Here is a 57,021-nt window from a genome sequence, read left to right on the forward strand (position 1 = left end):
CCGTACTCCTGGGCCGCCCTGTCCAGCTCGCCCAGCAGCGCCCCGCCCTGGACCCACGCCCGCTTCTGCTCAGGGTCGACGTGGACCGCGTTCATCGGCGTCAGGTCGATCATCAGCCCACCGTCCGGTACGGCGAGCCCGGCGATGTTGTGCCCGCCGCACCGGACCGCGATCTCCAGCTCCTGCGCCCGGCCGTACCGAACCGCCTCGGCGACCTCCGCCGTCGAGGAGCAGCGCACGACCACTGCCGGCCGCCGGTCGATCATCGCGTTCCAGACGGTCCGCGCCTCGTCGTAGCCGGCGTCCCCGCTCCGCAGCATCTCGGTCATCTCGGCTCCTCGTTCGTCGTGTTGGGCTTGGTAAAACCCTGACAGCGCAGCGGTCCGCCGATAAGGTCCAGTTCTGTGAGCCGAATGAGGACCAGTTCCGGAGCCGGCGAACTGCTCGTCGAGCTCCAGCGCGACAACGGTGTGCCGTTGCACCAGCAGCTCGAGAGCGCGATCCGGACCCGGATCCGGGCCGGTCTGCTGCGCGCCGAGACCGTGATGCCGTCGACGCGCGCGCTCGCGCAGGACCTCGGCCTGTCCCGCGGCGTGGTCGTCGAGGCGTACCAGCAGCTCGTCGCCGAGGGCTACCTGATCAGCCGGGCCGGCGGCTATACGCAGGTCGCGGACATCGCGGTCATCGAGCCGACCGCGGCCGCCAAGCCGGATGCGGGCCCGCCGCGGATCGATTTCCGGTACAGCCGCCCGGACGTGTCGCAGTTCCCGCGCGCGGCATGGCTCCGGTCGGTACGCCGGGTGCTGAACGAGACGCCGTACCGCAGCCTCGCCTACATCGACGGGCGCGGCACGCTGGAGTTGCGTACTGCGTTGTCCGACTACCTGAACCGGGTTCGCGGCACGGCGGCGCGCCCGGAGAACATGCTGATCTGCAACGGGTTCGCGCAGGGGTCCCGGTTGTTGCTGCAGGTGCTGGCTGCTGCGGGACGTCGGCGGCTGGCCGTCGAGGATCCGTCCGACAATGATCTGCGCGAGGTCGCGGAGGCGGCCGGGCTGGAGGTGGTCGGCGTACCGGTGCTGGACGGCGGCATCGACGTGACCGCGCTCGAGCGGTCGGGCGCGGACGTCGTACTCGTGACCGCCGCGCACCAGTTCCCGACCGGGGCGGTCGCGTCGGCGGAGACGCGGGCCGCGCTGGTCGCGTGGGGCGGGCTCGTCATCGAGGACGACTACGACGCGGAGTACCGGTACGACCGGGAGCCGATCGGTGCGCTGCAAGGCCTGGCACCCGACCGGGTCGCGTACGCCGGAACCGCTTCGAAGACGCTGGCGCCCGGTCTGCGGCTGGGGTGGCTGGTCCTGCCGTCGTTGCTGGTCGAGCCGATGGCGCAGGCGAAGCTGATGGACGACCGCGGGTCGCCGGTGTTCGACCAGTTGGCGTTCGCCGACTTCGTCGCGCGCGGTGAGTTCGACCGGCACCTGCGGCGGATGCGGCCGCGGTACCGGGAGCTGCGGGACACGCTGGTCGAGCGGCTGGCGGCGCGGCTACCGGAGCTGGAGCCCGTCGGGGTGTCGGCCGGGCTGCACGTGATGGCCTTGCTGCCGCCGGACGTGTCCGAGGAAGCGTTGCAGGAGGCGGCGCGGGCGCGCGGGGTCGGGGTGTACGGGTTGAAGCCGTACTGGGTCGGCGGCGACGGGCCGGCCGGGCTGGTGTTCGGGTACGGGTCGCTCAGCCGCAAAGACGTTGTCGAGGGCATCGAGCTCCTGGCCGAAGCGGTCGCGGCCGTCCGCGGCGCCTGACCATACCAAACCGTCTGGTATGGTCCGATGAATAACTATCCATTTCATTGCAAATCGATCCGGCGGGTTCTACGCTTGATCGAGTGATCGCCGCAGCTCGCATCGACTCCCTGATGAACCAAGGCTGGCCCGCCGCGCACAGCACCGAGCTGGACGGCTGGCTGGTCCGACGCAACGCCGGAGTCACCCTGCGCGCCAACTCGGTGCTGCCCAAGAGTGCGCCGTTCGACCTCGGCAAAGCCTTGGACTACGTGGAGAACCTGTACGCCGCGCACGACATCGCGCCGTCGTTCCAGGTCGGTCCGGCCGCCCAGCCCGGCGACCTGGACGCCAGGCTGGCGGCCCGCGGTTACGAGGTCCGCAACCCGACGCTGGTGATGGGCGCCGAGCTCACCGACGTCCTCGCCAACCTCGGCGAGCCGGCCTCGCCGGTGAATATATCCTCCGCACCCGACGACGCCTGGATGGATTTCTGGTGGGCCGTCGACGGTCGCGGCGGATCCGGCGCACAGGCCGCCGCCCGGCAGATCCTGAACCGGGCCCGGGCGCTGTACGCGGTCATCCCCTCCGGCGAACCGGTCAAGGCAATCGGCCGGCTCGCCCTGGTCAACGACTGGGCCGGCCTGTACTGCCTGGCCGTCGATCCCCAGCATCGCCGCCAGGGACTCGCCCAAGCAGTCATCCACGGCTTGTTGCACGAGGCAAGCACCTTGGGCGTCAACCACGTCTGGCTACAGGTCGTCGAGAGCAACACACCGGCCCGAGCCCTCTACGAACGCCTCGGCTTCCGAACCGTCTCCCGCTACCACTACCGCGTCAAAGCGTGACCTTCTGCAGGTGGTCGAGGAGGACGAACTCGGCGCCTGCTTTCTGTGCCGAGGTGCGCAGGGGTGTGAGGTCGGTCCACGGGACGCTGGGCTCGTCGAGGGGTTTGTCGAAGTCGTCCCAGTGGGTGGCGATCACTGTGCGGACCGGTTTGATCGTCCGCAGCAGGCGATCGGTGATGCCGGGTTCACCGCCGGGCGCCGCGAGTACGACGTCCACCTGGAGATCGCGCAGCGCGTTCGGGTCGAAGTTCGCCGTACTCAGGCTGAGGATCCGCAGGCCGCCGATCGTGATCACGTACGCCAGCGTGCCGCCCTCGACCAGGTCCTCGATCACCCGCGGGCGCGGCGGGACGGCGTACCGGTAACCCGGATAGGCGTACGTGTGCCGCTTGCCGCCGCATGAGTGCAGCGACGGGAACACCTCGATCGCGAACCCCTCGAACGGGAGGTACTCGCCGCCACGCACCGGTGAGAGCAGGTCGTTCGGCGTCCTCATCGCGCGGAGCAGGTTCGCGTGCGTCTCGGTGCAGAGCACGGTCGCCTTGGTCTTCTGGGCGACGTACGGCACGTCGGCCAGGTGGTCGTAGTGCCCGTGGTGCACGAGGATCGCGTCCGCCGTACTCAGGTGCTTGTCGATCACCTCGGGCTTGATCACCAACTTGGTCTTCGGGTCAGCCCCCTGCGGCGTGAACGTCCCGGTCTTGAACCGCGTGAACCAAGGGTCGGTCAGCACAACGCTCTTCCCACACCGGATCTGCCACGCATGCGTCCCGAACCACGTCAGCTCCACCGCGTGCCGTTCGCCCCCGGCGCCCGCCGGGCGCCCCGCCCGGTCAACCGCCGACCCGGCCCTGTCCGCGGCGCCGGCCGCCTGTCGCGGCTTGCTGCCGGCCCCGGCCGCCTCGCTCTGGCTTTCGAGCCCGATCGCCCCCACCACGCCTGCGGCGCCCGCCGCGGCGGCGCCGGCCAGCATCCCTCTCCGACTCACCTTCACGCTGTCTCCCTCTGCTCGTCCTGTCATCTCAGTCAAAGCGAGGGGTCCGGGGTCTGTCGAATATGATCTCGGGCATGTGCCGATTGCCCGAAGGTATAACTGCAGGTCAGCTGGGTCCTTATGCTGACTGAACGGCATCTGCAGATCTTCGTTGCGCTCGCCGAGGAGCAGCACTTCGGCGATGCCGCACGGGTCGTCGGCATCACCCAGCCCCCGCTGTCCCAGGGCCTTCGCCGCCTGGAAGCGCTGATCGGCGCCAAACTCTTCGAACGCGGCGCCAGCGGCGTCGAGCTCACCCCGGCAGGCGCCGCGCTCCTGCCGTACGCGCGCCGAGCCCTCTCCTCGCTGGAGGACTTCCACCAGGCCGCCGTCGCCCGCGACCCGGAAGGCCCGGAGATCCGCCTCGGGCTGGCGCCGGAGGTTCCACCCTCGGCCGGTGCCGCGGTCGCGAAGGCCGCCGGCGAGGTCATCCCCGGCAGCCGCGTCACGGTGGTGAGCGCCCCGACGACCACACTCGTGAACCAGGTGAACACAGGCCGCCTGACGCTGGCCGTCGTACAACACCCCACAGTCCTCGACGGCCTGGAAGCCGGCCCGGTCTCCCTCCTCCCAACCTGGGTGCTGATCCCAACGGACACGCCCGTAAATGGGGACGTGGTGGCGCTGCGGCAGTTGAAGGGGTTGCCCTTTGCCGTGCGGTCGCGGGCCGAGGCTCCGGCGGCGCGAGACCTGTTCGTCGACACGTTGGCGTTGCACCGGCCGGACGGTGGGACCGTGGTGGTGACGGACGAGCGGGCCGGGTTGGCAATGGCTGCTGCCGGGCAGGCGATCGTGGTGACCGCCGACCCCGCGCTGACCGCCCCGGGAGTCACCAAGCACCGGCTGGCCGGTGATCCGCTCCCGTTGCGCCTGCGGCTCGTGTGGTCCAAGACGCGTACGCCGTTCCTCCGCCCGAACGACGTGATGATCCAGCTCACCGAAGCGCTCGCCTCGTGAACGCTCGCATCCGCGCGGTCTTCGACGACGCCGGCGTCCGCGGATGGCTGCACGCGGTCGCGCTCGACGACCCCGACGCGACCGTCGAACTCGACGCGGACGGCATCGTCCCGCTGGCCTCCGTCTACAAGCTCCCGCTCCTGGCCGGCTTCTGCCGCCTGGTGGACCTCGGCGAACTCGACCCCCGCCGGCAACTCACCATCGACCCGAGCGACAAAACCGCCGGCCCGACCGGTTTGTCGGTCTTCGCCGACCCGGTCACGGCATCGCTCCGCGACTTGGCCCTCTCGATGATGACGGTCTCCGACAACGCATCAGCGGACGCCCTGCTGGAGCTCGTCGGCCTGCGCCGATTGGCTGCGATGCTCACGGAGTTCGGCCTGCACAGGACGTGGGTACGCCGAGGTACCGCGGGCAACCTGCGCGACCTGCAACGCCGTACCGGCACGAACGACCCGGACGCGGCCCTCGCCGTACTGGCGGACAACGACCGCACCGACCCGGCCGGCGTCTACGAGGCCGCGAACGCGTCGGCGAGTACGGCGCGCGACCTCACGTTGCTGCTGCGCCGGCTCTGGGCGGGCGAGCTGCTCTCACCGGAGCAGACCGAGTTCGTCAAGGCGACCATGCACCGGCAGGTCTTCCTGCACCGCCTCGCCTCCGGCTTCCCGTACGACGAGGTCCGTGTCGCCGGAAAGACCGGAACGTTCGGCGCGCTCCGACACGAGGTCGGGGTCGTCACGCTGCCCGACGGAGCGGCGTTCGCGATCGCGGTGTTCACGCTCGCCGCCCGCGGCGACATCCGCCAGCCGCGCGTGGACGCCGCCATCGGCGAGGCCGCCCGCCGAGCCGTCGACCTGCTGCGTTGACGGATCAGATGATCGCGTAGGCCTCGATCTCGAACAGCGCGCCAGGGACGGCGAGGCCCGAGACCTGGACCGCCGTACCCGCGGGTTTCGTGCCCGGGATGTACTTGTCGCGAACGACGCGAATCGCGGGCAGGTGGCCGACGTCGGTGAGGAAGAACGTCAGCTTGACCACGTTCTCGAACGTGGTGCCTGCCGCGGCCAGGCAGCGCTCGAGGTTCGCGAAGACCTGCTCGGCCTGCGCGTCCGGATCGCCTGCGCCGAACAGCTTGCCGTCCTGGTCCAGGGCCAGCTGCCCGGACACCGCCACCCACTGGCCGGTTCCGGTCACCACATGGCTGTAGCCGTTGCCCGGGGCAACGCCCTGGACCTGCGGATACTCCAGTTCACTCACGTGTTCCTCCGATCGGCGTGTGCCCCCATCCGATCACACCAGGGGTTGAGAAACCGGTTTCCTTCGGGAGAGGATACGGAGGTGGGCCGGACACCGAAGGACACCATCACGATCACCGACGTGGCGCGGGTCGCCGAGGTGTCGCGCGCCACCGTGTCCCGGGTGATGAACGGCCGTCTCAGTGTCGCCCCCGAGATCGTAGCCCGGGTGCGGGCCGCCGCGGAGCAGCTCAACTACCGGCCGAGCGACCTGGCCCGGAGCCTGTCGCTGGGCCGGACCAACATGGTCGCGCTGATCGTCCCCGACCTCGGCAATCCGCTGTTCCAGCAGGTCCTGCGCGGCATCACGAACGCGTCCGCCACGGCCGGGTACAAGGTGCTGGTCGCCGAGACCGACGAGCATCCGGAGGCCGAGGCCTCGATCGCGATCGAGGCGCGGCGGCGCTGCGACGCGCTGATCATGGTCTCGCCGCGGATGGACGAGGAGCGCCTGGTCGAGCTGTTGCCGCAGGTGCAGCCGGTGATCCTGGTCAACCGCCAAGGACCACCGGAGGTGGCGTCGGTCGTGGTCGACTACGGCCGCGCCGTCCGGATCGTCGTCGACCACCTGGTCGGGCTCGGGCACCGCCGGCTCGCGTTCCTCTCCGGCCCGGCGGCGAGCGCGTCGAACCGGCTAAGGCTGGAGGCGCTCGAGATCGCCGAGCGGGAGATCCCCGGTCTGGATCTGGTCCGGCTAGAGTGCGGCTGGTCGATCGAGGACGGGTACGCCGCGGTGGAACGGGTGCTCGACGCGCAGGTGACGGCAGTTGTCGCGTTCAACGATCTGGTCGCGTTCGGGCTGCTGGCGCGGCTCAACGAGGTCGGGGTCGCCGTACCGGCCGACCTGTCCGTGACCGGGATGGACGACATCGGCCTCGCGCGGTTCGCCGTACCGTCGCTGACCACCGTGCGGGTACCGCAGAAGGACCTCGGCGAGCTGGCATGGCAGCGGTTGCTCGCGTCGATCGCGGGACCGGCGGGCGAGGCGGGCGACGTACCCGAGCTGCGGCTGGCGGTGCGGGCGAGTACCGGACCGGTGCCGCAGGCGCGCCGGGCCGCGGCGACCGACGATCGGATCGGGTGGCAGCAGCAGGGCGACATCTACGAGCTCGGGAGTTCCGCGGAGATGCTCGCGCGGTACGAGTTCGGCCGGCGGATGCCGCAGGTCCACGCCCCCCGGCCGTACTTGCATCCCGTCCGGACGCTCGGCGGCCATCCGTTGACCGAGGTCAGCCCGGTCGACCACCGGCACCACTACGGCCTCTCGCTCGCCGTCGCGCAGGTCAACGGCACGTCCCACTGGGGCGGGCGCACGTACGTACGCGGCCAAGGCCCGACCCTGCTGACGAACCACGGGCAGCAACGCAGCCGAGGCGTGACGCTCAACGACCGGGAGCTGATCGACGACATTATCTGGTACGACGAGCAGGGTCGGCCGCAACTGGTCGAGCGCCGCCGTCTCACCGGGGCGCTCGCGTTCGGCGGCTGGCGGCTCGATTGGCGCAGCGTGCTCACGGCCCGGTACGGCTCGATCCGCATCGACAGCCCGGCCACGACGGGCCGCGAGGGAGCGGGGTACGGCGGGATCTTCTGGCGGCTGCCCTTCGTCGACACCACGGTGCTGAGCGCCGACGGTGATGGTCCTGAGGCGGCGTTCGGATCGTCGAGTCCGTGGCTTGCCTTCGTGCAAGGCGATGTCAGCTTGCTGCTCGTGCAGCCCGATCAGGTCTGGCCGTGGTTCTTGCGGACGACGCAGTACGTCGGCGCGTGTCCGGCGCTCGCGTGGGACGAACCGTTGGCGCTGCAACCGAATCAGGAGCTCGCGTTGTCGTTGACCGCAGTACTGCTGGACCGTCCGCTCGATGCGGCCGAGGCTAGAACGTTGGCAGGCCGGTTGTAGGGGAGGAGGCGAGCGCGGACTGCCAGCGGCGCGGGACGCGGCCGGCGAGACGGGCGTTGCGGCCCGCGGTGACCGCGTCGCGCATCGCGGCGGCCATCAGGGCGGGTTTCTCAGCACGGGTGACCGGGGTCGCGAGCATCACCGCGTCGCAGCCGAGCTCCATCGCCAGTGCAGCGTCGCTCGCCGTACCGATACCGGCGTCCACGATCACCGGGACTCCCGCCGCCTCGGCGATCAGCGCGATGTTGTGCGGGTTGCGGATGCCGAGCGCGGAACCGATGGGTGCGGCCAACGGCATCACCGCGGCACAGCCCGCCTGCTCGAGGCGCCGGGCCAGGATCGGGTCGTCGTTGGTGTACGGGAGGACGGTGAAACCGTCGGCCACCAAGGCGTCCACGGCGTCCAGCAGCTCGATCGGATCCGGTAGCAGCAGGTGGTCGTCGGCGACGACCTCGACCTTGATCAGGTCGGTCTCCAGCGCCTCGCGGGCCAGCTTCGCGGTCAGCACGGCCTCGGCGGCGGTGTGACAGCCGGCCGTGTTGGGCAGCACGTCGATGTTGTGTTTCTTCAGTACGTCGAGCACCGAGCCCTCGTGGCCGGTACCGAGCCGGCGCATCGCGACCGTGGTGAGTTGGGTGCCGGAGGCAATCAATGCCTCCTCCAGCACTTCCAGGTTGGCGGAACCGCCGGTGCCCATGATCAGCCGGGAGGCGTACGTCCGCCCGCCGAGCTCCAGTGGATCGTCCATCTCAGCCTCCCTGGGTCGCGCTGACGATCTCGACCCGGTCGCCCGGGCGCAACGTGGTCCGCGCCCACTCGGCCTTGGTCAGCACGCTCTGATTCACCGCGACCGCGATCCCGGTGCTGCGGTCGGAGTACTCGTCGACGAGCTCCGCCACCGACTTGTCCGGCGGCACGTCGACCGCCGTACCGTTCACCCACACCGACTCCATGCTTCCTCCCTACGCCGGAATTACCCGAGTCAGGTTCAGCGGTCGGCGACGGCTCAGTCGCCCTCTCAGCCCACTTCCTGCGAGCTCCCGCGGACAGCATCGACTGTAACTCACCCTCCCGGCCTTTTCAGCGCCGGGAGGGTGACGTGGACAGCTACGGGGTGGTGATCGAGGTGACCGTTGCTCCGGAGATGTAGGTCGGCCAAACACCCACGGTGACGGTGATCTGGCCGTTCGCGTTCGGCGTCTGCGTAGTGGTCAGTCCGTACAGGCTGGTGACTTGCACCGGGCCGGTGGCGTTGACCGTGACGGTCGTGTTCGAACCGCTGGCGGCCCAGATCGCGCGGAACGGCGTACCGTCTCCTGCTGCGTACACCTGGTCGATCAGCCCGTTCCCCGGGTACTCCTTGCCGAGGAACGTCGCGCCGCGGAGTTGCCGCGCCGCCGTGGCGTAGGCGACGTACGACGGTTTCGGGGTGTAGGCGCCGAGCGCGTCGGCTTCGTTGTGGATCAGGCCGAAGTTGTTCTCCTGGGCCGCCGGGTTGGTGCCGTCGTTCTTGAAGTCGTACATGTAGAAGCGGTCGACGTCGTGGCCGGGGACGTTGAGCATCTCGCGGGCCATGTACATCGCCTGCGTCGGCTCGGACACGGGTGCCGCGCTGCCGGCGCCGGTGTACCAACCGGCCTCGGTGATCCAGACCGGCTTGTCCACGCCGCCGTTGTACTGCCGGATCGTCGCCCGCACCTGGTCGATGAACGTGCCGAGGCTCTCCGGCGCGTTCAGGTAGTTGTACGGGTGCACCGACACGACGTCGAGGTACTTCAGCCCGCCGAGCTGGCAGAACTGCTGGAACCACGCCTGCTGGGTGACGTCGGTGTCACCGCCGCCCACGATCGTCAGGCCCGGGTGGTTCGCCTTCAGCTTCGGATACGTTGCCTTGAGCAACGCAAGGTAGCTGTCCGGGGTGAAGTTCGACGGGCCGGCGGCGTTCACGTCCCACTCGTTCCAGATCGCCAGGTTCTGGACCTGCGGGTACTGCGTCGCCAGTTTGTCCGCGTAGTTCGCGAACCCGGCCCGGCCGGCGTCGGTGAACGGCGCGTCGACGTCGTTGCCCGCCACGTCGTCGTACTTCGCGTTGCCGTAGTCCGCGATCAGCAGCGGGTCGAGCCCGTTGGACTGGAACGACTGCAGGTACGACGTGTACTTCGCCGGGAAGCTGTACGTGCCGACGGTGGTCTCGATGGCCGACCAGTACGCCTCGTCGCGCGCGGTCCGCGCCCCGGACTGGACGAGCAGCGGCATCGGGTCCGTGCTCCACGTGCCGGCGAAGTGCGTACCCGCTCCTTGGTACGTCGGGGAGGTGGTGACGGCGACCGCGTCGACGTTGACGGATGCCGTCGTACCGCCGCCGTTGATCGCGCTCTTGTCCAGCGTCAGCGTGATCGCCTTCGCCGGCCCGTGCCAGATCCCGTCGTCCGCGCCGCCGAAGTGCAGGTAGCCGCTGCCGGTGTCGAACCTGGTGACGTTCAACTGCTGCCACGCCGTACCCGAAATGGCGAGCCGTTGCTGATGCACCTGACCTGTCGCATCGGTCACGCGCAGCCCGAGCGACGAGAGCTGGCTCGATTTCACCCACAGGCTAAGGGATTTGGCGTCGATCGGTACGAACGTCCGCTGCACCGCGACGTAGTTTCCGCCGCCGGAGAAGTCGCCGCTGAGCTTGGCGGACTGGGCGCCGGCGTGCGAGGAAGCGGTGTCGTAGGTGAGGCTGCCGGTCGCGCCCGGGAACTCGCTGCCCGGGTAGAACGACCAGCCCTCCGCGGCGCTCTCGTAGTCGCCGAGCGGCGTCGTCGGCGTGGACGCGAGCGTGTTGAGCGTCAGGTCGTCGAGGTTGACGCTGCTGTTCGTCGCGCCGCTGATCGCGCCCTTGTCCAGCACGATCTCGATCGACTTCGCCGGACTGTGCCAGACGCCATCGTTCGCTCCGCCGAAATGGGTGTACTGCTTGCCGCCGTCGAACTTCGTGACGCTCAGCGGCTGCCAGTCGGTTGCGCCCGACAACGTCAGCCGCTGCTGGTGGACCTGCCCGGTCGAGTCGGTGATGCGGAACGTGAGGAACGACAGGTTCGGCGTCTTCGCCCAGAAGCTCACGCTGCTCGCGGCTACTTGTGGCAGCGTCCGGTTGACACTGACGTACGCACCGCCGGCGCTGAAGTTGCCGGACAGCTTGCCGGAGCTGCTGCCGGAGTGGTCGTCGGTCGTGTCGAGCGCGAAGCTTCCGGTGGCGCCGGGGTATTCGCTGCCCGGGTAGAAGGTCCAGCCCTCGGCAGTGTTCTCGAAGTCGCCGACGCGGCTGGTGCTCAGGCCCGCGACGGGCGCCGTACTGAGCGGGCTGAGAATGGCGAACGTCGTCTGAGCGGTCGCCGTACCGGCCTGGACGGTCAGCTTGTACCAGCCGCGGGTGGTGACCGACACCTGGAGCGTGCCGGCCGCGGCCTGGCTGCCGGTGGCGACGACGGTGCCGTTGACGTCGGCGGCCGACCAAGTGACGGACGCGGCGTCGGTGTTCAGGCCGACCTTGACCGGCTGGCCATCGGTGAACACGTTGCCGAGGGTGATCGGGGTGAGCGCAAGGGTCGCGGCGTGGGCGGGGGTGATGGTGCCGATGGTGATGAGTAGCGCTGCGAAGGCGAGCGCAAGGGTACGTCGCATGCCGACTCCTGTTTCAGGGCGAGGGCGGATCATGGGACGTCGGCTGCCACGACGTTGCGAAATCGCTTTCGCAAGCGTGCCGTTAGGTTACAGCGGTGTCAACGGCTCAGGTCGGTCCCGGTCAGCAGCGCGGCGAGTTCGGTCGGGCGGTAGAGGACCTGCTTGCCGATGCGCTGCGGTTCCACGAGGCCGGTACGGCGCAGCAGTTGGAGGTGTTGGCTGACGGCGGACGGGGTCACCTGGAGCTCGCCGGCCAGGTCAGTCGTGGTGCGGGGGTGGGTCAGTAGATCGAGGATGCGGGCTCTCGGCGTACCGATCAGTTGAGCGAGGTCCTGGTGGGACGGGGGCTCGGCTACCGACCACAGGTTCGCCTGGCCGCGCGGCGGGTAGCCGAGCAGCGGGTCGGCGCCAGGGTCGAACGGGATGACTGCGTGTGGTCCGAAGAGCGTCGGTTGGAGTACCAGTCCGCGTCCGTTGATCTTTTCGGTACGGCTAATGGCTGCCACACGGTCGACCTTGAGGAGCCCGTCGGCGTACGTGATGGCGGGGCCGAGCCCGTTGAGCATGGCGCCGGTGCCGTACTGCGTGAGGACGTGGCCGCGGTAGCTGATGTCTGCGGAGAGCAGGGTGCGCATGCGACTCCAGTACGGCGCCATCATCGTCTGCCAGTAGTGCTTCAGTGCTTCGACGACAGTTGTTGTGCTGAGGCCTTCCGGGAGCTCGCCGTGTACTGCCGCGAGCTGCTCGTTGAACGTGTCGGGGTCGACGTTGGCGATGATGTCCAACTCGTCGGTGAGCTGCGTGAGCGGCGACGTCGGCCGCGGCGTGAGGAAGTCCGGACTCCCCATGGTGTCGTTGACCAGCCACCGCAGTACGTCCCAGTCGAGCTCTTGGAGTTTTGGCTGTACGGCCCGCACCCACCCGAGCTGTAACGGGAACCGCCCCGGATCGCGTAACGCCCGCAGCGACAACACCATCTCCGCCACCGGCGAAACCGCAAACCGTACGTCAGCCAAATCCTCCGAGTCCAAGACGTACGTCAGCATGCACGAAGTATGGGCCCCGGCTGGTGCCCCAGCGCCTACTGCCGGGCACCTCCTCGCCACCAGCCCGGATCCTGTCGGTGGCGTCTGAGAGGCTGCCGACATGGGCTTTCGAACGATGGACAACGACGAAATGGCCGACTTCCTCGCGCGCCCGCTGGTAGCGGTGTTCGCGATCGATGATCCGGGCTGGTCACCACACGTGACACCGGTCTGGTTCCACCACCTGCCCGACACCAACCGCTTCCAGGTGATGACGCCTGGGCGGTCCAAGAAGACCAGGTTGTTCCGCTCCGGCTCCGGCCAACTCTCCCTCTCAATCCAAACCGCCGACGGCCCAACCGCCTCCTACGTCAACATGCAGGGCACCGCCGAGCTCCTGCCCCTCGACGACAAGCTGCTGCACGCGATGGTCGAGAAGTACCTCCAGCCGGCAGACCGAGCCGCCTACCTAGCCAACCCACCCGAAGACTCAATGTTCAACATCACCCCCCGCCGCATCACCACCGGCGTGATCAGCTGACATTCCACCACCCTGTCCCGTCGTACTCGCATGATCTCCGTCGACGAGTACGTCCTGGACCCAACCCGAACCCGAATCGCCTTCACCGCCACCCACCGCTGGGGCACCCGCGTCCACGGCCACTTCACCACCTTCGAGGGCGGCACCCGCGCGGGCAACCCCTGGCTGACCGTCCAACTAGACAGCCTGGACACCGCCAACCCCCGCCGAGACACCCAACTCCGAAGAGACTTCTTCGACACGAAGTCCCACCCGACGATGACCTTCGAAACAACCTCGATCACACAGGTTTCCACGTCCCGCTACGACGTCACGGGCAACCTCACGATCCGCGGCGACACGCACCCCCTGACGATCCCCTTCACCGTCACCGAAACCCCCGAAACCCTCCAAGCCACCGCCACAACCACGCTCAACCGCCACACCTGGCACACCAACTGGAACACCTTCACCACAGCCCTCGTACGCCCAACCGTGGTGATCGACCTAGCAGTGACCGCGACCCACCGCTAGCAGATCGATCGGCTCTTCGGATGGCGCGAGCCCTGGTCCTGTGAGTTCAACGGAGCGGACCGCTACTCGCAAGCGATGCCGTCGTGGTCGGCGTCGAGCCGGTAGATGTCGGTACCGATCACCCTGATCGGACCTTGGACGTACTCGGGCCCGTTCCCACTGCCTCCCGCGCAGTCCACATCGCTCGCGATCGGTACACAGCCGGAGTAGTTCGGATCGCAGTCGCTCGACTGCGCCGGCTCGTCCACCTTCGTTCCCACGACCACCACCTGCGTCCGCGGCTCCTTCGCCACCTCCTGCCGAACGAGGCGCTTGGCCGTCTGCACGCCGTCCACGTACGTCACCTGGTACGTCAACCGCCGCGTCCCATCGACCCCCGCCGTACGCACCCTCTTCTCACCCGTGGCCAACGAGTCATCCGTCACCGTCCGCTTCTTGAACGGAATCACCCGAAACTCCACGACCTCTTCGGTCGTGGTCATCTTCGCCTTCGGCGTAACCGGCCCCACGCTCCCCACCGACGGCTTGCTACTCACCGGCGGCGCACTGCTGGCCGGCGGCGAGACCACGACCCGCGTACTGACCAACCCCGCCGGCTCACCCACCGTCGACTCTCCCTCGCCCGCCCCACACCCCCCGGCGAGCACCACAACCGCAACCGCCCCCAACGCAACCCGCACCAACACCACGATCCGTCCCCCCCGCCGTCGGTTCCCCCCCGCGGCAGACTCACCCAGACCCGGCATCCCCAGCCGAATTCCGATCTGTACCACCACCCACCCCCACCCGCAACCCCTCACCCCGGCCCCCCACCAAGCAATCCCCACCCAAACCTGACACACTGTTCCCCTCACCAACTGAGGGCCTCTAGCTCAACTGGCAGAGCAGCGGACTTTTAATCCGCGGGTTGTGGGTTCGAGTCCCACGGGGCCTACCAAAACCGCAGGTCAGAGCACACATGACCGCGGCTACCACCCTCTCAGCCCACACTTTTGCCACCCTTTTGCTCGTCAGGTTGCCCTCCGGGACCAGTGCCGAGGACGGCGTTGAGGGCCTCGACGGCACCAGCGTTGCGGATCTTTCGACCGAGGTATCCGTCCTGCGTCATCGAGACTCGGCTGTGCCCGAGCTGGTCTGCGATCTGCCGTGCCGAATGGCCGGCGTCGTCCAGCAGGGTCGCGAGCGTCTTCCGGAAGTTGTGTGACTTGACCCACTCCAGCGATTCGATCTCGGCTCGCACTTTGCGGAGATCCCGGAGCGTGTTGTTCGGGTCGCGGAATCCGCCGATGCTGTTCGGGAACACCGGCCAATCGAGCTTCACGCCTGCTGAGAATCGGCGACGGAGCATATCCTGAGCCCGATCAGGAAGACCGAGTGTCCGCTCTCCAGCCTCAGACTTGGTCACGCCCCGGAGAAGGCCCTGCCCCGTCACCCGACCAATCGTCCAGTCGATATCGACCACGCCAGCCGACAGGTCTACGTCGGCCCAGATGAGCGCCAGAGCTTCGCCGATCCGAACGCCGGTACTGAGCATGAACAGGCTCAAGTCGGGAATGTCCGACTTCACAGCGCGCTCGTTCTCCGAGACGGACTTCAGCCACAACTCGACTTGTTCAACGGTTAGGGATCGTGCGAGCTTCTTCCTACGTGAACTCTCGATCCGCCGAATCTCACGTACGGGGTTGGCATCAAGCGGTCCGCTTCGAACAGCCAAGCCCATCACGCCGGACGTGACGCTCCTGCAGAGCTTGGCGGTCGGGACCCCGGATTTCGCCTTGACCTTGTGGATGAACGTGTCCACGCGAGCGGTGGTCACCTCAGCGAGCCGCAGTTCTCCGAGCGCCGGACGAACATGCTTCTTCAACACGGACTTGTAGCTTTGCACAGTCCGCGGTGATCGAGATCCGTCCTGCACGAGTTCATCGATCTCTTGGACCCACGCGTCGGCGACCTCGTTGAAGCGGTGGTTCGGCGTCCACGTACCAGCCTTGCCCATCTTGGCACGCTCTCGCAGGGCGTTCTGCAGCTTGGATGTTGCAGCACCCTTGGTCCTACCGCGCCTTTCGACACGAACGATCTCACCATTGAAATCCCGAAAGTTGGCAATCGCACGGTGTGCCTTGCGGCCCTTGGAGTCGATCACCTCGTGCGTTCGGATCTGTCCCCAGGTCCCGATGGGGAGCGGCTCTCTAGCCATGACTACGCAGCCCCGTCGAGCGACTTGAGCCAGCCGTACACGACTTCCTGTTGGTAGCGAACGTATCGACCGATGCGAACGCCTTTCGGGCCATACCCAGTCGTACGCCACTTGTACAGGGTCGGCACCGGTACGCCGAGGAACTCGGACAGGTCCTCGATGCTCCACAGCCGATCGTCTCGATGCTTCGGCACAGACACTTCATTCCTCCTTTGACAGTTACGTGTCAGTCGTTGTTCTCGGCAATCAGTTCCTTGACGAGTCGTCGGTGCTCACGAGCTTTGGCCGCGGCAGTGTTGGCGAGCAGCGCGTCACCGGTCGTCTTCCAGCCGGTGCCTGCGTAGGTGAAGTTGCCGACGATGAGTGTGGTTTCTACGTCGTCGGTGTGGTCCTGAGTGCGGTGGTGGTCACGTCGCCAGTTCGCTCGTGCCTCGCGGAGGGCCTTGAGGGTGGTGGAGTACTGGCGGGATTTGGTAGAGAAGTGGCCGCCGAAGCCGAGCATGTGTGCCCACTTCTGGAGTCGGCGGTAGGAGAGGCGTCCGGAGTTCTTCGCGGCTTCGACTTCGTCCAGGTCGGATCCGGGCCGTCCGAGTCGCCAGCAGGCGTCGACCAGTCGGCCGGCATGGCTGTACTGGTTGGCGTACCGGTTGACGGTTGCCGCCGTGAGCCGCGCGGATGAGTGGCCGGTGGCTTCGGCGCCTTTGGTGGCGTATTTGGCGAGGTATCCGGCGACGGCGGTGTCGGTGATTGCGCCGTCGACGGCTTGCCGTACTGCTCGTACGTCGAGTTGGGTTCCCCAGGCGATGAGCCAGCCGTCGGAATTGTCGGGGTGCGGCAGGGACCGGAAGCGGGTGGTCTCGGCGGCACGGCGTACCGCGTCGGCGAGCATGGTGAAGGTCGCGGCGCAGACGGGGGGTTCGAGGACGGACGGGTCGAGTGGGTTGACGCCGTCGAGGCGCATGAGGGCGTGGAAGTGGGCGACGCCGCGTGCTTGCATTTCGGCGACCTTGCCGTAGGAGAGCTTGACGGTCGCGCCGTGCTTCTTGGCTTCGGTGCGGAGGATGTCTTTGGCGCGTTCCATGGTGCGTCGCCAGAGTTCGCCGGACAGGGCGTTCCAGACGACTTGGTGGTCGTGGTCGTAGCAGTCCAGGCACAGCGGTGTGCCGAGGATCTTTTCGCCGTCGCGGTGGGTCTGGTGGCAGCGCAGGTCCACGCCGTGTGGGCAGTGCTCGGGTTCGCGGCGGGGTCGGCAGGGCCGGTTCCTGATGGTCCAGTTCTGGCCGTCGCGGGTGCGGATGGAGCGGGTGCCGTGGACGGGTCCGAAGGTGGGGGCGGTGAAGGTGACGAACGCGGACGGGTGCTGGGCGACGGTGGCGGGGATGCCTTTGCCGCCTTGCAGGCCTGCTAGGACGAGTTGGTAGGTGTCGCCTCGGTAGGTCTCGGCGCAGGAGGGGCAGACGGCGGCACGGCGGTTCCCGCAGGCTTTGTAGATGACCTGTCCGGGCATGTCGTCGGTGTGGCGGGTGGAGATGATGCGGCCGGTGCGTTCGGACACGACGTGGGACTCGCCGCGTAGCCGGATGGGGGCGACGCAGCCGCCTGCGGAGGTGGTGTGTTCGAGCCAGGCGTCGTAGTCCACGGTTCGTGCGGCGCGTTGGAGGGCGTGTTCGACGGCGTTGGTCGGGGTGTTGCTGTCGCCGGCACCGGGAACAAACTTCCGGCCCGACTTCGGCTCGTGTACAGCCAGGATCTCGACACCCCCAAGGAGCCCGTTGAGCACGTCGATAGCCCTGTCGGTGCTGTCGTTGCTGGTGTCCTGCGTCGATGTCATCTCGGGGCCTCCTCTCGAGGTATGGGCGGTGAACCGGAACTCTTGTTGTCCGGCCAGCTGATCTGCGGAGTGCTGGACGGGGTTGGAACGGGAAGATCTGCGGTTCGCCAGTGTTGACGGTTACGTGTCAGGCCGCGGTGGGTCCGGTGTTCGTGGTGCGGCTGGGCTGGAGGGTGGGTGCGCCGTAGAGTTGGTATCCGCAGCCGGGGCAGTAGCGGGCCTCTATGCGTCCGTCGATGGCGATGACGGTGTAGTCGTCGCCGGGTTCGAGGACGGTGGGGCACCAGTCATGTCCGTCGAGGTGGTCGTTGGCGACCCAGTCGCACAGGAAGGTGCTGTCGGCAACGGCGTGGTAGACGGTGATCTCTGCGTAGGCGTTGACGTACGCGGTGGTGGCCATCGTTGGTGCCCATTCTGTGTGCAGCGTTGGTGGTCGTTGTCGTTGTCGTTGTCCGTGGCGGTTGGTGGTGATTCGGTGTTCGCCCTCGTCTCCGGGACCCCGTGGATTCCGGAGGCGAGAGCCAGCAACGAGCCCAGGTGGTGCCGTGTACTGCGTGGTGTTACTCGTCGGGTTCGAAGGTGGATTCGCAGACACCGCAGGTGATGTCTCCTTCTTCGAGGACTGCTTTGGCGACGCGGATACGGCGTGGGCATTGGCATGCGCACGCGATGGCGTTGTTGTTGTTCTTCTTGGCCTGTCCACCAGTCATCTCGGGGTGGCGGTAGGCGATGAGCGCCTTCTTCAGATCGGTCAGGACGCTCTTGTAGGTGGCCGCTGTCTCGGCGCGGAGCGTGCAGGGTGACCAGCCGATGCGATCGTCCTTCTTCGTATCGAGGCCGAGTTCGGAGGCCAGCGCGGCGAACTTCTGGTTGTGCCAGCGGCCTTGGCGGCTGGTGTCTTTGATCTCGCGAACGTTCGCGAGCGCGTGTGCGGCTTCGTGGAGGAGGGTGGTGAAGACCTCTTCGACGGGTCGTTTGAGTCCTTCGCCGGACACGAGGACTTCGGCGAGGGCTTGTTCGCCGTGTTGCCAGCGGGCGGCTGCGAAGTGGCCGTATTTGGCTTGTTTGCTGGCGGTTCCGGAGCCGACGATGATCACGACGGCGGGGATCTCCTTGTGGTTGGTGCGGATTGCGGTCCAGGCTGCTTCGAGTGCGGAGACCAGTTCCGCGGTCGTATATTCGTGTTGACGTTTACGTGTCAGTCGCGCTTTCGGTGACCCGGTGCGAGTCGTCTTCGAGCCGGTAGGCGAGGTGGCCTTCTTGGCTCGTTTGATGGTGACCGAGACGGCCGGGTGGCTGCCGCCAGTGCTTAGTTCCTTGAGTTTGTTGCGTACGGCAATCAGCGAGGTGTAGCCGTGAGCCCGGCCACCTTCGGCCGCCCGGACAGCGTCCATATGGGCTTGGACCGCCTTGTGCGCGGCAGTGGGTGTGCCGTTGTAGACGGCGGTGGTCTTGGTGACCGTCCAGCCGGTGATGTTGGCCAGTGCGTCCGTGTTGTGGTTGGTCAGTCCGGCAAGCTTGGTGGTGGTCGCGGGCTTCGCCGCAGCCACCGGAGCCGGGGCCGGGGTGGCCGGCATATCGATGAGGTCGAGTTGTCCTGGGACCTGGACCACGGGTGCGAGGTGGGTGGTTACCATTGCTCTCCTCTTTCGTGTGCTTGGTTTCTTGCGCAGATCAGGTGACAGGGGCGGCCGGTGTAGGGGTCGCGCATGAAGGCGTTGTGTCCGCAGATGTCACAAGGCCACGGGTCGCCGACTGTCGTGTGTGCCCAGTCCTCTGCTCGCTCGGAGCGGTGCGTCTTCTTCGATGGGGTCTTCTTCTTGACCGGTTCTGCTGCTGGTGCGGTTGCTGCTGGGGTGATGTCTGTGGTTTCGACTGGCATGGCCTGTTGGCCTTGACAGTTACGTATCACGCGGCGCCGGTTTGCCCGGTTGGTTGCCGCGCGCATCATTTGCTCCAGACCGACAGCGTGTTGTTGACGGTCAGTGCGAGCTCGTAGATGTCGTTCGAGACCACGGCGGCGTAGTAGTCGTAGTCGGAATCGGCGGGTGCGGTCTCTCGTACCGATTCCGCGTGGTTTCGCAGGTCGTCTCGCAGTTGCTGGAGCGCTTGGACGATGACGAGGCGGTGGCTGTCCACGAGTGCTTCAAGAGACTTGATGTTCTTGTTCATGGCTGGTCCTGCGTCCAGTCGTCGGGGACGTAGACCTGGTCTTGGGTCCAGGTGTCGGTTTTGGTGGCGTGGTCTACGAGGTGTTCTTCGAGCAGTTGGCGTGCTTCGTAGAGCGCGTCGATGAGTTGGCTGAGTGCGGTGACGGAGCCGGTGATGAGTTCGAGTTCGATCGGGGTGTTTCCCAGATCGATGGCGACCAGTGGGGTTTCGCCGTTGCAGGCGAGGTTGATGCCGGCCACGGTGTTGTCGGTGAACTCGTAGCCGATGAACATGCGGTCGTCGCGTTCGCCGCCGTTGGCGTCGTAGTAGGTGGTCATGACCCCGACCCTTCGTCCTGGTGGCGGATGAACAGTTGGTGCCAGGTGCCGTGGTTGGACATGGCCTGGCGCAGGTTGCTGCGGCATTCGAGGCAGCCGCTGGGGGCCGTTTGGCTGTAGACGATGTAGCCGCAGTCGTGGACGTAGGCGTACTTGTTGGTGGTGAAGTCGAGTAGTGCCGCGTAGCCGGTGTCGAAGTCGGGCTCGACTCCGAGCAGGAACAGCGGGTTTGTTGTGGGTGTGGTGGTCATAGCGGTTAGGCCGCCTTTCGGAGGTGTACTGCGCGGCGGACGATCTGGTTGACGTGGTGGTCTTCGAGGTGCGCCGTTTTGAGTCGGCGCGGGAATCCGCCTTCGGCGCGGAGGAGTCCGACGCCGAGGGCTTCGGGTTCGATGTCCACGGCGGTGTGGCCTTGGGAGGCCCAGCCGGTGCCGAGGATGATGTCGCTGCTGGAGTCGGTGGCGCAGCGGAACGCGAGCCGGTAGCCGAACAGGTCCCTCAGTGAGGTCGGGACGATGTCCGCGGACGGGCGCTGGGTGGATGCGACGGTGATGATGCCCGCGGCGCGGCCTCGGGCGACGATGTCGCGCACCAGGGTCCGGAACTCTTCTTGCTGTTCCTTGGTGCCGACGGTGACGGTGAAGTACGCCAGCTCGTCAATGCACAGAAGCTTGGCGCGGAAGCCGTCGCCGGGAACGATCTTCTTGCGGCCCGTGCGGGCCAGGTGCAGGTAGCGCTCATCCAGATCTTTCTGGAGTTCGAGCAGGACGCGAAGTGCCTTGGTCATGTCGTTGCCGACGAACTGGCTCGCGACCGGTGCGTACGGCAACAGTTCAACGATCTTGCCGTCGATCAGGATGAGATCTACGTCGATGCACAATGCGGCGTGGGCGACGATGTTGCCTTGGGCTACGGACTTGCCCGCGCCGGGTTCACCACCGATGAGGATGTTGCGGTACATCAGGCCGACACGGACTGACCTGCCGCGTGCGTCGAGACCCAGGTAGATCGGGTCGTAGATCGAGAGCGCACCCTTGGGTGCGGGGGTGCCCCCCGGCGCGAGCCGGGGGAACACCGATTTCTTCGGATTCAGGTTGAAGCTAGACATAGTCGGACACGTCTTCTCCGTTGGCGCCCAAGATCACCGTCTGGCTGTCGCTAACGGCAGCGGTGGTCTTGGTCTTGGAAGTTCGAGTGCGGGTCTCACCGGTCGTGTTGGCACTGCCGGTTTTGGCCGGCGGCTGCGCGGTGGACTCGTCGGGGGCGCTGCCCGTGGTGTCTGGCCCGAGAAAGGCCATGACAGCGTCATCGGCGACTGCCGCTTCGGGCATGTCGCTGGTGTCGTTGAGCAGTGGTGAGGTGATGTGCGTCTTCGACAGCGGGTCGCGGCGGTTGATCTCAATGCGCACGACAGCGGCATTGCGCTTAGATCGGGCGATGACTGCTGAGCGTGCCCAGCAGGCCGACGCGATGGTTTCGGCCTTGTTGTCGAGGTCTTCCATCGACAGGCCGGGACGCATCCACAGCCAGACGATCTGGCCGGTCTTGGTGGAGAAGCAGGCCACGATGAACGGCAGGTTCCCTGAGTAGTTCAGGGTCCGCATCTCAACCAGGCAGGCACGGAGCCGGTGCCGGGTGATGACACACCAGAACCGATTCAGGACGAACCGGCGTGCCGGGTTGTCGGTGACGATCCATCCGCAGAGGACGATGATCAGCAAGGCGTTGAGCCACAGCGGGTTCGACCGGAAGTAGCCGGTGATCGCCGTTCCGTGGGCGATGGTGATGTAGGCGATGCTGGCCAGGACGAACAACTCCCAGCGCCAGCGCCAGACCGCGAGCAGAACCTTGACCGGCGTCGACTGTGACGGCCGGATGATCGTTTCGATGGTTCCGGTGGCGGTACTTCCGCGTCCTGCTCGACGTGTCGAGCGTGTGCGGGTAGATTTGGGCATGACAAGACCTCCCGATCAGGGGGTTGAGTCAGGAAAGACACCAAGCCGGGACAGGTTTCCTAGGCCGAAGGCCCGACTTGGCGTCTCGTTTCCAGGGAGCGGCCCTTTCGAGGGCCGTTCTTGGTTTCTAGCGGTTGTTGATCGGTGTTGACACGTATGCGTCAATCGCGGTGACTTCACCCGATTCCGTGGGTGAGGCCGACTTCCAGACCGCGTACGCGTAGTCGCGTGCGGCGTACAGATCGAGGCGACGATCGCAGGCCTCGCGGTACAGGTCGAGCAGTTGCCAGAACGCCTCCGAGGCGTAGACAGCAGTTGCATCGTTGCTGATCGCAACGACAGGTTCAGCCCGGTTCAGGCTGCTAGCGATGCTCTGGTCCAAGAAGACCAACACCAGTTCGATTTCCACGATTTCGTTGCACTTGGCCACGTACTCGGACCGTGCTTGATTCGCTGTGACGGTTCGGTTGTCCATCGGTTGCGACATGACTACCCCTAGCTGAGCAGTGCACGAATCACGGGATGAGTGGAGAACTACTTCGCAGAACCCGACGCGGCGTTGAGGGTCTTGGCCTTGTACGCGACACCGTTCCGCCCGTTGGTGGCCCACGGCATGGCCTCCAGCTCGACCGGCACGACGACGGAGCCAACGTTGACCTTCGGCATGGCATTGCCCGCCAGAGTCACGTTGATCACCTCGCCGCCCGTCTCGTCGAGCGCCATCACCTGAACCGACCAGAGCAGCTCGTTGGTGTTCCGGTCAGCCTTCTGCCGGCCGTTCTGGTCCTTCTTCTCCTCCACAGCCTTGGTGACCGTGAACGTCTTGCCCGTGGTGTCGATGTTCAGCTTCATGAGGAATCGCCCTTTCTAGGCGTCCGACCCGCTCCCGTTGAGCGAGTGTTCTAGTTCAGATACTAGAACACCTATGCCGAGTCTTCAAGCACTAAGCGCGACCAATTTCTCACTCAGGGTTGACACGTAAGCGTCAATCGCTAGACAAGGCGCCCTGCGGCATTCCCTCGAACACCATCGCCAAGTCGCCAAGGACTCGCGGCGCGTCCGACGCTCGATCTGGTTAGGCCGGACTAAAGTGCCCGCGTGAGTCTCGGGGTCGACGTGATCAAAGAAGCCGGACCGTACGTTGTCGGTCTGGCGGGTCTCGCCTTTGGCTTCGCCAACGCCAGGCTTCCAGGGCGGGAAGCTAGGCACCATGCAAGAGTCGAAGGCCTCTACCCGGAGATGCTTGATGCACTCGACCAGCTTGTCCGCCACACGGTGACGTTCCTGGCGCCGGGCGGTCCGGTACGACTCGATCCAGACATGCAGGTTCCGAACCCGAAGCTCGTTGATGCCATTTCGGCGCGGGTGGAGATCTTCGCAAGCCGCCCTGTCAGGGAGGCGTGGAACGCGGCAATCCAGCCAGTTCTCGAAGTGCGCCTAAGGAAGAACTCCCCGGAGGAGCTGCTCACGGAACTCGATGGCCCAGACGTCAGACCAACGCAGGTGGAGGCCCGACTCTGGGAGACCTACGAGGCGGCTCGCATCAAGCTGGTCGAGGAGATTCGGCGTGGCCTAGCCGTGCCGGGACGCCGCCGGCTGATGCCGAGGCGCAAGACCCAGCCGTGAGTCTGTCGATCGAAGACGACGGACTAATCTCCGAGTCGACCGCGGTAGGTCACACGGCCGTAGGTGATGCTCTCGCCGTACTCCAGCACGTCGCCTGTGTCGTCGTAGATCCAGTTGCGCCCGACCATGATTAAAGCGCCCTCATCCAGGCCGAGACTCTCTGCCTGGTCGGCCGTAGCGCTCGCTGGTTCGAACTGGTCTTGCCAGGCGTCGACGTTGCGCTTCAGGGTGTTCGCGACGTACATGAATGTGCCCTCGCGGATGCGCTCCGAGGTCAACAGGAGTGGCGCACGCTTCGCCAGATCGCCGCGAAAGTACGACGTTGATGCGGAGATTGGCTTCCCATCAGCCCTGAATGTCCTACGTACACGGCGAATCACCGGACTGCCGACCTTGATCCCGAGAGCATCAGCGATCTGCTCCGTGGCCTCTCCCAGACCCGCCTCAGTGATCTTCGCGTACTGGCCTGTCGGGTACACCTTGCCGGTGCGTCGAGCCTTGCCGACGCGATCGTTGGCCGCTCTGCCTCGCTCCTCTTCGGTGGTGACGAGGCTTCCGACGCCACGCTCTGGCTTGATGTATCCCTCAGCGCGCAGAGCCGAGAGCGCCTTCTGGGCAGTCGCGATAGCCACGCCGTAATCGCGCATCAGCGAGCGGACCGACGGCACCAAGTCGCCGGCCTGTAGATCACCGTTCGCGATCCTGGTTCGGATCTCGTTCGCGATCTGCTGATACGGGGGAGCGGGGCGCTCCAGCTTCGGGGGCATGACTGACCTCAACGTCTCCAATCGGTGTTCTAGAACACCACCATCATAGGTGTTGGAGTGCGCGAGGGTCTAGTAATCGTCCCGCGCGTTGACCCGGTCGATGCCGCCATAGCCTGTGGCCGCCACAGAGCGGGCAATCTCAACGTCATGAGGATCTGGTTCGATCCCCTGCTCTCTGGCCGCGAGCAGGCGCTTGTGCACCTTCTGTAGCTCCAAGACGTCAGCCAGCCGTGCTTCTGCGATCTCGTCCCACGTTGCCATCGTCAATCCCACTTCAGACCGGTGATGCGTTCGTACATAGCAACGTAGCGAGCCCGCGTCTCGTCAACGACCTCTTGGGGGATCTCGGGGCCTGGGGGAGTCTTGTCCCAGGTGCCCAGATCGCGAGCCCAGTCGCGTACGAACTGCTTGTCGTATGAGATCTGGCGCTGTCCAGGCTTCCAGTCCTCGTCACGCCAGTACCTCGAGGAATCCGAGGTCAGAACCTCGTCGGCTAGGACCAGCGTTCCATCCTTTGCGAGACCGAACTCAAACTTGGTGTCGGCGAGGTGCACCCCCCGGCCGTCTGTGATCGCCGTAGCGCGCTTGAAGAGCTCTAGCGTCTTCTCCTTCAGAGCTTCCGCGAGCTCCGCACCAACGGCCGCCGAGACCTCATCGAAGGTCATCGGCTCGTCGTGCCCGTCCTCAGGAGCCGTCTTGGTCGTCGGTGTGAACACCGGCTCCGGGAGCTTGTCACCTTCAAGCAGCCCAGGCTTGATCTCGACGCCCGAGATCTTCCCGGTCTCCCGGTACGCATCCCATCCCAGGCCAGCCAAGTAGCCGCGGGCGATGCACTCAACCTGCACGATGTCGACCTGCTGGCACCGCACTGCGCGGCCCTCGAATTCGGCCGGCACATCGGTCGCTGAGATGACGTGGTTCGGCATCACGTCCGCGAGTTGCTCGAACCACCACAACGACAGGCTCGTCAGCAACTTCCCCTTGTCGGGGATAGGTGTCGGCAACACGACGTCATAGACCGACACCCGATCAGTGGCAACCAGGATCACCTCTCCCGGGCGATCGCTGTACACGTCTCGAACCTTGCCCCTATGCAGTAGCTCCACGCCACTGTTCTAGCACACCTCTCGATGGCGCATCCAGGCCGGTCCAGCTCGGCAACGTCACGCTGCGTCAGAATTCGAGCTGCTCCTGTTCAAATGAAGTCGAGGGCACACGTGGGACCTGGTCGGATTCATCGAGAATCTGGACGTAGTCCGGCTCATAGATCCAGAAGAGATGTCCCTCCTTCTCCATTTCGCCTGCTACTTGGACCCGTAATTCATTTTGATGCGCATACATTGCGATCTGATATTGCTCTTCGGTCAGTCTAACCCGAGCCTTCCGCGCTGTTGCGCCCTCTTCAATATTGAGACGGATTAGACGGTCGGGGTCGCCAGATTCGTGACTCAAGAAGGTGACTTCACCGACCAGCACAACGCTCTGTGGCTCAGGGTCGAGCGCTAGTGTCGTTGCAGCCTTAGCCAGTACGGCCGAGTCCGGAGCGTCAAAGGCAACTGAAATTCCCTGAGATGCCTCAGTGTCGGCGCGACTCCTATTTGTGGACACTCCAGAATCGCCGCCGGCGCAAAAATCACTAAGGGCCTTCGCGAACTCGTAAGAGATGCCGTCTGAAACGGCCTCCACGAACAATCCAAGATCAGGTTTTGATTTGTATTCGTCTAGGCATGCTCTTGCGGTCACAAGGGCATGCTCAAAGGTCGCCATGATGTTCCTGCCGCTCAAGGTTTCGGAATGCCTCGGCGTTGACGTAGCAATCTTCGCGCTCTGCTGTGTCAGGTGAAACCGCTGCCGTGATGGGGTGAATGCTGTGATGATGAAGCTGCCGATGGCGGTCTGTCCCATCAGGGTACTCTCAAGGAATTGCTTCGCGACGTAAGCGCTCGCATTCCCGTGGTAGCGTCGCTTCTCTCGTGACGCCTTAGCGGAAGCCACTAACTGTGCCTTTGCGGATTCATACAGGAGCTCGCCAGACTCCCAGGCGATTAACCCAGGCGTCAGCGACGTCTCCTTTTCCCAATGCGTAGAATCCAGTGCTGCATTTGTCTGCGTGTGCAAGATTGCCAGTAATTCATCGGCGGTGCGCCCGTATTGTCGGGTCAGGTGCCGACGGGCCTTGGTTAGCAGTGCAGCGAAATCTCCCCGAGAAGGATCGAGCGGCAGTAGTACCTCATCGTCTGAATCCCGAAGTCGCTCGGTCCAAACTTCGTAGGCGCCAGGGACATGCGACGTCGGACTCCAGTCGAAGTGCCGCAGAAGTGCGGTGAGTACTTCGAGCTCGGAGACGGAGTCAGCATGCTCAGTCACGGGGCGCCACCTTGGCCGATACGTTCCATAATGTCGCAGAGCGCCACATCATCGAAGATCTGCGCCTTCGATATTTTAACATCCTTCTTTTCTGCGTCCGTTTCCCCCGCTCCCGCAAGGTTGATCCAATAGGCGCAGTAATGAACTGACAAGGCGTTATGGCTCGACACGATCCATTGATCCTGATCCGCCGGCATTGCGAGGCCGACGACGATCTTGTGCACACTCGGATTGGATACCGCGTAATAGTTGTAGCGCTCCTGCCCCAAGCGCACCTTTACGAAATCGCTGCCGAAGTCAGATGCGGTTGTAGCCTTGAGCTGAATCTCCAGTCTCGCCACCCGATCTGTCGCCAGGTGCGAGTCAGCTCGGTGGGTGACGGAGACGTCGATACCTTCATCGATCTCAGGTCTAGCTATGACGCAACCGGCAGATGCGCAGACTGCGCGCAGATAACCTTCCTGAAATGACTCCATCAAGTCTGTAATCCGCTTGGGAGATCCCCTCAGCGGCGGTCTCGACGGCAGACTTAGTAACCCCTCCCCAGGCATGCGCCGATGCTACGTGCCGACGGCGAAGCTTGACTAGACCAGAGTTCCCAGCTTGCTGCCTGTATTCCTGACAAGTTTCTCTACGTCTTCAAGACGGGCCCCTCCAGGGCCCGAAAGCGCGCCGCCACCACAGGGCGGGCCGCCTGCCCGCCACTCCGCTTCGCTGCGCTCTGGGCGCGTCCCTTGGCTTGGCGCGCACGTGCCAACAGGGTGCCGGGTCGAAGACAGCAGAACTCGCCGTCAACGCTCGACACCTTGCCTGGTGCATCAGTCGTCGGAATGGCCGGCGACCGCTTCCGGTCCGGCTACCTACCCCGACCGTCCGTCCGTGGGTTCCCGCATCGGCCCGCTAGCAATCATGGAAGGGGGCGGTCCGGCACGGCACGCGTCAAGGGCGCCTACGGCGTCCCTCCGGGATCTCCGACCCTTGACCCGCACCGCACCGCACCTAAGGTCGGCAGCTATCGGGGCGATGCGGGAGGTCTGCCCGTGCGCTTGACACGTAAGCGTCAACCGCGGGTGTTGCGTCCTCTGTAACACCGACGATCCCGCGCCGATGTACTGGTCAGCATCAAGGGGGGAACTATGAGCTTATTCAGGCGGCGCCGTAGCGGGCCTGAGATCTGGGCGAATGCTGGACGAAGCAGGCGGGATCGAACTCGGATACTGATGACCCTGTATGACCGCCTTGGGGGAACGTGGGGCAAGCACCGCCTCGACATGCTCGACATTCCGAACGAGTTTCCGCTGATGGACATGCGGGTGGTCATGTCGCTTCCCGATCCGTCGGCTGAGAGTGAGGGGCGCTCTCGCATCTTCACGAAGACGGAACGCGCCACCCTCTATCTGACGAACCTGCGATTGTTCCTGAGTGCCGCATCCGATCCGTGGGGCGCTCCCGATGACGTATTTGCAATTGCCGAGATGCACGAAGTGGCATGCCCGGTGCCAACCATCGCGGGAGGCACGCCAGATGCTGACGTATTCGCTTTCACCGTAGGTGATCCTGCCGCACCCAATGGAGTCTTCATGCGTCGAGGCGAAGCCACATCGCGATCGACCTTTGAGGAGTTCGTGGCGATGCTCGCCGAGCTCGTGACTACGCACCACGGGATGGCGCGAGCACGGCACGACATGGCTGCGTACCAGGAGAGGCTTCGGCAGGCCGGCTATAAGTAGACGCTCGGACTTGGCTGACCAGCTTGACGCGCAACCGTCAATAGTGCATCTGGTCAGCGCTCGGTGCCGTAACGAGCGGCCTGCTGTGTCCCCTCGCTGGGCCAGACGTCGATCGGACGCAAGTGGTAGTCGGCGAACCAGTCCTCGACGGAGCGTCCTTCTCGGTGGTCCGGGACGTAGACCACGCGGGCCGCCCAGGCGCCGGAGTTGGTCTGTCGCCACTCCAGGATCAGCCCCGGCGACGGTCCACGCTCCCGAACCGTCCGCAAGACCCAGCAGTGCCGAGCCGTGAGGTTCGGAGGCGAGTCCCGAGGGTACCGACGATTGCTCCCCATGACGAGAATTATAGAACAGATGTTCGATCTCGCGTTGACGCTTACGTGTCACTGACGGGCTGTGGGGCAGGTTGGTCGGCAAGCCCCTGCATCGTGCGAACGTAGGTTGCTGCCCACCAGATTGCCCACCGTTTTGGACGCGAACCACTACCAAGCGATGAGAACTGACGACAGCTACTCTAAGTAAGACTTCCCTGGTCAGGCGCAAGATTCGACCGGCGTTGCGGAGTACTGCACAACGTGGATACCCAATCCGCGGGTTGTGGGTTCGAGTCCCACGGGGCCTACCATTGTGATGTATGGCCTCGGCTGATGGACGACAGATCGTCCTCGGTTGAGGCTTTACATGTTTTCGGCTGATGGTTGACGGCTACTTCGGTTGATTGTTGACACTCCCGGTATGCGGGAGATGAGTGTGGCTGAGCAGCGGTATCTGGCCGTGCTGGCGGTGGTCAGTGACGGTGAGACGGTGAAGGACACGGCGGCGCGGTTCGGGGTGTCGCGGCAGACCCTGCACGCGTGGCTGGCCAAGTACGAGGCGGGCGGGATCGAGAATCTCGGGGATGGGTCGCATCGGCCGCGGTCGTGTCCGCATCAGATGCCGGCCGTGGTCGAGGTCGCGGTGGCCGAGCTGCGGCGGGCGCATCCGACGTGGGGTCCGCGGCGGCTGGTGCACGAACTGCGACGTGACGGTGCCGCAGGGCTGGGGCCGGTGGGATGGTGCCGGTGGGGTTGGTGCCGTCGGAGTCGGCGGTGTATCGGGCGCTGGTGCGGTTGTCGTTGATCGATCCTGGGGCGCGGCGGCCGCGGGACCGCAAGTGGCGTCGGTGGGAACGCGGCCGGCCGATGGAGTTGTGGCAAATGGACGTAGTCGGCGGGTTCGTACTGGCCGACGGGCGCCGCGCGAAGGCGTTGACCGGGATCGACGACCACTCCCGGTACTGCGTCAGCGCCTATCTGATGCTGCGAGAGTCGGCCCAGCGGGTCTGCGAGGGGCTGGCCTTGGCGATGCGCACCTACGGCGTCCCGGAGGAGATCCTGACCGACAACGGCAAGGTGTTCACCGGCCGATTCAACCACCCACCGGTCGAGGTGCTGTTCGACCGGATCTGCCGGGAGAACGGCATCACCCACCGGCTCACCCACCCCCGCTCACCGACCACGACGGGCAAGGTGGAGCGGTTCCACCGGGCGCTGCGCACCGAGTTCCGCACCGACCGGGTCTTCCCCGACCTGGCCACCGTTCAGGCCGAACTGGACGCCTGGGTGGCCGAGTACAACCACCGCCGGCCGCATCAGGCGATCGGCATGGCCACGCCGGCCGACCGGTTCCTGCACGCCGTAGCGGCGCCGGTCACCGCACTGCGGCCGGCCACTGCGGCCACGGGCTCCACCACCAAGCCTGATCCCGGCCGTGGTGACGGCTACTGGGTCGCCCGGCGCGCCAGCCGGACGGGCGTGGTGTGCGTGAGCTGGCAGCAGGTCTGCCTCGGCATCGCCGCTGCCGGCCGCAACATCGACGTCTGGGTCACCGATACCGTCTTGCAGTTCTTCGACGGCGACCAACTCCTCCGCACCCAGACCCGCGACCAACCAGGCGAAGTACGCAAGAAGAAATCATCCGTCCCCGGCGGCCAACGCCGCCCTAAACTTCAAAACTGAATGTCAAGGATCTACCGAAACAGATCCGTCACCCATCAACCGAAGGTGTTCAGGCCGTGAATCCCTTAAGAATAAAGGGATTCTGATGAACCTGGACGGCTGATCAGTGCGGCAGATTGCAGCCTCATGGGATCAAACGTGGTGCGAATCGATACCATTGATCACATGGCAAAGGCTCCGAGACGGCGCCAGCGCGCCCGCGGCTCCGTCGAGGAGCTTCCCAGTGGCGCGCTCCGAGTGTCCGTGTACGCCGGCGTCGACCCGGTTTCAAAACGTCGCCACTATCTTCGCGAGACGATCCCGGCCAACTCGCCGAAGGCAGCCGAGGAGGCGGAGCGAGCTATACGGCGGCTCCAGACCCAGGTCGACGAGCGGCGGCAGCCTCGGACCAACGCGAGTGTAAGCCAGCTCATCGAGCGACACCTGGAGCTCGCTGAGCTGGACGAGACCACCCGCCGCACGTACCGCGGGTACGTCCGAAACCACATCGAGCCGTTGATCGGGCACGTCAAGGTCGGCGCGGTCAACGCCGACGTTCTCGACTCGTACTACGCCGAACTCCGGCGCTGTCGTCGCCATTGCGATCGACGCCCCTTCACCGAACACCGCAGCAAGACCCCGCACGAATGCGACGACCGGTGCCGTCCGCATGAGTGCCGGCCGCTCGGTGCGTCCACGATCCGCCAGATCCACTTCATCCTGAGCGGCGCCTTTCGTCAGGCGGTCCGGTGGAAGCGGGTATCGGTGAACCCGATGCCCACAGGCAAGCCTCCAGCAGCGCCCAAACCCAACCCCCGCCCACCGACTGCCGCGGAGGCCGCACAAATCCTCGAGGAGGCGTTTGCCGACCCGGCGTGGAGTACGTTCGTCTGGCTTGCGATGGTCACCGGCGCCCGGCGCGGTGAACTGTGCGCCCTGCGCTGGGCGAAGGTCGATCTCGAGCAGGGCACCATCGTCATCGATAGCAGCGTGGCCCAGAACAGCAGCAAGAAGTGGCTCAAGGACACCAAAACCCACCAGCACCGCCGCCTACGGCTGGACACGGAAACCGTGGCGCTCCTCCGCAAGCACCGGGAGACGTGCGACGAGAACGCAGCGAACCTCAAGACCAAGCTCGGGCCGGATGCGTTCGTGTTCTCACTCGCCCCGGACAACAGCGAGCACCTGGTCCGCGACAGCGTTTCGCAGCGCTACAGCAAGCTGGCCACCCGCCTCGGCATCGATACCCACCTGCACAACCTGCGCCACTACTCAGCCACTGAACTGATCGCTGCAGGAGTCGACATCCGAACTGTTGCCGGCCGCCTCGGCCACAGAGGCGGCCGGCACCACAACGCTCCGCGTGTACACAGCCTTCGTCTCAGAGGCTGACCAACGCGCCGCGACCGCCCTGTTTGACCGCCTCCCAAGCCGCCCAGAACAGCTTAGTGAGCGTGAGCGAATCCAGCGCTCCCCGCGAGCCCCGTACGAGGTGATTGCGGCCAAGCTGAGCGCGGCAATCGAATCTGGATTATTGCCGGAGGGCACCTCACCTCCACCCACAAGCCAGCTAGCCGAACAACACGCGGTATCGGACGGGACCGTCCGCCGCGCTCTCGACCTCCTACGCGACTGGAACCTTCTCGACGACACCCGGCGTACCAAACCCGCGTAGTAGCAATAGCGACGGTCAGGCAGCCTCTGTTGCCGCGGCGCCCCGCCGACTTGCAGCGGCGCGCCGATCCTCTTGCCCGCATATGTGGCCATCAGGGACTAGTCCATCCGCGGCGCCTGGGGGTCCTCCTCGGAGGCATCTGCGGTTCCGGGCGGCGATGACAAATCCTTCTGGCCAGATGAGGGACCCTCCGTCGATGGGAAGTTGTCCGCATCGCCCAGTATTACACCGCGCATTCGACTAAAAACAGGCGGTCGTCGATCGATACTGTAGGCAGAATACACATTATTTAGTACGGTCTCACTGTATCCGATGATCATCGCCGCCCCAGGTAGGGCAATGATGCAGGCCCCCACCGACGATATTGCGGCGCTGTGCCTGACATTCTGAGCCAAGAGGATGGCGATGATGGTCGCAAAGGTGGACATGCAGGTACAGATAATCGACAGGTGAGAAAGCAGTCGCCGAATCAAAAGATATGGTTCAGAGTGTTGGGGGAACATCTCTGGTCGAAGACGGGAGACTGTATTAAGAAATGCCACCGAGCCAAGCAGGGCGAAAAAGGCGGCGGCGATCCACCAAGCAACTGTTCGGCCAAGTAGTAGTGGAGGCACGATCTCTGCGACACCGAGGATCACCGGTATCGCGGTGTCTCGGAACGTCGGGGACCATCGCATGACCGTGCTGAACCATAGATATTCATACGACACGATGATGAGGCCCGCCAAGCTAAAGAGCGATAGCGGAACCGTCTGAGGAGCCGATTCGATGCCTACTTGTTTCAGATGGTTCACGGTCTCGACCGTCAGAACGCTCAGCGCAACGCCTTGGATGATGCTTATGTTCGTCAAGTATCCCTGGGGAAATATCTCGATTGAACGCTGCAATAGAGTTTCATGATCGAGCGGCTGCAGCACTCGGCGGGTGCGTCGTTTTACAACTCCAACGTGCGGGAGCGTCGGGTCGGGCGTCAGTCGTCCAGACGGCTGCCCCGGCTGCTGTTCCAATGGAGGCACGATTTCTGGCGTGGCTATCACTACTGAGACGATCAAGAGACCAGGCAACATTAAGCCAACGGCCAAGCTCACGGCGATGGCGGTCGATTGATCGGGACCTTCCCAAGCCGAGCCGGACCTCGCCATCATCCAACCAGCTGCCACAGGCCCAGCAATGCCATAGGTCAACAGCGCGAAGGTCGCAAAGGTGAACGGCCCGGTGGCGGCTGGTGTGGATGAGATGTCTCGCCACCACTTCCGCAGGAAGCGGCGGCCGGCAGTCAGCATGGTGGCCAGCAGCAAGACGAGCACTGGTACCGCCCACGTCGCGACCGAGAGCGTCTTGGGCACCTTGCTGCCGTACATGATGCTCAGGTAATCCAGGCTCGTCATGGTGAGCAGTAGCGAGACTGCTGCCGCCACCCCGAGGATCATGTACCTCGACAGCGAAGCGAGAACCTTGTGATCGCGAATCGCAATCGGGCTTTCCGTGGCGCTCTCTGCGTGGTCGGCCATCAGCCAGCTGATGCCTGTCATCAGGGCGAACCCTCCGACTCCCAACATGCCGTGCCCTGGTGCGCGCAGGGGCAAGGTAGGTCGGGCCTCTGCTTCAAGGCCGGTGACGCGCGGCTTGCCCGGGTTGGTGTCCCACTGGAGGTCGAGCTCTGAAGCGGTACCGGCCCGCATGGAAGCCACTCGACTGTGCTGATCGCGGGCACCTGCTCGACGCGCAGCGCGGGGTCGTAAAGGTCGGCGGTTCGTGCGGCGAGGCCAATTCCGCTCTCGATCAGGTACTGCCGGACAGCGCGCCAGTCTGACTGGCTGGCTTTGTCGACGGCGCTCCAAAGCTGGTCGGTTCCGGCGCTTGAAAAGTGAGCGGTTGTGGGCAGTCTAGGACTCGTTTTCCCCGGCGGTGGTGCGGATGCTGGGGAGGCTGTCGATGCCGCGTCCGCGGAGCCGGTAGCTGGCGCCCTTCAAGGTGAGGACGTCGGCGTGGTGAACGATCCGGTCGATCATCGCGGCGGCGACCGCTTGGTCGCCGAACACGCCGCCCCAGCCGGAGAACGGCAGGTTCGAGGTCAGCACGAGGGAAGCGTGTTCGTAGCGGGACGAGACGAGCTGGAAGAACAGGTTCGCGGCGTCTTGTTCGAACGGGAGGTAGCCGACCTCGTCGACGATGATCAGCCCGTAGCGCCGCAGTCTGGTGAGTTCTTGGGGGAGTTTGCCGGCGCGGTGGGCGTCGGTGAGCCGGGTGACCCAGTCGGTCGCGGTCGCGAACAGCACCCGGTGGCCGTGCCGGGCGGCCGCGACTCCGAGAGCGGTGGCTAGGTGGGTCTTCCCGGTGCCGGGCGGCCCGAGCAGGACGACGTTGCGGGCCTCGGTCAAGAACCCACCGGATGCGAGCGCGGCGACTTGCTGTCGGATCGTGGGTTGGGCGTCGAAGTCGAAGTCCTCCAGTGTCTTGGGAGCTGGGAAGCCTGCGGCACGGATGCGTAGTCGGGCGCCGGAGGAGTTGCGGGCGCTGACTTCGCGTTCGAGGACCGCGGCGAGGTAGTCCTCATGGGTCCAGCCCGCGTCACGGGCTTGGTCGGCCAGCCGGGTTGCGGCCTCGGTGATCCGCGGTGCCTTCAATGCGGCGGCCAGGTAGGTGATTTCTTGACCGCCTCGGTCGGCTTCGCGGCGGGTTTCGTCCTGGGATTGCTGGTAGCCATCAGCTGATTCCTTCCTCGGTGAGCCCGAATGCGCGGTCGTAGTCGCTGAGATCCCGGGCGAGATCATCACCGGCGGCAGCGACGACACCGGCAGCTGTGGCGGTGCGTGGTTGCTGGAACTGCTTGCGCAGCCAGGCGGCTGTCTCGACATGGACCGGGTCGGTGACGGTGGTCCCTCTGGCCCAGACACGGGAGTGTTCGGCCACGACGCGGCCCTCGCAGCGGACCCGGACGCGGTCGAGGTCTGCGGCGACGTCGACCATCCGGCCGATCACGGCCGGGTCGACGGAGTAGTCGTTGGTGTCGAGGCGGACGTAGTAGTCGCGGCCCAGCCGGATCTTGTTGCGCCAGCCCAGATGCAGCGGGACCGGCGGCAACGCCAGCATCGCGGCCCGGTCGGCGTCGACCAGGTCGGTCGGTGCGGCCTTGAGGGTGCGCACCACTCGCGCGTTCGCTCTGGTCAGCCAGTCGGTGAACTGGTCGTTGAAGTCCGTCGGCGACGCGAACCTGCGGCCGGGCAGGAACGAGGTCTCGAACCAGCCGTTGCGCCGCTCCACCACCCCCTTGGACTCCGGGTCCCGGGGCGGCAGCAGCACCAGCTTGGTCGCCAAGGTGCCCATGAATGACGCGACCCCCTCGGCCCGGCGCTGGCCGCGGCCGATGCCCGGCTCGTTGTCCCAGATCAGCCGGCGTGGAACCCGCCCGAACTGCTGGATCAGCTCCCACGTGCCCAGCAGCAGGTCCTCGGTCTTCCGGGTCGGGATCATCCTGCCGGTGCTGAACCGCGAGTGCGCGGCGGTGATCACCAGCACCGGCAACAGCTTCGCGGCGCCGTCCTCGAGCGGGATCCTGCGCGGCGGGAACCACAGATCGCACTGCGCAGCATCACCGGGTGCCCACACGATCCGGTCGGCCGGATCGACCGGCCGATGCTCGGGCCGCAACCGCTTCACGTTCTCGCGAAACCACCGGATCGACCCCGTCCAGCCCACCCGCTCGGCCAGCACCGTCGCCGGCATGTCCGGGACCTCCTCCAGCAACGCCCGCACCGCCGGCTCAAACGCCGTGAACGACGTCGGCCCTGGCCTGCGCACATACCGCGGCGGGGAATCCGAGCTCACCGCCTTGATCACCGTCGTCCGCGAGATCCCCAAACGCTCAGCGATCCGCGACTTCGGCACCCCGTCAGCCGCCAACCTCCTGATCAGCGCCCAGTCCTCCAAAGTGATCACTCTCCAATCGTCGAGTGCTCACTTTTCACCGCCGAAAGTGTTCAGTTTTCGAGCGCCGCCGACAACCACACCAGTCGATGGTCCGCGCCCAGTGTCCGAACTGGCTTGCGTCGGGTGCAGCCAAGGTGATCCGCCAACTGAACCGTGACGACATAGTCGAGACGCATGGCATGACTTGTGGCACGAAATGACGGGTACGCATGGGGAATCTCGCGCTCGCTGAGGGTGGCCGTGTTGCTAGATGTGCTGGTAGAGAGCGAATGCGACGGTGTAGTTCTTCCTCGTAATGAGACGGACATTGATTCGATTCCATCCCGCGGCTTCGCGTCGGCGGGGCTCCGTAAAGGAGTCGTGACGTTGTCAACTGCCCGTCGGTATAACCAGCTTTGCGTGGCCCTCGTCCTCCGGAACCACTTGACCACCCACCGCCTCTACCGCCCGGAGGTCGCCTGCTGTGAGCGACTGGCTGTCAAGCATCATCGTAGTGATGCGGGCTGCGGTCGCGGGATCCATTTCAAGACCTGTCAGCGTTTGCTGCCCAGCGGCCTCAGCGCGCCGGCGGGCAACGTCAGGTGACGTCCCTCGTACCGTGCCGCGCAACTCTGCATGTTCCTCTGGCGCGTAGCGCATCAGGTCGATTGGCCGCCGAGATGCGCCGACTGAGACCACAGTGCTCAAGGCCGTTAGCCACAGGAGAAGCGCGTTAGGCGGGGGGATGTCGAGCAGCGTCGCCAGCTCGGTGGCGACCGGCACAAGTGCGGCAGCCGCACCTGAGAGATCAGCATGAAGGGAGACCCCTCGATCCAGGTAACAGACACTTCCGATCCGATCCTGCAACGCGTGCGACGACAGAAGTTCGTTCAGCTCGGCCGCGTACATGCCGTCGCTCTCGTAGGCGAACACGCTGTAGTAGATCGGGAGTTCGCTCCACCTCGACCCATAGGCCTCGATGGTCTGGACGGCGCGACCGATGTATGCGTCACGGCGTAGCTGCATCACACTGTCGCAGTTGGCAACGACGCTGGGTATATCCGCCGCGGTCAGATGCATCTTCACTTCGATCACGGCGACCACCCCTTCGGCGGGCACAACATCCCATCCATCCAGGGCGCTCTCGAAAAGAATTGGAGTGCGTAGTGCGTCGTAGATGATGACGTCTGCTTGTTTGCTCAGTCCGCCGTTCGCGTCGACCACGTGCCCTCTGGTGATGCCGAGCGAGCCCGGGAGCCGTTGCTTCAAGAACTTGGCCAAGACCTCCTCGGCAGCCCCTCCCTTCAGCTCAGCGCGCTTAGTTGCCAACCTGATCCTGGCCAGGTCCAGCTTCATAATCTGGGCGGCATTCGCGATCAGGTCGGCGAGCTTGACCACTTGGTCTCCTTGCGGGTTTGTATGACCTGGCGCGGCGCCGAGGTCGCCGATGAATCTGTGAGCCGCGATACGTCGAGGGTAAGCGCTGACGCGTAACCACATTCGGCACGGAGGCCCACGCACTTGAGGGGCCGATCCGTACGACAGCCAGACTGTGAGTTTGACCTGCTGCTGGCGGTCCGGCGTTTCCGCCGGTCAGGACCGTACGGACTCAAACAGGTTGGCTGGCGGCCGCGCGCCCTCGGCGCGGCGGCCGGCGGCGTCTTCGTGGTCGTGTTCGTTCCAACCGAGTCGTCGCCAGAAGCCGTCGGAGGTCGCGTCCAGCGACAGCGCAAGCAGCGGTCCGGGAAATGCCTCCTCGAGCATGGCGACTACGGCCCGCCCGATGCCGCGACAGCCGCGACGCAGGTCCTCACGTACCTCAAGGAGATGGATCTCGGTCGCCCCACCGACGGGGACGCGTCGGGTGGGGTACGCCACGCCAACGAGGGAGCGCGTTTTGACCTGGGCCCGGGCGACCTCCCCCATTGCTGCGTCCGTGACGCTGCACCAGACAGCAGGGCTCTTGGCAGAGCCAACCCACCAGTTGGGGTTGAAACCGCGGGTGTTGCCGAAGGGCTTCTGCACCCACCGGGCGGATTGGGCAGCGGAGTCGATCAGCGTCATTTCGAGGTGCACGGTAGCGATCCTGACATCTGAACTCGCAGTCCGCGACGCCCGGGCCCTCCGCATCCTCATGTCCCGCTCTGCTGGTCGCCTTGGCCGCTCCAGCCCTGGCAGAGGGATGACATCGGGGACGCTGACTATGATGATCAGACTGCGCCTCTCACCCCGCGGTGAGTCGCCCTCCCGTGACACGGTTCGTGACGCGAACTGGAGTCAACTCGTGCGGGCAGAGGTGTCCAAATGAGGCCTGAGCGGCACTCCTGACGCCTAGAGATGGCCAAGTCGAAGCCATCGCGCAGCCTAGCTGTCCGCAGGTCGTGAGTTCGAGAGTTGTGGGCAGACCGGACAGAGTCGCGGTTTCTTCGATGCGCGAACTGTGATCAGATCGATCGAGAGGTGACCTATGCCCGCTGTCTGTGCCTTCTGCGGTCGCGCCGGCAAGCTGACCGGTGAGCATGTCTTCGGTGATTGGGTGGGCAGGATCGGGCTGGGACGGGATCCGGTGCCGCACGGTGCCGGCCGGTTGAACCGCGTCGGGCGTGAGCTGGGAGTCCGCAGCCCCTTCGGTCAGAAGGTGCGGGACGTGTGCGGTGAGTGCAATCACGGCTGGATGAGCCGTCTCGAGTCCATCGCTCAGCGCGTGCTGACGCCCATGATCCTCGGACAACCCGGCACGATCGCCGTCGCAGATCAAGGGCCGATCGCGGCCTGGGTCCAGAAGACCGCACTTACGGCCATGCTGGTGTCCTCGGAGGAGGAGCGACAGAACGGTTACGGACTTCCGGCTTCGGAGTATCGAGCACTGCACGACCTGCGCGACGACCAAAATCCCTTGGCGGCCAGCCAGTTCTGGGTCGGACGCTATCAAGGCACTCGCCTCGCGGCGGCTCGGGTCACACCCCTCGTGGTGCATGTCGACGGTCTATCGGACCCGGATCAGCCTCAGGGCTATGCAATGACAATCGCTCTGGGGCAGCTAGTACTCCAAGGCTTGCGTTTCACAACACCAAGTCTGGAAGTGCAGATGGATACCGGCCTTGAGCTACCCCAGATCTGGCCTGCCACTGAGCCTGCTGTCTGGCCGGATGGACTTCCTCTGGACGATGCGACCTTTCTCGGATTCGCTGGCGGTAAGGACTTCCGCTCGAGCGATCAGCGCATTCAGCTGCGAGCATGGCGCCCAGCCACGGAGCTGGCACCGAGCCGACTCGCCGGTGGCATGGTTGAGCTACCGACCGCCTGCGGCAAGCACAGTACGTTTTACCCCGCCGCGCTCGTTCATGAGGCGATGCGGGGCCGGTTCTCCGCCTTCACGTTGTCGTGTGCCTGTTCGACCCACTACTTGATCGTGACAGAGCCAGACGGCGCACGCTGCAAGGCGGCGGCCACGGCAGAGCTGATTTCGGAGCTCTATCAGGCATTGCCAGGCTATGAGGATGAGATTCCGAGCGAAGACGGTGCGTTCAAGCGCAAGCGTCTGACACCTTCAAGTCCCGTCCCGACCCGGGATGGCGCCCCGCCAAACGCCAGCTGACGCGATCTGTACGCCTTCCCGGCTCGCGCGGCGCATCGCCTTGGCCGCACACGAGTCGGTCCGCTACGACGTGATCGGCGCCACGACTGGGCTGAGGCTATAGATCGCCGAATTGACGCAGGAGCCACCTACCAGCAGCCCGCGATCGGGCAGTCTGGAGCAGTGCGAGTCACGCGTAGAGGTTGTCAAGTCGCGAACGTCGGAGCAGTGTGGCGGAGTGCGCGATTACCTCGAGGAGCTAGCGGAGCTCAGCCGGATGCGGGAACGTCTGCGAGCAATCCGTGAGAGGAAGTGCGAGCCGAAGTCGAACCAAAACCCGCGATACCTGGCGGTCAAGTCCCTGGGAGTGGTGTAGTGCTGCGTGATCCTGGGGCTGGGTTTAGGCGGTGAGTGCTGGGAGGTCGTCGGTGTCGATGTCAGGTTGGGTGTTGATGGTGGTCAGTCGTGGGCGGGCGAGAACGTCGAGCCCGAGGTAGCGCCGTCCTTCGGCCCATTCGTCGGTTTGTTCGGCCAGGACGGCGCCGACGAGGCGAACGATGGCGTCGCGGTTGGGGAAGATCCCGACCGCGTCGGTGCGGCGCCGGATCTCCTTGTTCAAGCGTTCAGCGGGGTTGTTCGACCAGATCTGTGTCCACACGTCTTTCGGGAAGCTGGTGAACGCGAGCACGTCCTCGCGCGCCGTGGCGAGGTGGTCGGCGACAGCGGGGAGCTTCTCGCCGACGTAGTCGAGCAGCCGGTCGAACTGGGCCTGGACCGCGGCCGCGTCGGGCTGGTCGTAGACCGAGTGCAGCATCGCCTTCACGGCCGGCCACATGCTCTTGGGACAGATACCCATCAGGTTCGCGGCGTAGTGCGTTCTGCAACGCTGCCAGCCGGCGCCGGGCAGGTTCGCCGCGATCGCTTCCCGCAGACCGGCGTGCGCGTCGGAGGTGACCAGCCGGACGCCGGCCAGGCCGCGGGCAACCAGGTCGGCGAAGAACTCGTTCCAGGCCGGTCCAGTCTCGGACGTGGCCACGCGCAGGCCGAGGACTTCGCGGTGCCCGTCGCCGTTCACGCCGGTGGCCAGCAGTACGACGGCGTTGACGACCCGGCCGCCTTCGCGGACCTTCATCGTCAACGCGTCGGCGGCCACGAACGTGAACGGGCCGGATGCGTCCAGCGGCCGGTGCCGGAAGTCCTCCACGATCGCGTCCAGGTCGGCGGCCATCCTGCTCACCTGGGACTTCGACAGTGAGTCGATGCCGAGGGTCTTGACCAGCTTGTCCATCCGCCGGGTGGACACGCCGGCCAGGTAGCAGTCGGCCACGACGGTGATCAGGGCCGACTCGGCGCGTTTGCGGCGCTCCAGCAGCCACTCCGGGAAGTACGTGCCCTTGCGCAGTTTCGGGATCGCGACGTCGGCGGTCCCGACCCGGGTGTCGAGATCGCGGTGCCGGTAGCCGTTGCGCTGCGCGACACGGCCCGGGGCGGGTCGTCCCCACTCGGCGCCGACCACCGCGTCGGCATCGGCCGACAGCAACGCGTTGATGATCGACTGCAACAGCGAACGCATCAAATCAGGCGACGCCTCGGCGAGCGCCTCGCCAAGCAGACCGGCAGGGTCGACAATGTGTGGTGCGGTCATCGTGATGGTCCTCGAGGATTCTGTGGAAGGTTGACTCGAAGGATCACGCGGTGACCGCTTCCTCGTCCACGACGAGCTCGGCGACCGCGCTACACCACTATCAGGGACTCAACTGTTTCGGTCGCCGGATTGGCTCAAGACGACCCTGCGCGTCAAGGCCGCGCGCGGTCGCCGCCGGCATGCCCACAGGAAGCCCGTCGAACCGTCCTCGTTCGAGGCCCCCAATGTGATCACGATGGTGATGGCTGATCAGAACCAGCCGGTCAGAGTCGCTCCTGAACTCCTCGATGCCGAAACCAGCGTCGAGCAGCAGGCTGGCTCCATCGCTGAAGGTCACCCTGACTGCTGTGCCTCCATCGGAGCCGTCTGTCGCAGCGGCGATGTCGGAGAGACGAGCGCTCGTAATCATGGGCAGGTCGCGACCCGAGCCAATGGCGCGAGCCGACGCGGCGCTTCCCAGACGTTCAGCTTGAGGCAGCGGGTACCAGCCCGTGGCGCTGACACAGTCCTTCCCAAGGTCAAAGAGCGCGTCGCGACCTTTATGGTGAGAATCGGTCCTGCACACGGCGATGGTGTACCGGAATTGCCCATTCATCTTGAAGTCGATGAATCGCACATGCTGAACGCTGCTGAAGGCCGTCCCCAACACCTCTGCCAACGCGCCCAGTGCTTCATGCCCGGGCTGAAGTACGGCACTTCGATGACCGTAAAGGAGCTGCTTGGCTCGGGCACGGGGTCCGAACCAAGGCTTACGGGTCATTTCAAACGTCGGACGTCCCATCCAGCCCTCCCGTGGGTCACTCCGACGCGGTTGGTGCAGTCGCTGGATGTTCCTCGTGCTCCCTCCGAATCGCATGGAGGACGGCATCGAGGTCGGCGGCGTCATAGCAGATGTGGTGGACCCAGTGCCCGTTACCACCCCAGGCGTTGACGGCTGCGACCCATCGGCGGGCGGCCGTCGCCTTAGCGTCGTCCTTCTCGTCCGGATCACCCTTGCCTTCGACAAGGATTCTCAGGCCGTTGTCGAGGCGGACGACAAAGTCTGGCCGGTAGCGGTATGTGGTCCCGAAGTACAGGTACGGGATCTCAAGGAACAGCTTGTGGTTCTTCACCCAAGCCTCGACGTTCGGGTGTCCGTCGAGAACCGCGCAGATCCTTCGTTCCAGCCCAGAGTCGCATACCGCGTGGGATAGATGGCTCTTCTGGGTCGGTACGCAACGGTCGGTTGGTGAGTTGAAGTTGAGCCCATCTGTACTGCCGATCGGCTGGTACTCGTCGAGTGCGGGGAGGAACCGTTCGGGCCCTTCGCCGGGGCGAAGCGCCGCGGACAGTCGCTCGCGGATGACGGTTAGGTAACGAAGGTTGCATACTTCGCGCGGGTCGACGCCGTCGGAGTAGTCGATCTTTCCGCCGTTCCCGGTCGGGCGGACGACTCGCTCGGCGATGTTGAGGGCTTGTGGGAAGAGCCACGGCTTGCTGTACGGCTCGATGAGGCCAGCGGCGACGCGGAAGAGGAGCCGCTGAATGCGGAAGTTCTGGTAGGCGCGCTCGCGGTCCTGGGTGACGCCGCCCATGCCGGCGTGCGGAGTGCCGAGGTCGAACTCGACCCATGTCTCGGTTGGGTCGAACCGAGGCGTCACCCGGATAGGCTCGATCGCGTCGAGGTTGACGTCGAGTTTGTCCTGGATGTCCGGGACTATCTGGACGAGGCGCGGGAACTCGATGAGCCTGTCTTGCCGGTCACGGATGCTATGGACGTTGGTGTAGTCGGGCGGCGGGCTCGGCTTGCCGCCGCCGGCTTTTGCCATCGGCAGCAGTTGGAATGGGACCCCGTAGATGTCGACGTATTCGGGCTGGCTCAGGTCGCTCATGCTGGAGCGGCGCAGCCTCCGGCCCACGACCTGCTCGCATAGGAGCTGGGATTGAAACGCCCGGAGGCCGAGGATCTGAGTCACGTTTCGTGCGTCCCATCCCTCGCTGAGCATCTGAACGGATATGAGGCATCGAACCTGCTCGCCTGGCTTGCCGATGCGGCCGACGGTGGCGACGATTTCGCGGGTCTGCTCTCCTGCACCGTCGCCCTCTCCTGCCTCGGCCTTCGCCAGCGCGTCAGAGTCGATCCGGACAGTAACCCGGTCGCCGGTTTTAGAGTTGACGAGCATCGGCGACGCCTCACCGAGTTCGGCAATGTGCTTCTCCAACAGCCGTGCAACGTTCGTGTCGTGCGCGATGACGACCATCGCCGGAGGGAATACAGCGTCTCCCAAGCCGGCGTCCGCCGCGGGGGCTACTACAGGGACCGAACCGAGAGTCCACCTTGTGTCAGCTAGTGAAGGGTGTGGATAGCAGTATGATCGTCCAGCCGCGAGGGGACGAGGGGATGCTGACGAAATTGCGACGGTGGCTCAAAAAGAGACGAATCCTCGGGAGTGCGATCAAGCTCGCCACGCTCCTCATGGTCGCCTCGATCTTGGCGATAGTCTTGGCTGGCCTGCTTCTGGGGAAGATGCTCACCCTCCAGACTGTGGCGTTTGCCGTTCTGGGTGCGATTTTGCAGTCAGCGTTTCTCGGCCTGGTCTATGAAGTATGGCTGCGCTCGGAAGTCGAAGACGCAACGCTAGAGAAGCTCGGCACTTCGAAAGATGTGAGAGAGCATGGGCTGATCAGACTGGATACAGAAGCTAAGATCGACTGGTCGTCGCTCCTTGAAGGAGCGCGAGAGCTCACGATCGTCGCTCGCAGACCGGAGGCGCTGATTGGCAACTTCGATGACTTCATCATGCGCTGCGCACGAGACGGGGCGCTAGAAGACTTTCGAGTCGCGATACCGGCTGATCGATGGGAGGAGAGCCTGCCTTGGTGCGAGAAGTTTAAGGCAAGTTGGTCCGCAGCTGCTTCCGCATCCAGTTTTTTCGCAGTCAAGGTAGATGGATCGACGCCATATGACATTTTGGCGACCGAGAGCCGTTCCATTCTGCTCCTGCATCCTGTCGTAAGTGCTCCCGGACTGGAGACTCTTAAATTGCTGGAGTTTCGCAAGCGGAACGAGGACGGCATTGGCGCGTGGTTGGCGCGTCAGAAAGACGTCGTCCTAAGCACGCCCGCCACATTCGGCTATTCCCCTCCAGTGTCGACCGCCACTCCAGAGATTCCGCCAGCGGATGTTGAATCGACGGATGAGGAGAAGCTCACATGAGGCGATCGGTGGACTTCGTCCTGCAAATCTGGACGGCCGCAGATGCGATTCGGCGAATAACCAGTGGATATCTTGGTCTTCCCGACTTTCAACGTCGATTCGCGTGGTCGACGTCCGATGTCAAGGCGTTTCTGTCGACCGTCGTTGGCGGCCTTCCTTCTGGCACCGTTATGGTCGCTGAGAATCGGATGCTAAATGTCGCCCTGCGCGAGCTTGAGGGTGCGCCGCCACTGAGACAAGGAGCGGGAGAACTCCTCGCGCTGTTAGACGGGCAACAGCGCCTAACAGCGCTTCTGCATGCACTGCATGATATCGGCCCCGAGCAATACTTCGTGAATTTCGACGCCCTGCAAGGCGGCGTTGATGTGCTCGAGGACGATGTTGTCGTATCGAGGCGCCGCGGCAGTCGAGCAATTTCCGATAAGAGTGCTCTCGTTCCGTTCTCGGCACTACGCAATGACCATACGTTCTTCGCCTGGCTAGCGACGCATGCGAGGTCATCACGGACTCGAGAGTGGGGAGAGATATTCTCAGAGAGATTGCAGGCCGCGGATGACTATCGCATCCCCGTGACCTATCTCGGTGGCGAACTTGGGCTCGCAACTGTTGCGCAGATCTTCGAGAGGACGAATAAGTGGGGACAACGTCTTGATGCTTTCGATCTGCTGGTGGCGCGGGTCCGTGGAAGCGGATGGGGGCTTCGAGACGCTTGGGAGGAGGCTGGCAATAGATACCCTGCCATAGGACGGGTCTTCGGCGACAATGGCCTTCCGACTATTTCCGCTATCGCGCTTCGCTCCATAGGCGAGGTCCGCAGGAACGCCGTATTGTCCTTGCCTCCTGCCCACGTGGAACAGCACTGGCTCGAGGCCGTCGAGGCTACGGCCAGCGTCGCCGAACTCCTCATAGGCGAGGGTGTGCGGAGGCCGGATCTACTCGCTTACGACACTGTCGCCACCGCAATGATTGCCGCTCGAATCGATGGCGCAAGCAACAGCCTGCTTAGGCACTATTATTGGCTAGCGTCAATGAACCGTTGGCATGAGGTTGCGTCCAACACTCGAGTCGTAAGCGACTATAGGCATATTTCGGTAGGAGAGGTCGACCCAACGATGCCTATAGAGCTCCCACCGGTTGAGGAGTTGGAAGCGAATACGAGACGGTCCAGTCGAGCACTCTGGGGAGCCATGGTGGGCGCGATGCTGACGGCCGAGCCACGTGATCTAGTTACCAGCGAGGTCGTTAGTTCCGCGCTACCCGAGGGGGAAGATACATGGGCGCTCGTTTCCCTAATTGCTGGTGGCGCCGCGTCTGAGACGTCGGCGGACGTCCCCGCGAGATTGCGTACGGCGGCACAAGTGTTCGTGATGCCTGGAATAGGGAGTCGACTTCGTCGCTACGGCCTTATGCGAGTGTTGCGAGAGCGAGAGGCGCAACCTACCCTTTTTGAGAACAGCCTAAAAGATGATCTCGCGAGTCAATTGTTGCCTGTGAGTACCAGCGCGCTGGAGCGCCAGCGACCCCGTGACATCATCAGAGAACGGGCAGCGCGCATACGATCACTCGTCGAAAGGCGTATTGCATTCTAAATGCTCCGGAGGACTCAACCTGTCTCGCGGCCGTCGGAACTTCAGCAGTAGGCCTGTGCTGCTCATTGGCGTTGCATGAGGCAAGCGACTATCACCTGAGTCGGGCCAAGTTAGTTAGTGCGCACCGGTTCAGGTGATCTGGGGGAGTGCGTCGCGTACGTCGGTGGGCAGTAGGTCTTCGGCGGCGAGTAGTTGCTGGTCGGCGTGGATCTGGACGGTGCGGTAGCGGCGCGCGGTGGTAACGAACTTCTTGACCGACCAGCCGGTGCGGTCCCGATGAGCGGGTAATGGCCAGGGCAGCGAACGCGATGGTGCGGTGGGCGTCGATGGACTCGCGTTTGTGGGTGGTACCACAACGACCCCGATGCCCGCCGGCCAGGCAGCGTCTACCAGCAGCTGCGCGGCCAGCTCGCCGCGTTGAAGCTGCACGCCGCGGCCGAGCATCTCCCGTCGGTGCTCGCGGCCGACGAGGCCGAAGGCTGGTCGCCCCTGGGTACCTGCTGAGCAAAGAAGTTTATCAACGCTGGGGGTGGAAGAAGGTCGGCACCACGCAGACGTACGCATACTGGCCCGTTGAAAACATCGGCGTCCTTGCGTTGCACGACAGCAAGCCCACCTGACCTCTCGAAGAAAGGCCAACCGTCGGTTCGGTATGTCCCAACTCGTGTCGGCAGCGGTTGAAGGGCGTCAGTAGTACTCGCGCACGTAGCCGAGTGCCTTCTCGAAAACGTCGTTGTCGCGGATCTTGAACTGGACATACAGGGTCTTGCGGAGGGCCTGCCGGACCTCTTGATCGCCGCGGATTGTTGACTGCCAGCCTTCGAAGCGGACTCCGCGGACGACCTCGTCGATACGGTTGACGATGTTCTCGACGATAATTGGCGTGTCGTCGCCCTTCAGAGCCTCGAACAGTTCGGTCAGCGCCGCCTTACCCTGTTCTTCGCGGGGGATTTCGTTCACGGTCTTCTCAGCCGCCACGGTGTCGCGGGCCAACTCCAGCAACTCGCGCAGGAAGTCGAGGCTGGAGTGCTGTATGTCGGCGTACTTCTCACGCAGGGCGTTGAGTCGCCGTCCCAGCTCAATGAATACCGGGTTGTTGAGGTGGCGCGCGATGCGCGCTGTGATCTGCTGCTCGATCTCCTCGATCGGCACATCCTTGCGTCCGCCTGTCATCAAGTCTTCGACCGTCTGGGCGTCGAGGACGATTGTCTCGGTGCCCTGTGGGATCTCGACCTGAACGTGCTCATTGATCAGATCGATCGTCTTGGCCCCGAGGGCGTGCCACACGAGCCGGCCGGCGATGTCGGAGGGACGCACCGACTCGTATACGTCGGACAGCCACCGGTAGTCGTCTCGGTAGGCCGCGAGCATGGGGTCGGGACTGAGAGCCTCCCAGAGCTGGCAGACGACACTGTACGCCAACCCGAAGGCATCCTTCGTCACGTCGTCGGCGATCGCCGACTGAGCCTGGACCAGGCCCTCGTATCCACCGACGGTGCGGTCAACCCCTGGAAAGAACGCGAGTGCTGCGGTCATGGCGGGGGCGAGCTGCTGCTTGAGTTCCTCGATGTTCGACACGACCTGCTGTACGGCGCGGTCATCGAAGGCCAGCGACTTGGCGACGTCGTCGAAGATGCCGAGGTAGTCGACGATCAGACCATGGGTCTTGTCGGGCGGGTAGACCCGGTTAGTCCGGGTGATCGCCTGAAGGAGTGTGTGCTCCTTGAGCGGCCTGTCGAGGTACTGGCAGTACAGGATCGGCGCATCGAAGCCCGTCAGCAGCTTTGCGGTGACGATGATGATCCTGAGCGGGTCAGTAGAGTCATTGAATCGGGTGACGACCTGCTCGAGCTCGTCGGCGCCCGGGGTCCACTTCGCCCACACAGGTGAATCCCCACGAGACTTCGACATCACGATCGTTGACGCCTCGCTGCCGAGATGCTTGTCTAGCTCGTCTTTGTAGGCAACACAGGATGCCTTGTCGTACGCGACGACCTGCGCCTTGAAGCCCTGCGGCTCGACCTTCGCCCGGAAGTGTTCTGCGATGTCAGCGGCGATCTTTGCGATGCGCGACGGGGTCTTGATCAGGACCTCGATGGAGGCGGCCTTCTTCGACAGGGTGATCTTGTCGGTCTCGGCCAGGTCGCGGTCCGCCGACAGTTCCGCGAATGCTGCGTCGATCGCCTCCTGGTCGATGTGGATCTCCGACAAGCGCGGCTCGAAGTGCAATCGCAGCGTTGCGCCGTCGCGGATCGATTCTTGGAACGAGTAGCGCGACAGGTAACCACCCTCATCTTCAGGCGATCCGAACCACATGAATGTGTTGCGATCGCGCTTGTTGATCGGCGTTCCCGTGAGTCCGAAGAGGAAGGCGTTTGGTAACGCCTCGCGCATCTTCAGCCCGTAGTCGCCCTCCTGTGAGCGATGAGCCTCGTCGACCATTGCAATGATGTTGTCGCGCGCATCGAGCACGCCCTGCGCCTCACCGAATTTCTGGATCGTGGTGATGATGACCTTCCGCGCACCCTGGCTCAGCAGCGTCTGTAGCTGGGCGCGCGAGTCGGTCGAGACCAATCCGGGAACGTCCGACGCGTTGAATGTGCCGGTGATCTGAGTATCCAGGTCGATCCTGTCCACCACGATCAGAATGGTCGGGCTGGTCAGCTCAGCCATCGCGCGCAACTTCAGTGCGGTGAACACCATTAGCAGCGACTTGCCAGACCCCTGGAAGTGCCAGATCAGGCCCTGCTTGATCTTGCCGTGCAGAACACGATCGACGATGAGGTTGGTCGCCTGGAACTGCTGGAACCGGGCGATGATCTTGATCTTGCGGTGCTGCTTGTCGGTCGCGTAGATCGTGAAGAAGCGCAGGAAGTCCAGCACCGCGTGAGGCTTGAGGACCCCCTCGACGGCCTCCCTGACGGCGGCGAGTCCGATCTTGGCCGGTGCATCCTCATCAGTGGCTTGCGCACGCCACGGTCCCCACAGTTCGACCGGCATCCCGACCGTGCCGTAGCGGAAGTCCTTACCCTCCGTAGCGAACGAGAACACGTTTGGCACGAAGAACTGCGGCACGCTCCGCTCATAGTCATCGTGGATCTGCGCCGCGCCGTCGATCCACGTGTAGGCCGGCCGAATCGGCGTCTTCGCCTCTCCCACCACGAGCGGAAGGCCGTTGCACCAAAGCACCAGGTCGAAGCGCTTCTCCAAGCGGCCTTGCTTGAATGTGACCTCGGTCGACACCATCCAGTGGTTCGACGAATCATCACTGACGTGATCGAAGTCGATCAGCCGGACCGTGGTGTGCTCACCGTTCGGACCGAACGGCATCGACTTCTGCCCGGTCAGCCACGCCATGAACTCCTCGTTTGCCACCACCGGGTGTGGTGCAGTGCGAGCGGAGAGCAGGATCGCGCGGAGGTTGTAGATGACCTCGTCAGCCTTGGCCGGGTCGGCCTCGATCTCCGGGTTGAGGCTGATCAGTGCAGCCTTTAGGGCGCCTTCAAGCATCACCTCATCGGTACGGCGTGGCAGTTCGCTGCCGGGCACGAATTGGATATCGATGGAGCTAATCAGGTCCCGGATGTAGTCGCGCACGGAGTTGGCTTCGTTGAATGGGGATCTGTTCATTCAAAGACCTTTTGCAAGATTGCGGACTTGATTGCATCGAGGCTCTGGATCTCAAGCTTCAGCGAAGTGGCCGCCAATGTCATTGACCCGTATGCATGGGCGAATCTGTGCTGACCGTCCGCTTCGAGGTCGGGCAACTCGACAGCGCCGAGAATTTTCTGATTGATCGAGGGGACGACACCCTCATTTCGCGAGTCGCTGAGTTTCACCTCCGAGAGCCACGCCCAAAGGAAGTCAGTGTCAACTTTCGTCGGATGAACTATCAGAAAGTGATCGTCTACGAGGCATGGTTCGGCGACAATTCGACGGCGTTCAGCGTTCAGTGCGGCGCCGGTCCGAACCGTCACGACGTCCCCCGGCTCAGCGAGTCGGGCGCCCATTCCAGCAGCGTCTTCTGATGTGATCCAGTTCGGCGTCGACGTAAGTAAACGCTCATTTCCAGGCGAGTCGAGGTCGCTCACCTTGAAGAATGGGTAGTCGCCATCGGGTCGCCCCTGCAACCGGACCGGGAAACCCTGCCCATTTCGAATCGTTGCTACGTCCGCGAGTCGCTTCGTCGACCGCGTGCTGGCCTTCAGCGAAAGGAAGTGTGCGCGGCGGGCATCGAGTGTCGCGCACACCTTCTGTCCCAACGCGCGGCGGTGGCGCTCGACCGCCCAGAGCAGGTCAGCGATGCGCTTCTGCTCGTGGAGGGGCGGGATGTCGAACTCGTATGCGGCCAGCTCGCCCCAGTTCAGGTAGGGGTTGACTGAACCACGAGAGTTGGCGATCGCATACGTGTGGAAGGTCTCGGACGAAAGGACGAAGGGAAGGAACTCCTGCAGAAGTGCGCCCTGGTCGAGGGTCTCGAGCACGAAAGTCTTCTCGCCGGTGATCCCGACGAACTCTGGGACGGCGACCTTTCGCAAGTACGTCCGTCTGGAGACGTAGAGAACGTGGTTGGCCTTGAATCGCTTGTAGAACATCGGCCCGATGGGGTCCCGACCGATGACGCCCCAGTCGGTGATTGCGAGACTGCCACTCGGGATGTGTTCACCGGCAAGGAACCTATCTAACCCTGAGGTCTCGGCATCGACGCGGTCGGTGACGTGGCGAACCACGTCGCGAAGTGCCACGCGTTTCCAAGTTGACTTCTCGATGTCGAGACTCATGCTGACACCTCCGCTCGAAGTAGCGCGAGGACATCGGCGATCGCAACGTCAGAGTCCTGCGCGGCGACGCGCCAGTCGGCCAGCGCGCCGGATACATCAATCTGCTCGGCTCCGTTGGCTTCCGTGGCTTCCGCGACGTACAGGGGGATGGCGAGGCTGTAAGCCTTTTCCGCGATCTGGTTGAGCGTTGCGACTGCGGCAAAGCCATCCTGGTCCTCGAAGGCATGGTAGGCACTGAGGATCTTGTGTTGATGTGTCTCGCGAAGAAATGACTGCGTCTGCTCCCGCGCAACCTCGCCGACAGCGTTGATCAGAAGCACCTTTCCCCTTCGCTCCGGCGGCTTGGCAGCGCGGAGAATGACCACACTCGCTGGCATCGGCGAGTTGTAGAACAAACCCTCGCCGAGGCCCAGCACACACTCGACTAGATCTGACCTCACCAGCACCTCGCGCAGCGCTGCTTCATCTCTTCGAAAAAGCACGCCATGTGGGAAGAGGATCGCGGCGCGGCCTGTCTTGGGGTTCAGGCTCCTGGCGATGTGCTGGAAGAACGCATAGTCAGCGCGTCCCTGCGGTGGAACTCCCCATATGTTGCGGCCGAAGGCGTCTTTTGCGAAGGCGTCTCTGTTCCATGCCTTGATGGAGTAGGGCGGGTTAGCCAACACAACATCGAATGTCCGCAAGCCGCCGTTGGAGTTCAGGAACGCCGGCCGAGCGAGTGTGTCGCCATGGGCTATGCGGCCGTCGGTGATTCCGTGCAGGAAGAGGTTCATACGGGCGATCGCAGATGTCCCGTGGTTGAGTTCCTGCCCGTACAGACGCAGGTTACGCCACTCCTTGCCCTGTCGCCTCAGCTCGGCGGCGGTGGAGATGAGCATGCCGCCGGTCCCGCACGTGGGATCGTAGACCGACTCACCCGGCTGAGGCTCCAGCATTAGCGTCATCAGGTGTACCAGCGTGCGGTTGGTGTAGAACTCCTGTGCTGTGTGGCCGGAGTCGTCGGCGAACTTCTTGATCAGGTACTCATAGCCGTTGCCAAGTTCGTCCTCGGGCAGATTTGCGATGGAGAGCGTCTTGGTGGAGAAGTGCTCGATCAGATCCGAGAGCGTCGAGTCAGGGAGCAGGTTCTTGTTGCCCCAATCGCCGTCGCCGAAAACGCCGGGAAGCGTGTCGGGGTTGGCGGACTCGATCGCGCGCATGGCCTTGAGAATCGTGGTCCCGATGTCGGTGATGACTGAGCGGATGTCGTCCCAGTGGCAGCCGTTCGGGATGGCGAAGCGGTGGTTCTCGGGCAAATCGGCCAGCGTCTCGTCGCCGTAGACCTTCATCGCGGCAGCATGCTCCTCGTCGTAGACGTCGGAGATCCGCTTCAGAAAGACGAGCGGGAAGATGTACTGCTTGTAGTCGCCAGCATCGATTAGGCCGCGTAGCACGATGGCCGCGCCCCATAGGTAGGACTCCAGTTCGCGCTGGGTGATGCGAGTGCTCATGCCGACATTCCCCACTTCGCGAGCTCGGTCTCCAACGCAGCCCGGGTCTCCGCGGCCTTCGCGTGAGCGGCTTCAAGGTTCGCCAACGCGTCCGCGAGGGTCAGCCTCTCGCCGGCATCGGCGGGAGCGACGTAGAGGGGGATGTTGAGGTTGTAGTCGTTGCCGGCGATCTCGTCGCGCGTGCTCACGTGGGCGAGACCGTCGATGGCGTCGTAGTAGCGGTAGGCGTCGAGCAGCTGCTGGGCATGCTCCGGCTCGAGGGCGTTCTGGTTGCGCCCGCGCTTGAATAGCGCGTCGCCGTTGATGAAGAGAACCCTATCTTGCTTCTCAGCCGGCTTGTTGAGGCGGAGGATCAGCACGCAGGCAGCCAGGCCGGTGCCGTAGAACAGATTGGGCGCCAGTCCGATCACGGCGTCGACGACGTCCGCCTTGATGACGTGGGTGCGGATCCGTCCCTCGGCGCCTTGTCGGAACAGGGCGCCCTGGGGCAGGACGACTGCGACCCTGCCCGTCTCGGGGCGGGCGGAGGTAAGCATGTGCTGGACCCAGGCCCAGTCGGCGTACCCCTTCGGTGGAACACCGCCAAGCTCGTTGCGACCCCACCTGTCGCTTGCCCACTCGGTCTCGCCCCAGTTCTTCAACGAGAATGGAGGGTTTGCGACGACGCAGTCGAACCGGGCCAGGTGGTTGCCCGTGTAGAACGCCGGCCTGCGGAGCGTGTCCTCCCGCACAATCCTGAAGTCCTCGACGCCGTGAAGCAGCAGGTTCATGCGGGCGATCGCGGAGGTAGCGAGCACCTTTTCTTGGCCGTAGAGCTTGCCCCACAGTGTCTTGGGACTGCCACCGGAGGCCTTCACGTGCTCGATGACCTCGATGAGCATGCCACCGGTGCCGCAGGCGGGATCATAGACGCTCTCGCTCTCCTGAGGGTCGAGGATATTGATCAGCAGGCCGACCACCGAGCGTGGGGTGTAGTACTCACCAGCCTTCTTGTTCGACTGGTCGGCGAAGCGCTTGATGAGGTACTCGTACGCGTTGCCGAACACGTCTGGTGCAACGGCCGCGTTGGACAGCGTCTTGGTCGAGAAGTGCTCTATCAGATCGGCCAGCCTGCGATCAGGAAGCTTGTCCTTGTTGGTCCAGTTGGCGTTTCCGAAGATGCCGTACAGCGTCTCCGGATTCGCCTTCTCGATCTCACGGAAGGCCGTCTGTAGGGCCGTGCCGATGTTCTGGGTGTGATTGCGGACGTCGCTCCACAGATTGCCGTCCGGGATCGCGAACCGGTGGTTCTCGGCGAATGCCGCGAACTCGTGGTCGCCACCGGACTCGTCGAGTGCTTGGGCGTACTCCTCCAGGTATACGTCACTGATCCGCTTGAAGAACATCAACGGGAAGATGTACGCCTTGAAGTCGGCCTGGTCGATGCTGCCGCGGAGCAAGTCCGCCGCCGTAGCGAGGTATCGCTCCAGCTCGGGCAGCGTGATTCGGTCGGTGGTCACTCGACTCCTTCGATCGTTGGCGGCCCCGTCCCCCATGGGCGGTAGGCTGCTCGATGTGTCCCGATGCCCCGGGCATCCAGCACCTTCAACGGGCTTGCCGACACTCCAGCTGCAAATTGTAGCGAAGCTGTCACAACATAACCTCGCCAACGCTGGTCATGGGAAGGCTTATGGCCTACAAGCCGAGGGATACAGGTGAATCTGATTCCAGCGACTCAGAACATCGCTCGGCTCCCGTTGCAGCTCATCGAAGTCGGCCCAATGGATCCGCGGTGGCTCGACATACGATCAGTTGCTTGCCGGGCAAGTCGCAAGAACAACCCGTACACCTCCCGTTGTCCCCAGTTCTGATGGCCGCGTGGTCACCATCTATCCTCCCCACCGCGAAGCTAACCGCTCAGCCCGACATTGGCCAGAGCTGGAAGAGGCGGATCCGGGTATGTTCCTAGGGCGGTACCCGACCTCCGTGGAATCGCACAATCCGCCCATCGTTTACTCCGTGAAATCAACAGAAGGCGATGGCTGTGTACAGTCACTCTTGCGTAGTCTGGTCGTGTGAATCCGCAGGTCACGGGTAGATTTGGCAATTGATGACAAATGATGAGCGTATTCTTGCCAGTTTCCGCGGATTGTGAGTTCGAGCCCTGCGGGGCCTGCCGTTTCTGCAGGTTGGGCGCAGATCTGCGCATCGACTGGGGCGGCAGGGCCGCCTTTACTAGGCGAATACGCAGAGTCCTCCTGGCGGGTGTCGTACGTACAGCGGCGCGGCGGTCGGCTGAGGTCGCGTAGCCGGTCTCAGTCGGTGAGGTCGGTTTGGTGAGCTGGTTTGACACCTTGGCCTGAACGGTGTTGGGGATCAGCGGGTCTGTGGCTGCGAACAGAGTCAGCGAGCAGGCGATGGTGTGTGCAGCCGCTCAGCCGGGTCCGGACGGCTACCTCGTTGGGTTGCGGGGAAGTTGAACTTCGCGGCGAGCGTGCGGAGGCGGTCCAAGCCCGAAACGGCGGCGACTCAGATCCCGTCTGGTGCGGTGGCTGCCTGGGCCTGCACCCCCGACGATCCGCGTCCGCGCGTGCGGCGAGACATGTTCGCCCGTGTGCCGCTGCGACGGTCGGCGTCTGGCCGCGGCCGGCACTCGAGCCCTGCCGCGGCGGCGACGCGCCGGCCGCGGTGGTGGGGATTTGCGACGGCCTGGTGCGGCGGTGAGTCGTGTGCCGCCTGCGCGAGCGGTCGGGTTCTGTCCGTCGTGGGCCGTCGGGTGGTTGGGGTGCGGAACCGGTGCTGGGTGGTGGTGGGCTGCCGGGATGTAAGGCGGTTGGATTAGTGGATTGCTTCATGAAAGTGACATGGCGTAGAGTCAATAGTGTGATGCAAGTTACTCGGGTGGGGTCGGAGCTCCGGCGCCAGTCTTGGGAGGCGTCGTCAGCGGGGCGGCCGGCGTGACGGCCTTCCATCGGGCTTGGTGTGTGGTCGCGGTGCCGGGCCCGCTCGTCGCTCGCATGTTGATCGCGTTCGGCCGGATCTGTGCTGGCCAGGTCGCGACGGGTCGAGACAAACAACCCCGGACTGTAAAGAACATCGATTGAATGGAGGACCAGCGTGTCCATCACCAGGAATCTTGAGATTGAAGCTCTCATGCAAGCGGCCGCTTGGCCGGATGCTGGGATGCGGACTGTGGTTGTGCTTGCGGGGTTGTTGCTTGGGGCCGGGCGGTTTGAGGAGGGGTTTGGGTTCTTCGACAAGCTGGCTGGGGAGCGGGAGGGGGAGGCGTTGCCGTTGGCTTTGGCTGGGGCGTTTCAGGTTGGGCTTGAAGGGCAGGCTGGGGAGGCGATTGCCAAGCTTGATGCTGCGGCCAAGCTTGAGTTCGGGCTTCCGCAGTACTTTCGGGGGACTTCGCTGGCGAGACTTCCCGGCTGTGGTGGGCGGGCGGAGACGGTGGTCGAGGATCTTGAGTTCGTCATTACCGTGAAGGACCGTCTGCCGGCCGGCTTCATGCGGGGCGTGTATGCCGGTCTGGTGCCTGCGTACGAACTGCTGGGTCGTACTGCGGACGCAGAGGCGGCGCGCGGCCGCTCGGGCCGGCTGCTCGCCGACTACTGGGGCAACCCCCGCGACGGGCTACGGTTCGGGCCGCCTCGGCTGGTGCAGCCCGCGCCCGGGGTGTACGTCGCTCAGGGCCACGACTTCAGTGACTTCGGATTCATCCTGACCGATGACGGGATCGTCGCCGTGGATGCGGCGAGTACGCCGGGCACCGTTGAGGGAGCGCTCCGCGAGCTGCGGAAGATCACCGATCTGCCGATCACGCACGTCGTACTGACACACGGCCACTGGGATCACATCGGCGGGCTGTCGGCGCTCGCCGGGGATGACGCCGAGGTGATCGCCCAAAAGAACTTCCCCGATGAGGTGCGCATGCAGCACACCGCCCCGCCGCCCTTCCCGTACCTGCTGCCCGACGAGCACGATCACCGGCTGCACGTCGAACCGGACCGGCTCGTGGCGGAGCCCGAGAAGCTCACGATCGGCGGTGTCGACATCGAACTCCTGCCGATCGCTGGCGGTGAGACGCACGACGGCCTCATCGTGAACCTGCCCGGCAAGGGCGTGGTGTTCACAGGGGACATGTCGATGCCGTACCTGGGCGCCCCGTTCTTCAGTGAGGGGTCGGCCGAAGGGCTGTTCGAGGCCATGCGGCTGGTCATCGACCTGAACCCGGACCTCCTGATCCACGGTCACACCGGGCTCACGCTGAACTTCACGATCGAGGCGTTCCCCGGGCTGCTGGCCGCGCTCGAGGACCTGCACGAGACGGTACTGGGCGCCATCGCGGACGGGCTCACCCTGGCGGAGATCCTGCAACTGAACCACCTGCCCGTCGTACTTCGTGAGCACCCCGCCGCCATCACCCCGTACCTCGCCACGCGGGACAACTTCATCCAGCGCGTGCACCGCCAGAACACCGGGTACTGGCACGCCCGCGGTGACGGTGTCGACGTCTTCACGCCGGAGGAGTGGGCCGCCGCGCTCGACCTGCTCGGGGGCGGTACCGACGAGGCATTCGTCAACGCCGTCACAGAACTCGTGCGTGGAAACGACCTCGCCCTCGCGTTGCGACTCGCGGACGCCGGACTACTCCGCCACCCCGCAGCCGGCGAACTC

Annotated in this window: 53 protein-coding genes, 1 tRNA gene, 2 pseudogenes and 1 riboswitch (2 of these 57 only partly in view); of the genes and pseudogenes, 17 read left to right on the top strand and 39 right to left on the bottom strand. The window is 64.6% G+C overall.

Going from position 1 to position 57,021, the window contains the following annotated elements; genetic code table 11:
* Positions 1-329: the beginning of an FAD-binding oxidoreductase gene (locus FB475_RS19215; RefSeq protein ID WP_141857597.1), read on the bottom strand. Its footprint begins 952 nt before the window's first position; 329 of the gene's 1,281 nt are visible here — the first part of the coding sequence; the start codon lies at positions 327-329; the stop codon falls past the left edge of the window.
* Between the two features lie 84 nt (positions 330-413).
* On the opposite strand from FB475_RS19215, the gene pdxR reads away from it, so the two are divergent.
* On the top strand, positions 414-1,802 hold the full coding sequence (pdxR, locus tag FB475_RS19220) for a MocR-like pyridoxine biosynthesis transcription factor PdxR (RefSeq protein WP_238332227.1): 1,389 nt from the start codon (positions 414-416) through the stop codon (positions 1,800-1,802).
* An 83-nt stretch (positions 1,803-1,885) separates the two neighbouring features.
* A complete protein-coding gene (locus tag FB475_RS19225; protein WP_141857599.1) occupies positions 1,886-2,629 on the top strand; it encodes a GNAT family N-acetyltransferase in 744 nt (247 codons plus the stop codon).
* Here FB475_RS19225 and FB475_RS19230 read toward each other — a convergent pair.
* Positions 2,619-3,623 carry an MBL fold metallo-hydrolase gene (locus tag FB475_RS19230; RefSeq protein WP_238332228.1) on the bottom strand — a complete coding sequence of 335 codons (1,005 nt, stop codon included), beginning with the start codon at positions 3,621-3,623 and terminating at the stop codon, positions 2,619-2,621. The genes FB475_RS19225 and FB475_RS19230 overlap by 11 nt on opposite strands.
* 120 nt (positions 3,624-3,743) lie before the next feature.
* On the opposite strand from FB475_RS19230, the gene FB475_RS19235 reads away from it, so the two are divergent.
* Both FB475_RS19235 and FB475_RS19240 read left to right on the top strand, forming a co-directional pair.
* Entirely contained in the window at positions 3,744-4,619 is an 876-nt protein-coding gene (locus FB475_RS19235) for a LysR family transcriptional regulator (RefSeq protein ID WP_141857600.1), read from the top strand.
* The gene (locus tag FB475_RS19240) at positions 4,616-5,488 is read left to right on the top strand and encodes a serine hydrolase (RefSeq protein ID WP_141857601.1); all 873 of its coding nucleotides are present in this window, start codon (positions 4,616-4,618) and stop codon (positions 5,486-5,488) included. The genes FB475_RS19235 and FB475_RS19240 overlap by 4 nt, the downstream gene beginning before the upstream one ends.
* A 4-nt stretch (positions 5,489-5,492) precedes the next feature.
* On the opposite strand, the gene FB475_RS19245 is transcribed toward FB475_RS19240, so the two are convergent.
* The gene (locus tag FB475_RS19245; protein WP_141857602.1) at positions 5,493-5,879 is read right to left on the bottom strand and encodes a RidA family protein; all 387 of its coding nucleotides are present in this window, start codon (positions 5,877-5,879) and stop codon (positions 5,493-5,495) included.
* Positions 5,880-5,960: 81 nt separating this feature from the next.
* Here FB475_RS19245 and FB475_RS19250 point away from each other — a divergent pair, with 81 nt between their 5' ends.
* The gene (locus FB475_RS19250) at positions 5,961-7,817 is read left to right on the top strand and encodes a DUF6807 family protein (protein ID WP_202878366.1); all 1,857 of its coding nucleotides are present in this window, start codon (positions 5,961-5,963) and stop codon (positions 7,815-7,817) included.
* Here the strand turns inward: FB475_RS19250 and FB475_RS19255 are convergent.
* From FB475_RS19255 to FB475_RS19270, 4 genes are all read right to left on the bottom strand, one after another.
* Complete coding sequence (locus FB475_RS19255) at positions 7,792-8,565, bottom strand: thiazole synthase (protein WP_141857604.1); 774 nt, start codon at positions 8,563-8,565, stop codon at positions 7,792-7,794. The two genes, FB475_RS19250 and FB475_RS19255, sit on opposite strands and share 26 nt — an antisense overlap.
* Position 8,566: 1 nt before the next feature.
* A complete protein-coding gene (thiS, locus tag FB475_RS19260; RefSeq protein ID WP_141857605.1) occupies positions 8,567-8,770 on the bottom strand; it encodes a sulfur carrier protein ThiS in 204 nt (67 codons plus the stop codon).
* Positions 8,760-8,871, bottom strand: a riboswitch (TPP riboswitch). (Overlaps the previous gene by 11 nt.)
* 53 nt (positions 8,872-8,924) lie before the next feature.
* Positions 8,925-11,483: a glycosyl hydrolase gene (locus FB475_RS19265; protein WP_141857606.1), complete on the bottom strand. Its 2,559-nt coding sequence runs from the start codon at positions 11,481-11,483 to the stop codon at positions 8,925-8,927.
* A gap of 98 nt (positions 11,484-11,581) precedes the next feature.
* The gene (locus tag FB475_RS19270) at positions 11,582-12,529 is read right to left on the bottom strand and encodes an ArsR/SmtB family transcription factor (RefSeq protein WP_185759307.1); all 948 of its coding nucleotides are present in this window, start codon (positions 12,527-12,529) and stop codon (positions 11,582-11,584) included.
* A 100-nt stretch (positions 12,530-12,629) separates the two neighbouring features.
* Between FB475_RS19270 and FB475_RS19275 the strand changes: the two genes are divergently transcribed.
* Entirely contained in the window at positions 12,630-13,049 is a 420-nt protein-coding gene (locus tag FB475_RS19275; protein ID WP_141857608.1) for a pyridoxamine 5'-phosphate oxidase family protein, read from the top strand.
* Positions 13,050-13,079: 30 nt separating this feature from the next.
* On the top strand, positions 13,080-13,562 hold the full coding sequence (locus FB475_RS19280) for a YceI family protein (RefSeq protein ID WP_141857609.1): 483 nt from the start codon (positions 13,080-13,082) through the stop codon (positions 13,560-13,562).
* Positions 13,563-13,624: 62 nt separating this feature from the next.
* Here FB475_RS19280 and FB475_RS37670 read toward each other — a convergent pair whose 3' ends face one another.
* Positions 13,625-14,167, bottom strand: a complete 543-nt coding sequence (locus tag FB475_RS37670) for a G5 domain-containing protein (protein ID WP_238332229.1) — start codon at positions 14,165-14,167, stop codon at positions 13,625-13,627.
* Positions 14,168-14,423: 256 nt separating this feature from the next.
* On the opposite strand from FB475_RS37670, the gene FB475_RS19290 reads away from it, so the two are divergent.
* Positions 14,424-14,499, top strand: a tRNA-Lys gene (locus FB475_RS19290).
* A 42-nt stretch (positions 14,500-14,541) separates the two neighbouring features.
* Here the strand turns inward: FB475_RS19290 and FB475_RS19295 are convergent.
* The 12 genes from FB475_RS19295 to FB475_RS19350 form a co-directional block, all read right to left on the bottom strand.
* Complete coding sequence (locus tag FB475_RS19295; protein ID WP_238332230.1) at positions 14,542-15,705, bottom strand: tyrosine-type recombinase/integrase; 1,164 nt, start codon at positions 15,703-15,705, stop codon at positions 14,542-14,544.
* 56 nt (positions 15,706-15,761) lie between these two features.
* A complete protein-coding gene (locus FB475_RS19300; protein ID WP_238159973.1) occupies positions 15,762-15,953 on the bottom strand; it encodes a helix-turn-helix transcriptional regulator in 192 nt (63 codons plus the stop codon).
* A 32-nt stretch (positions 15,954-15,985) separates the two neighbouring features.
* Positions 15,986-17,590 carry a replication initiator gene (locus tag FB475_RS19305; protein WP_141857612.1) on the bottom strand — a complete coding sequence of 535 codons (1,605 nt, stop codon included), beginning with the start codon at positions 17,588-17,590 and terminating at the stop codon, positions 15,986-15,988.
* 127 nt (positions 17,591-17,717) lie between these two features.
* On the bottom strand, positions 17,718-17,990 hold the full coding sequence (locus FB475_RS19310; protein ID WP_141857613.1) for a hypothetical protein: 273 nt from the start codon (positions 17,988-17,990) through the stop codon (positions 17,718-17,720).
* A 160-nt stretch (positions 17,991-18,150) separates the two neighbouring features.
* On the bottom strand, positions 18,151-19,167 hold the full coding sequence (locus FB475_RS19315) for a hypothetical protein (RefSeq protein WP_141857614.1): 1,017 nt from the start codon (positions 19,165-19,167) through the stop codon (positions 18,151-18,153).
* 370 nt (positions 19,168-19,537) lie between these two features.
* A complete protein-coding gene (locus FB475_RS19320; RefSeq protein ID WP_141857615.1) occupies positions 19,538-19,762 on the bottom strand; it encodes a hypothetical protein in 225 nt (74 codons plus the stop codon).
* On the bottom strand, positions 19,759-20,079 hold the full coding sequence (locus FB475_RS19325) for a hypothetical protein (RefSeq protein ID WP_141857616.1): 321 nt from the start codon (positions 20,077-20,079) through the stop codon (positions 19,759-19,761). The genes FB475_RS19320 and FB475_RS19325 overlap by 4 nt, the downstream gene beginning before the upstream one ends.
* The gene (locus tag FB475_RS19330) at positions 20,076-20,330 is read right to left on the bottom strand and encodes a hypothetical protein (RefSeq protein WP_141857617.1); all 255 of its coding nucleotides are present in this window, start codon (positions 20,328-20,330) and stop codon (positions 20,076-20,078) included. The genes FB475_RS19325 and FB475_RS19330 overlap by 4 nt, the downstream gene beginning before the upstream one ends.
* Before the next feature lie 5 nt (positions 20,331-20,335).
* On the bottom strand, positions 20,336-21,187 hold the full coding sequence (locus FB475_RS19335) for an FtsK/SpoIIIE domain-containing protein (protein WP_141857618.1): 852 nt from the start codon (positions 21,185-21,187) through the stop codon (positions 20,336-20,338).
* A complete protein-coding gene (locus tag FB475_RS19340; RefSeq protein WP_141857619.1) occupies positions 21,180-22,034 on the bottom strand; it encodes a hypothetical protein in 855 nt (284 codons plus the stop codon). Before FB475_RS19340 ends, FB475_RS19335 begins: the two co-directional genes overlap by 8 nt.
* Positions 22,035-22,161: 127 nt before the next feature.
* Positions 22,162-22,521 (bottom strand): hypothetical protein, encoded by a 360-nt coding sequence (locus FB475_RS19345; RefSeq protein ID WP_141857620.1) that lies wholly within the window; start codon positions 22,519-22,521, stop codon positions 22,162-22,164.
* Positions 22,522-22,568: 47 nt separating this feature from the next.
* On the bottom strand, positions 22,569-22,886 hold the full coding sequence (locus FB475_RS19350; RefSeq protein ID WP_141857621.1) for a hypothetical protein: 318 nt from the start codon (positions 22,884-22,886) through the stop codon (positions 22,569-22,571).
* A 246-nt stretch (positions 22,887-23,132) separates the two neighbouring features.
* Here FB475_RS19350 and FB475_RS19355 point away from each other — a divergent pair, with 246 nt between their 5' ends.
* On the top strand, positions 23,133-23,660 hold the full coding sequence (locus tag FB475_RS19355; protein WP_141857622.1) for a hypothetical protein: 528 nt from the start codon (positions 23,133-23,135) through the stop codon (positions 23,658-23,660).
* 23 nt (positions 23,661-23,683) lie between these two features.
* On the opposite strand, the gene FB475_RS19360 is transcribed toward FB475_RS19355, so the two are convergent.
* The 5 genes from FB475_RS19360 to FB475_RS19380 form a co-directional block, all read right to left on the bottom strand.
* A complete protein-coding gene (locus tag FB475_RS19360) occupies positions 23,684-24,427 on the bottom strand; it encodes a GntR family transcriptional regulator (RefSeq protein WP_141857623.1) in 744 nt (247 codons plus the stop codon).
* 69 nt (positions 24,428-24,496) lie between these two features.
* Positions 24,497-24,688, bottom strand: coding sequence for a hypothetical protein (locus FB475_RS19365; RefSeq protein ID WP_141857624.1), 192 nt, complete (start codon positions 24,686-24,688; stop codon positions 24,497-24,499).
* A gap of 2 nt (positions 24,689-24,690) precedes the next feature.
* On the bottom strand, positions 24,691-25,533 hold the full coding sequence (locus tag FB475_RS19370; protein ID WP_141857625.1) for a phosphoribosylaminoimidazolesuccinocarboxamide synthase: 843 nt from the start codon (positions 25,531-25,533) through the stop codon (positions 24,691-24,693).
* Positions 25,534-25,600: 67 nt separating this feature from the next.
* A complete protein-coding gene (locus FB475_RS19375) occupies positions 25,601-26,794 on the bottom strand; it encodes a hypothetical protein (RefSeq protein WP_141857626.1) in 1,194 nt (397 codons plus the stop codon).
* Positions 26,791-27,345: a DUF4365 domain-containing protein gene (locus tag FB475_RS19380; protein ID WP_141857627.1), complete on the bottom strand. Its 555-nt coding sequence runs from the start codon at positions 27,343-27,345 to the stop codon at positions 26,791-26,793. The genes FB475_RS19375 and FB475_RS19380 overlap by 4 nt, the downstream gene beginning before the upstream one ends.
* 669 nt (positions 27,346-28,014) lie before the next feature.
* Here FB475_RS19380 and FB475_RS19385 point away from each other — a divergent pair.
* A complete protein-coding gene (locus FB475_RS19385) occupies positions 28,015-28,524 on the top strand; it encodes a hypothetical protein (protein ID WP_141857628.1) in 510 nt (169 codons plus the stop codon).
* A gap of 53 nt (positions 28,525-28,577) precedes the next feature.
* Here FB475_RS19385 and FB475_RS19390 read toward each other — a convergent pair whose 3' ends face one another.
* Positions 28,578-28,859: a hypothetical protein gene (locus FB475_RS19390; RefSeq protein ID WP_141857629.1), complete on the bottom strand. Its 282-nt coding sequence runs from the start codon at positions 28,857-28,859 to the stop codon at positions 28,578-28,580.
* A 400-nt stretch (positions 28,860-29,259) separates the two neighbouring features.
* Between FB475_RS19390 and FB475_RS19395 the strand changes: the two are divergent.
* From FB475_RS19395 to FB475_RS38400, 3 genes and pseudogenes are all read left to right on the top strand, one after another.
* Positions 29,260-30,521 (top strand): annotated as a pseudogene (locus tag FB475_RS19395) (IS481 family transposase).
* Positions 30,522-30,686: 165 nt separating this feature from the next.
* Positions 30,687-31,892 carry a tyrosine-type recombinase/integrase gene (locus tag FB475_RS19400; RefSeq protein ID WP_202878367.1) on the top strand — a complete coding sequence of 402 codons (1,206 nt, stop codon included), beginning with the start codon at positions 30,687-30,689 and terminating at the stop codon, positions 31,890-31,892.
* A gap of 100 nt (positions 31,893-31,992) precedes the next feature.
* Positions 31,993-32,175, top strand: a complete 183-nt coding sequence (locus tag FB475_RS38400) for a GntR family transcriptional regulator (protein WP_420359225.1) — start codon at positions 31,993-31,995, stop codon at positions 32,173-32,175.
* Between the two features lie 98 nt (positions 32,176-32,273).
* Here FB475_RS38400 and FB475_RS19405 read toward each other — a convergent pair whose 3' ends face one another.
* From FB475_RS19405 to FB475_RS19425, 5 genes are all read right to left on the bottom strand, one after another.
* Positions 32,274-33,707 (bottom strand): hypothetical protein, encoded by a 1,434-nt coding sequence (locus tag FB475_RS19405; protein ID WP_141857630.1) that lies wholly within the window; start codon positions 33,705-33,707, stop codon positions 32,274-32,276.
* Between the two features lie 354 nt (positions 33,708-34,061).
* Positions 34,062-34,970 carry an IS21-like element helper ATPase IstB gene (istB, locus tag FB475_RS19410; RefSeq protein ID WP_238332231.1) on the bottom strand — a complete coding sequence of 303 codons (909 nt, stop codon included), beginning with the start codon at positions 34,968-34,970 and terminating at the stop codon, positions 34,062-34,064.
* On the bottom strand, positions 34,882-36,114 hold the full coding sequence (istA, locus tag FB475_RS19415; protein ID WP_141857631.1) for an IS21 family transposase: 1,233 nt from the start codon (positions 36,112-36,114) through the stop codon (positions 34,882-34,884). Before istA ends, istB begins: the two co-directional genes overlap by 89 nt.
* 360 nt (positions 36,115-36,474) lie before the next feature.
* Positions 36,475-37,482: a DUF6602 domain-containing protein gene (locus FB475_RS19420; RefSeq protein ID WP_141857632.1), complete on the bottom strand. Its 1,008-nt coding sequence runs from the start codon at positions 37,480-37,482 to the stop codon at positions 36,475-36,477.
* Positions 37,483-37,677: 195 nt separating this feature from the next.
* Positions 37,678-38,148, bottom strand: coding sequence for a hypothetical protein (locus FB475_RS19425; RefSeq protein WP_141857633.1), 471 nt, complete (start codon positions 38,146-38,148; stop codon positions 37,678-37,680).
* 403 nt (positions 38,149-38,551) lie between these two features.
* On the opposite strand from FB475_RS19425, the gene FB475_RS19430 reads away from it, so the two are divergent.
* Positions 38,552-39,682: a hypothetical protein gene (locus tag FB475_RS19430; protein ID WP_141857634.1), complete on the top strand. Its 1,131-nt coding sequence runs from the start codon at positions 38,552-38,554 to the stop codon at positions 39,680-39,682.
* Between the two features lie 379 nt (positions 39,683-40,061).
* On the opposite strand, the gene FB475_RS19435 is transcribed toward FB475_RS19430, so the two are convergent.
* From FB475_RS19435 to FB475_RS19445, 3 genes are all read right to left on the bottom strand, one after another.
* Positions 40,062-41,306, bottom strand: a complete 1,245-nt coding sequence (locus FB475_RS19435) for an IS256 family transposase (protein WP_141857635.1) — start codon at positions 41,304-41,306, stop codon at positions 40,062-40,064.
* Between the two features lie 100 nt (positions 41,307-41,406).
* Positions 41,407-41,922 carry an MBL fold metallo-hydrolase gene (locus FB475_RS19440; RefSeq protein WP_141857636.1) on the bottom strand — a complete coding sequence of 172 codons (516 nt, stop codon included), beginning with the start codon at positions 41,920-41,922 and terminating at the stop codon, positions 41,407-41,409.
* Positions 41,923-42,103: 181 nt separating this feature from the next.
* On the bottom strand, positions 42,104-43,546 hold the full coding sequence (locus FB475_RS19445; protein ID WP_141857637.1) for a hypothetical protein: 1,443 nt from the start codon (positions 43,544-43,546) through the stop codon (positions 42,104-42,106).
* A 110-nt stretch (positions 43,547-43,656) separates the two neighbouring features.
* Here FB475_RS19445 and FB475_RS19450 point away from each other — a divergent pair, with 110 nt between their 5' ends.
* Positions 43,657-44,502, top strand: a complete 846-nt coding sequence (locus FB475_RS19450; RefSeq protein ID WP_141857638.1) for a hypothetical protein — start codon at positions 43,657-43,659, stop codon at positions 44,500-44,502.
* Positions 44,499-46,091: a DUF262 domain-containing protein gene (locus FB475_RS19455; protein ID WP_141857639.1), complete on the top strand. Its 1,593-nt coding sequence runs from the start codon at positions 44,499-44,501 to the stop codon at positions 46,089-46,091. The genes FB475_RS19450 and FB475_RS19455 overlap by 4 nt, the downstream gene beginning before the upstream one ends.
* A gap of 129 nt (positions 46,092-46,220) precedes the next feature.
* Here the strand turns inward: FB475_RS19455 and FB475_RS19460 are convergent.
* From FB475_RS19460 to FB475_RS19480, 5 genes and pseudogenes are all read right to left on the bottom strand, one after another.
* Positions 46,221-46,434: pseudogene (locus FB475_RS19460) on the bottom strand (IS1634 family transposase); the annotation flags it as partial.
* Positions 46,435-46,778: 344 nt separating this feature from the next.
* Positions 46,779-49,721, bottom strand: coding sequence for a type I restriction endonuclease subunit R (locus tag FB475_RS19465; RefSeq protein WP_141857641.1), 2,943 nt, complete (start codon positions 49,719-49,721; stop codon positions 46,779-46,781).
* Positions 49,718-50,872, bottom strand: a complete 1,155-nt coding sequence (locus FB475_RS19470; protein WP_141857642.1) for a restriction endonuclease subunit S — start codon at positions 50,870-50,872, stop codon at positions 49,718-49,720. The genes FB475_RS19465 and FB475_RS19470 overlap by 4 nt, the downstream gene beginning before the upstream one ends.
* Positions 50,869-52,362: a type I restriction-modification system subunit M gene (locus tag FB475_RS19475; protein ID WP_141857643.1), complete on the bottom strand. Its 1,494-nt coding sequence runs from the start codon at positions 52,360-52,362 to the stop codon at positions 50,869-50,871. The genes FB475_RS19470 and FB475_RS19475 overlap by 4 nt, the downstream gene beginning before the upstream one ends.
* Positions 52,359-53,861 (bottom strand): type I restriction-modification system subunit M, encoded by a 1,503-nt coding sequence (locus tag FB475_RS19480; protein WP_202878369.1) that lies wholly within the window; start codon positions 53,859-53,861, stop codon positions 52,359-52,361. Before FB475_RS19480 ends, FB475_RS19475 begins: the two co-directional genes overlap by 4 nt.
* Before the next feature lie 1,963 nt (positions 53,862-55,824).
* On the opposite strand from FB475_RS19480, the gene FB475_RS19485 reads away from it, so the two are divergent.
* Positions 55,825-57,021: the 5' portion of an MBL fold metallo-hydrolase gene (locus FB475_RS19485; protein ID WP_185759308.1), read on the top strand. It continues 117 nt past the right edge of the window; only the first 1,197 of its 1,314 coding nucleotides appear in the window; the start codon lies at positions 55,825-55,827; its stop codon lies beyond the right edge, outside the window.

The sequence above is a fragment of the Kribbella jejuensis genome (assembly GCF_006715085.1).
Classification (GTDB): domain Bacteria; phylum Actinomycetota; class Actinomycetes; order Propionibacteriales; family Kribbellaceae; genus Kribbella; species Kribbella jejuensis.

Bases quoted from the DNA above. Each gene is read 5' to 3' on its own strand.
- FB475_RS19385 (WP_141857628.1), top strand. From the start codon at position 28,015: ATGACCCTGTATGACCGCCTTGGGGGAACGTGGGGCAAGCACCGCCTC.
- FB475_RS19345 (WP_141857620.1), bottom strand. From the start codon at position 22,521: ATGTCGCAACCGATGGACAACCGAACCGTCACAGCGAATCAAGCACGG.
- FB475_RS19235 (WP_141857600.1), top strand. From the start codon at position 3,744: ATGCTGACTGAACGGCATCTGCAGATCTTCGTTGCGCTCGCCGAGGAG.
- FB475_RS19390 (WP_141857629.1), bottom strand. From the start codon at position 28,859: ATGGGGAGCAATCGTCGGTACCCTCGGGACTCGCCTCCGAACCTCACG.
- FB475_RS19360 (WP_141857623.1), bottom strand. From the start codon at position 24,427: ATGCCCCCGAAGCTGGAGCGCCCCGCTCCCCCGTATCAGCAGATCGCG.
- FB475_RS19475 (WP_141857643.1), bottom strand. From the start codon at position 52,362: ATGAGCACTCGCATCACCCAGCGCGAACTGGAGTCCTACCTATGGGGC.
- pdxR (WP_238332227.1), top strand. From the start codon at position 414: ATGAGGACCAGTTCCGGAGCCGGCGAACTGCTCGTCGAGCTCCAGCGC.
- FB475_RS19255 (WP_141857604.1), bottom strand. From the start codon at position 8,565: ATGGACGATCCACTGGAGCTCGGCGGGCGGACGTACGCCTCCCGGCTG.
- FB475_RS19340 (WP_141857619.1), bottom strand. From the start codon at position 22,034: ATGCCCAAATCTACCCGCACACGCTCGACACGTCGAGCAGGACGCGGA.
- FB475_RS19275 (WP_141857608.1), top strand. From the start codon at position 12,630: ATGGGCTTTCGAACGATGGACAACGACGAAATGGCCGACTTCCTCGCG.
- FB475_RS19280 (WP_141857609.1), top strand. From the start codon at position 13,080: ATGATCTCCGTCGACGAGTACGTCCTGGACCCAACCCGAACCCGAATC.
- FB475_RS19430 (WP_141857634.1), top strand. From the start codon at position 38,552: ATGCCCGCTGTCTGTGCCTTCTGCGGTCGCGCCGGCAAGCTGACCGGT.
- FB475_RS19315 (WP_141857614.1), bottom strand. From the start codon at position 19,167: ATGCCGGCCACCCCGGCCCCGGCTCCGGTGGCTGCGGCGAAGCCCGCG.
- FB475_RS19270 (WP_185759307.1), bottom strand. From the start codon at position 12,529: ATGCTGACGTACGTCTTGGACTCGGAGGATTTGGCTGACGTACGGTTT.
- FB475_RS19365 (WP_141857624.1), bottom strand. From the start codon at position 24,688: ATGGCAACGTGGGACGAGATCGCAGAAGCACGGCTGGCTGACGTCTTG.
- thiS (WP_141857605.1), bottom strand. From the start codon at position 8,770: ATGGAGTCGGTGTGGGTGAACGGTACGGCGGTCGACGTGCCGCCGGAC.
- FB475_RS19450 (WP_141857638.1), top strand. From the start codon at position 43,657: ATGATCGTCCAGCCGCGAGGGGACGAGGGGATGCTGACGAAATTGCGA.
- FB475_RS19425 (WP_141857633.1), bottom strand. From the start codon at position 38,148: ATGACGCTGATCGACTCCGCTGCCCAATCCGCCCGGTGGGTGCAGAAG.
- FB475_RS19325 (WP_141857616.1), bottom strand. From the start codon at position 20,079: ATGACCACCTACTACGACGCCAACGGCGGCGAACGCGACGACCGCATG.
- FB475_RS19265 (WP_141857606.1), bottom strand. From the start codon at position 11,483: ATGCGACGTACCCTTGCGCTCGCCTTCGCAGCGCTACTCATCACCATC.
- FB475_RS19445 (WP_141857637.1), bottom strand. From the start codon at position 43,546: ATGGTCGTCATCGCGCACGACACGAACGTTGCACGGCTGTTGGAGAAG.
- FB475_RS19455 (WP_141857639.1), top strand. From the start codon at position 44,499: ATGAGGCGATCGGTGGACTTCGTCCTGCAAATCTGGACGGCCGCAGAT.
- FB475_RS19380 (WP_141857627.1), bottom strand. From the start codon at position 27,345: ATGCCTGGGGAGGGGTTACTAAGTCTGCCGTCGAGACCGCCGCTGAGG.
- FB475_RS19335 (WP_141857618.1), bottom strand. From the start codon at position 21,187: ATGTCTAGCTTCAACCTGAATCCGAAGAAATCGGTGTTCCCCCGGCTC.
- FB475_RS19465 (WP_141857641.1), bottom strand. From the start codon at position 49,721: ATGAACAGATCCCCATTCAACGAAGCCAACTCCGTGCGCGACTACATC.
- FB475_RS19470 (WP_141857642.1), bottom strand. From the start codon at position 50,872: ATGAGTCTCGACATCGAGAAGTCAACTTGGAAACGCGTGGCACTTCGC.
- FB475_RS19350 (WP_141857621.1), bottom strand. From the start codon at position 22,886: ATGAAGCTGAACATCGACACCACGGGCAAGACGTTCACGGTCACCAAG.
- FB475_RS19310 (WP_141857613.1), bottom strand. From the start codon at position 17,990: ATGGCCACCACCGCGTACGTCAACGCCTACGCAGAGATCACCGTCTAC.
- FB475_RS19320 (WP_141857615.1), bottom strand. From the start codon at position 19,762: ATGAACAAGAACATCAAGTCTCTTGAAGCACTCGTGGACAGCCACCGC.
- FB475_RS19435 (WP_141857635.1), bottom strand. From the start codon at position 41,306: ATGACCGCACCACACATTGTCGACCCTGCCGGTCTGCTTGGCGAGGCG.
- FB475_RS19400 (WP_202878367.1), top strand. From the start codon at position 30,687: ATGGCAAAGGCTCCGAGACGGCGCCAGCGCGCCCGCGGCTCCGTCGAG.
- FB475_RS19405 (WP_141857630.1), bottom strand. From the start codon at position 33,707: ATGACAGGCATCAGCTGGCTGATGGCCGACCACGCAGAGAGCGCCACG.
- FB475_RS19305 (WP_141857612.1), bottom strand. From the start codon at position 17,590: ATGACATCGACGCAGGACACCAGCAACGACAGCACCGACAGGGCTATC.
- FB475_RS19330 (WP_141857617.1), bottom strand. From the start codon at position 20,330: ATGACCACCACACCCACAACAAACCCGCTGTTCCTGCTCGGAGTCGAG.